This is a genomic window from Alloacidobacterium dinghuense (assembly GCF_014274465.1).
In the GTDB taxonomy this organism is placed as follows: domain Bacteria; phylum Acidobacteriota; class Terriglobia; order Terriglobales; family Acidobacteriaceae; genus Alloacidobacterium; species Alloacidobacterium dinghuense.
This window is the reverse complement of the sequence record NZ_CP060394.1, coordinates 1,211,099-1,268,769: the sequence shown is the minus strand read 5'-3', so window position 1 is coordinate 1,268,769 and position 57,671 is coordinate 1,211,099. Positions and strand designations below refer to the sequence as shown.

The 57,671-nt window shown below is 55.9% G+C and carries 51 protein-coding genes (2 of these 51 running past the window's edge); 28 read left to right on the top strand and 23 right to left on the bottom strand.

All coding sequences use genetic code 11. The annotated features are described in order from the left end of the window. Together H7849_RS05120 and H7849_RS05115 are read left to right on the top strand one after the other, a co-directional pair. Window positions 1-322, top strand: partial view of a hydroxymethylglutaryl-CoA lyase gene (locus H7849_RS05120; RefSeq protein WP_186744697.1) — the 3' end only. The gene continues 551 nt to the left of window position 1, outside the view; only the last 322 of its 873 coding nucleotides appear in the window; its start codon lies off the left edge, out of view; it ends in the stop codon at window positions 320-322. Between the two features lie 50 nt (window positions 323-372). Then, the gene (locus H7849_RS05115) at window positions 373-1,182 is read left to right on the top strand and encodes an enoyl-CoA hydratase/isomerase family protein (RefSeq protein WP_186744695.1); all 810 of its coding nucleotides are present in this window, start codon (window positions 373-375) and stop codon (window positions 1,180-1,182) included. 24 nt (window positions 1,183-1,206) lie between these two features. On the opposite strand, the gene H7849_RS05110 is transcribed toward H7849_RS05115, so the two are convergent. Genes H7849_RS05110 through H7849_RS05100 form a run of 3 tightly spaced genes read right to left on the bottom strand, consistent with a single transcriptional unit; the run spans window position 1,207 to window position 3,982 of the window. Beyond that, complete coding sequence (locus tag H7849_RS05110) at window positions 1,207-1,833, bottom strand: NAD(P)-dependent oxidoreductase (protein WP_186744694.1); 627 nt, start codon at window positions 1,831-1,833, stop codon at window positions 1,207-1,209. Between the two features lie 46 nt (window positions 1,834-1,879). Further along, the gene (locus H7849_RS05105; RefSeq protein WP_186744692.1) at window positions 1,880-2,989 is read right to left on the bottom strand and encodes a glycoside hydrolase family 130 protein; all 1,110 of its coding nucleotides are present in this window, start codon (window positions 2,987-2,989) and stop codon (window positions 1,880-1,882) included. A gap of 3 nt (window positions 2,990-2,992) precedes the next feature. Then, entirely contained in the window at window positions 2,993-3,982 is a 990-nt protein-coding gene (locus H7849_RS05100) for a phosphoesterase (RefSeq protein WP_186744690.1), read from the bottom strand. A 197-nt stretch (window positions 3,983-4,179) separates the two neighbouring features. On the opposite strand from H7849_RS05100, the gene H7849_RS05095 reads away from it, so the two are divergent. From H7849_RS05095 to H7849_RS05060, 8 genes are all read left to right on the top strand, one after another. Then, on the top strand, window positions 4,180-5,130 hold the full coding sequence (locus H7849_RS05095) for a CPBP family intramembrane glutamic endopeptidase (protein ID WP_186744688.1): 951 nt from the start codon (window positions 4,180-4,182) through the stop codon (window positions 5,128-5,130). A 91-nt stretch (window positions 5,131-5,221) separates the two neighbouring features. Further along, a complete protein-coding gene (locus H7849_RS05090) occupies window positions 5,222-6,079 on the top strand; it encodes an aldo/keto reductase (RefSeq protein ID WP_186744686.1) in 858 nt (285 codons plus the stop codon). 77 nt (window positions 6,080-6,156) lie between these two features. After that, window positions 6,157-6,549 (top strand): BlaI/MecI/CopY family transcriptional regulator, encoded by a 393-nt coding sequence (locus H7849_RS05085; protein WP_186744685.1) that lies wholly within the window; start codon window positions 6,157-6,159, stop codon window positions 6,547-6,549. Continuing rightward, entirely contained in the window at window positions 6,546-8,684 is a 2,139-nt protein-coding gene (locus tag H7849_RS05080; RefSeq protein WP_186744683.1) for a M56 family metallopeptidase, read from the top strand. The genes H7849_RS05085 and H7849_RS05080 overlap by 4 nt, the downstream gene beginning before the upstream one ends. Continuing rightward, the gene (locus H7849_RS05075; protein WP_186744681.1) at window positions 8,681-9,472 is read left to right on the top strand and encodes a hypothetical protein; all 792 of its coding nucleotides are present in this window, start codon (window positions 8,681-8,683) and stop codon (window positions 9,470-9,472) included. Before H7849_RS05080 ends, H7849_RS05075 begins: the two co-directional genes overlap by 4 nt. A gap of 49 nt (window positions 9,473-9,521) precedes the next feature. Further along, complete coding sequence (locus H7849_RS05070) at window positions 9,522-11,954, top strand: penicillin acylase family protein (RefSeq protein WP_186744679.1); 2,433 nt, start codon at window positions 9,522-9,524, stop codon at window positions 11,952-11,954. A 65-nt stretch (window positions 11,955-12,019) separates the two neighbouring features. After that, window positions 12,020-13,696 carry a 6-pyruvoyl-tetrahydropterin synthase-related protein gene (locus tag H7849_RS05065; RefSeq protein WP_186744677.1) on the top strand — a complete coding sequence of 559 codons (1,677 nt, stop codon included), beginning with the start codon at window positions 12,020-12,022 and terminating at the stop codon, window positions 13,694-13,696. 5 nt (window positions 13,697-13,701) lie between these two features. Then, entirely contained in the window at window positions 13,702-14,598 is an 897-nt protein-coding gene (locus tag H7849_RS05060; protein ID WP_186744675.1) for a polyprenyl synthetase family protein, read from the top strand. Between the two features lie 78 nt (window positions 14,599-14,676). Here the strand turns inward: H7849_RS05060 and H7849_RS05055 are convergent, their stop codons facing one another. Further along, on the bottom strand, window positions 14,677-15,267 hold the full coding sequence (locus H7849_RS05055) for a hypothetical protein (protein ID WP_186744673.1): 591 nt from the start codon (window positions 15,265-15,267) through the stop codon (window positions 14,677-14,679). 274 nt (window positions 15,268-15,541) lie between these two features. Here H7849_RS05055 and H7849_RS05050 point away from each other — a divergent pair, with 274 nt between their 5' ends. After that, on the top strand, window positions 15,542-15,874 hold the full coding sequence (locus H7849_RS05050) for a metal-sulfur cluster assembly factor (protein ID WP_186744672.1): 333 nt from the start codon (window positions 15,542-15,544) through the stop codon (window positions 15,872-15,874). Here H7849_RS05050 and H7849_RS05045 read toward each other — a convergent pair. After that, window positions 15,871-16,191 (bottom strand): YtxH domain-containing protein, encoded by a 321-nt coding sequence (locus H7849_RS05045; RefSeq protein WP_186744670.1) that lies wholly within the window; start codon window positions 16,189-16,191, stop codon window positions 15,871-15,873. The two genes, H7849_RS05050 and H7849_RS05045, sit on opposite strands and share 4 nt — an antisense overlap. 56 nt (window positions 16,192-16,247) lie before the next feature. Beyond that, window positions 16,248-16,559, bottom strand: coding sequence for a hypothetical protein (locus tag H7849_RS05040; protein WP_186747212.1), 312 nt, complete (start codon window positions 16,557-16,559; stop codon window positions 16,248-16,250). A 91-nt stretch (window positions 16,560-16,650) separates the two neighbouring features. Here H7849_RS05040 and H7849_RS05035 point away from each other — a divergent pair, with 91 nt between their 5' ends. Beyond that, complete coding sequence (locus H7849_RS05035) at window positions 16,651-17,001, top strand: VOC family protein (protein ID WP_186744668.1); 351 nt, start codon at window positions 16,651-16,653, stop codon at window positions 16,999-17,001. On the opposite strand, the gene bshC is transcribed toward H7849_RS05035, so the two are convergent. Beyond that, complete coding sequence (gene bshC / locus H7849_RS05030) at window positions 16,998-18,602, bottom strand: bacillithiol biosynthesis cysteine-adding enzyme BshC (protein WP_186744667.1); 1,605 nt, start codon at window positions 18,600-18,602, stop codon at window positions 16,998-17,000. The genes H7849_RS05035 and bshC overlap by 4 nt on opposite strands. A gap of 44 nt (window positions 18,603-18,646) precedes the next feature. Next, on the bottom strand, window positions 18,647-19,528 hold the full coding sequence (locus H7849_RS05025) for a DUF2520 domain-containing protein (protein ID WP_186744666.1): 882 nt from the start codon (window positions 19,526-19,528) through the stop codon (window positions 18,647-18,649). A gap of 50 nt (window positions 19,529-19,578) precedes the next feature. Here H7849_RS05025 and H7849_RS05020 point away from each other — a divergent pair, with 50 nt between their 5' ends. The 3 genes from H7849_RS05020 to polX all read left to right on the top strand — a co-directional run bounded on the left by H7849_RS05020 (window position 19,579) and on the right by polX (window position 22,431). After that, the gene (locus H7849_RS05020) at window positions 19,579-20,175 is read left to right on the top strand and encodes an NUDIX hydrolase (RefSeq protein WP_186744665.1); all 597 of its coding nucleotides are present in this window, start codon (window positions 19,579-19,581) and stop codon (window positions 20,173-20,175) included. A 130-nt stretch (window positions 20,176-20,305) separates the two neighbouring features. Beyond that, window positions 20,306-20,527: a cold shock domain-containing protein gene (locus tag H7849_RS05015; protein ID WP_186744664.1), complete on the top strand. Its 222-nt coding sequence runs from the start codon at window positions 20,306-20,308 to the stop codon at window positions 20,525-20,527. A gap of 161 nt (window positions 20,528-20,688) precedes the next feature. Beyond that, window positions 20,689-22,431, top strand: a complete 1,743-nt coding sequence (polX, locus tag H7849_RS05010; protein WP_186744663.1) for a DNA polymerase/3'-5' exonuclease PolX — start codon at window positions 20,689-20,691, stop codon at window positions 22,429-22,431. Here the strand turns inward: polX and H7849_RS05005 are convergent. Beyond that, entirely contained in the window at window positions 22,428-23,444 is a 1,017-nt protein-coding gene (locus tag H7849_RS05005; RefSeq protein WP_186744662.1) for a hypothetical protein, read from the bottom strand. The genes polX and H7849_RS05005 overlap by 4 nt on opposite strands. 124 nt (window positions 23,445-23,568) lie before the next feature. Between H7849_RS05005 and H7849_RS05000 the strand changes: the two genes are divergently transcribed. Continuing rightward, window positions 23,569-24,141, top strand: coding sequence for a hypothetical protein (locus H7849_RS05000; protein ID WP_186744661.1), 573 nt, complete (start codon window positions 23,569-23,571; stop codon window positions 24,139-24,141). Window positions 24,142-24,188: 47 nt separating this feature from the next. Here the strand turns inward: H7849_RS05000 and H7849_RS04995 are convergent, their stop codons facing one another. Continuing rightward, window positions 24,189-25,025 carry an HlyD family secretion protein gene (locus tag H7849_RS04995; protein WP_186744660.1) on the bottom strand — a complete coding sequence of 279 codons (837 nt, stop codon included), beginning with the start codon at window positions 25,023-25,025 and terminating at the stop codon, window positions 24,189-24,191. A 102-nt stretch (window positions 25,026-25,127) separates the two neighbouring features. Between H7849_RS04995 and H7849_RS04990 the strand changes: the two genes are divergently transcribed. Then, window positions 25,128-26,183, top strand: coding sequence for an NAD(P)/FAD-dependent oxidoreductase (locus H7849_RS04990; RefSeq protein ID WP_186744658.1), 1,056 nt, complete (start codon window positions 25,128-25,130; stop codon window positions 26,181-26,183). A 196-nt stretch (window positions 26,184-26,379) separates the two neighbouring features. Continuing rightward, the gene (locus H7849_RS04985) at window positions 26,380-27,513 is read left to right on the top strand and encodes a citrate synthase (protein WP_186744656.1); all 1,134 of its coding nucleotides are present in this window, start codon (window positions 26,380-26,382) and stop codon (window positions 27,511-27,513) included. Window positions 27,514-27,598: 85 nt separating this feature from the next. On the opposite strand, the gene H7849_RS04980 is transcribed toward H7849_RS04985, so the two are convergent. Next, the gene (locus H7849_RS04980) at window positions 27,599-28,156 is read right to left on the bottom strand and encodes a DinB family protein (protein WP_186744654.1); all 558 of its coding nucleotides are present in this window, start codon (window positions 28,154-28,156) and stop codon (window positions 27,599-27,601) included. 162 nt (window positions 28,157-28,318) lie between these two features. Here H7849_RS04980 and H7849_RS04975 point away from each other — a divergent pair, with 162 nt between their 5' ends. Then, window positions 28,319-29,479, top strand: coding sequence for a cysteine desulfurase family protein (locus H7849_RS04975; RefSeq protein WP_186744653.1), 1,161 nt, complete (start codon window positions 28,319-28,321; stop codon window positions 29,477-29,479). A gap of 266 nt (window positions 29,480-29,745) precedes the next feature. Here H7849_RS04975 and H7849_RS04970 read toward each other — a convergent pair whose 3' ends face one another. Next, on the bottom strand, window positions 29,746-30,897 hold the full coding sequence (locus H7849_RS04970) for a DEAD/DEAH box helicase (RefSeq protein WP_186744651.1): 1,152 nt from the start codon (window positions 30,895-30,897) through the stop codon (window positions 29,746-29,748). Between the two features lie 481 nt (window positions 30,898-31,378). On the opposite strand from H7849_RS04970, the gene H7849_RS04965 reads away from it, so the two are divergent. The 4 genes from H7849_RS04965 (at window position 31,379) to mnmA (ending at window position 34,719) form a co-directional block, all read left to right on the top strand. Next, a complete protein-coding gene (locus H7849_RS04965) occupies window positions 31,379-31,708 on the top strand; it encodes an immunity protein TriTu family protein (RefSeq protein ID WP_186744649.1) in 330 nt (109 codons plus the stop codon). 81 nt (window positions 31,709-31,789) lie between these two features. Further along, complete coding sequence (locus H7849_RS04960; protein ID WP_186744647.1) at window positions 31,790-32,347, top strand: RbsD/FucU domain-containing protein; 558 nt, start codon at window positions 31,790-31,792, stop codon at window positions 32,345-32,347. 98 nt (window positions 32,348-32,445) lie between these two features. Further along, the gene (locus H7849_RS04955; protein ID WP_186744645.1) at window positions 32,446-33,027 is read left to right on the top strand and encodes a YceI family protein; all 582 of its coding nucleotides are present in this window, start codon (window positions 32,446-32,448) and stop codon (window positions 33,025-33,027) included. A gap of 573 nt (window positions 33,028-33,600) precedes the next feature. Then, window positions 33,601-34,719: a tRNA 2-thiouridine(34) synthase MnmA gene (gene mnmA / locus H7849_RS04950; RefSeq protein ID WP_186744643.1), complete on the top strand. Its 1,119-nt coding sequence runs from the start codon at window positions 33,601-33,603 to the stop codon at window positions 34,717-34,719. A 125-nt stretch (window positions 34,720-34,844) separates the two neighbouring features. On the opposite strand, the gene tcmP is transcribed toward mnmA, so the two are convergent. Further along, window positions 34,845-36,005 carry a three-Cys-motif partner protein TcmP gene (gene tcmP, locus H7849_RS04945; RefSeq protein WP_186744641.1) on the bottom strand — a complete coding sequence of 387 codons (1,161 nt, stop codon included), beginning with the start codon at window positions 36,003-36,005 and terminating at the stop codon, window positions 34,845-34,847. Next, entirely contained in the window at window positions 36,002-36,811 is an 810-nt protein-coding gene (locus H7849_RS04940) for a DUF5131 family protein (RefSeq protein WP_186744639.1), read from the bottom strand. The genes tcmP and H7849_RS04940 overlap by 4 nt, the downstream gene beginning before the upstream one ends. A 444-nt stretch (window positions 36,812-37,255) precedes the next feature. On the opposite strand from H7849_RS04940, the gene H7849_RS04935 reads away from it, so the two are divergent. Beyond that, window positions 37,256-37,615 carry a hypothetical protein gene (locus tag H7849_RS04935; protein ID WP_186744637.1) on the top strand — a complete coding sequence of 120 codons (360 nt, stop codon included), beginning with the start codon at window positions 37,256-37,258 and terminating at the stop codon, window positions 37,613-37,615. Window positions 37,616-37,671: 56 nt separating this feature from the next. Here H7849_RS04935 and H7849_RS04930 read toward each other — a convergent pair whose 3' ends face one another. Further along, on the bottom strand, window positions 37,672-39,186 hold the full coding sequence (locus H7849_RS04930) for a SpoIIE family protein phosphatase (protein WP_186744635.1): 1,515 nt from the start codon (window positions 39,184-39,186) through the stop codon (window positions 37,672-37,674). A 112-nt stretch (window positions 39,187-39,298) separates the two neighbouring features. Further along, window positions 39,299-41,971, bottom strand: coding sequence for a M1 family metallopeptidase (locus tag H7849_RS04925; RefSeq protein ID WP_186744633.1), 2,673 nt, complete (start codon window positions 41,969-41,971; stop codon window positions 39,299-39,301). A gap of 1,038 nt (window positions 41,972-43,009) precedes the next feature. Between H7849_RS04925 and H7849_RS04920 the strand changes: the two genes are divergently transcribed. From H7849_RS04920 to H7849_RS04905, 4 genes are all read left to right on the top strand, one after another. Next, window positions 43,010-43,867 carry a cupin-like domain-containing protein gene (locus H7849_RS04920; protein ID WP_186744631.1) on the top strand — a complete coding sequence of 286 codons (858 nt, stop codon included), beginning with the start codon at window positions 43,010-43,012 and terminating at the stop codon, window positions 43,865-43,867. Window positions 43,868-44,217: 350 nt separating this feature from the next. Next, complete coding sequence (locus H7849_RS04915; protein ID WP_251106618.1) at window positions 44,218-44,748, top strand: DinB family protein; 531 nt, start codon at window positions 44,218-44,220, stop codon at window positions 44,746-44,748. Window positions 44,749-45,045: 297 nt separating this feature from the next. Continuing rightward, on the top strand, window positions 45,046-46,041 hold the full coding sequence (locus H7849_RS04910; protein WP_186744629.1) for an NAD(P)H-quinone oxidoreductase: 996 nt from the start codon (window positions 45,046-45,048) through the stop codon (window positions 46,039-46,041). 122 nt (window positions 46,042-46,163) lie between these two features. Then, window positions 46,164-47,378 carry a pyridoxal phosphate-dependent aminotransferase gene (locus H7849_RS04905; RefSeq protein WP_186744627.1) on the top strand — a complete coding sequence of 405 codons (1,215 nt, stop codon included), beginning with the start codon at window positions 46,164-46,166 and terminating at the stop codon, window positions 47,376-47,378. A gap of 61 nt (window positions 47,379-47,439) precedes the next feature. Here the strand turns inward: H7849_RS04905 and H7849_RS04900 are convergent, their stop codons facing one another. The 7 genes from H7849_RS04900 to H7849_RS04870 form a co-directional block, all read right to left on the bottom strand. Further along, complete coding sequence (locus H7849_RS04900) at window positions 47,440-47,928, bottom strand: RidA family protein (protein ID WP_251106617.1); 489 nt, start codon at window positions 47,926-47,928, stop codon at window positions 47,440-47,442. Then, on the bottom strand, window positions 47,918-49,489 hold the full coding sequence (locus H7849_RS04895) for a flavin monoamine oxidase family protein (protein ID WP_186744625.1): 1,572 nt from the start codon (window positions 49,487-49,489) through the stop codon (window positions 47,918-47,920). The genes H7849_RS04900 and H7849_RS04895 overlap by 11 nt, the downstream gene beginning before the upstream one ends. 115 nt (window positions 49,490-49,604) lie before the next feature. After that, window positions 49,605-52,865, bottom strand: coding sequence for a TonB-dependent receptor (locus H7849_RS04890; RefSeq protein ID WP_186744624.1), 3,261 nt, complete (start codon window positions 52,863-52,865; stop codon window positions 49,605-49,607). Between the two features lie 363 nt (window positions 52,866-53,228). Further along, window positions 53,229-54,434, bottom strand: a complete 1,206-nt coding sequence (locus tag H7849_RS04885; protein WP_186744622.1) for a glycoside hydrolase family 88/105 protein — start codon at window positions 54,432-54,434, stop codon at window positions 53,229-53,231. A gap of 94 nt (window positions 54,435-54,528) precedes the next feature. Further along, window positions 54,529-55,518 (bottom strand): transglutaminase family protein, encoded by a 990-nt coding sequence (locus tag H7849_RS04880; protein WP_186744621.1) that lies wholly within the window; start codon window positions 55,516-55,518, stop codon window positions 54,529-54,531. 15 nt (window positions 55,519-55,533) lie between these two features. Then, on the bottom strand, window positions 55,534-56,496 hold the full coding sequence (locus H7849_RS04875; RefSeq protein ID WP_186744619.1) for an alpha-E domain-containing protein: 963 nt from the start codon (window positions 56,494-56,496) through the stop codon (window positions 55,534-55,536). Window positions 56,497-56,500: 4 nt separating this feature from the next. Further along, a protein-coding gene (locus tag H7849_RS04870; protein ID WP_186744618.1) for a circularly permuted type 2 ATP-grasp protein crosses the window boundary here: on the bottom strand, window positions 56,501-57,671 show its 3' portion. Its footprint extends 302 nt past the window's final position; 1,171 of the gene's 1,473 nt are visible here — the last part of the coding sequence; its start codon lies off the right edge, out of view; its stop codon occupies window positions 56,501-56,503.

Genomic DNA, 57,671 nt, shown 5'->3' with positions numbered 1-57,671 from the left:
CGAAGTGACGCGGCTGGTCAGCGCTGTGCTCTCGGCCAGCGACACTCTCGAAATCGGCGTGCATTTGCATGCGCGCCCGGAAGAGGTAGCGGCGAAAGTAAGCGCGGCATATCGTGCAGGTTGCCGACGCTTCGACATGGCCATCGGCGGACTCGGTGGCTGCCCTTTTGCCCAGGATGCGCTGGTCGGTAACATCGCCACCGAGATGGCTGTAGCTGAACTCGAACGTCATGGAGCGGAACTACCTGCTCTGCAGCCGTTAGACGGACTCCTTGCCGCAAGCCACGGCATCGCTGGAAAGTTCGGCCCTACTCGGCAATAGATTGCGCACCACTCTCGCGTGTACACTGCTTTGTTTCCGAGGAACGAACGATGGGCCATCATCAAACTTTGCGTACGCACGCTGAAGAAGGCGTACTGACAATCACCTTGAACCGCCCGGAGCGGCGGAACGCGCTGAATCCGCAGATGATTCACGAGCTGACTGAGGCGCTCGAAGGGGCATCGGACTCACATCATGGCGTAATCATTCTTACCGGAGCCGGATCAGCATTCTGCGCCGGTCTCGATCTCGACAACCTTGAGACGATGACGGCCAAGACACGCGACGAGCATCGGGCCGATTCGGAAAACATAGCCCGGGTGATGCGCACGTTGCACAATGTGCAGAAACCCACCATTGCCGCCGTGAACGGCGCGGCCATCGCCGGAGGCATGGGCCTGGCCACGATCTGCGACTTCACGCTCTCCGTCCCTGAAGCGAAATTTGGCTACACAGAAGTAAAAATTGGCTTCATCCCTGCCATCGTTTCTTCATTTCTCCTACGCCAGATTGGCGACAAGCGCACACGCGACCTGCTGCTGACCGGACGATTGATCAAGGCAGAAGAGGCGCATGAACTCGGACTTGTGACCCGCATTGTGGGTGAGCAGGACTTAATACCCGAGGCGCGAAAACTGGCGCGAGATCTGCTGCGAAACAGCCCAGAAGCAATGCACGCCACCAAGCGGTTGCTCAACTACTACGCCAACCATCATCTCGATGCCGAGATCGAAGCCGCCATTGCAGCAAACGCCGAAGCCCGCGTGACAGAAGACTTCAAGGAAGGTGTGCGGGCCTTCCTTGAAAAACGTACACCCGATTGGCCCAGCCGCAAAGCCCCAACAGCTGCCGGCAAGTAGCAGACCATGGGCTTTACGAACGAATCAGTATCCGATGGTGAAGCGCTGCCGAATGTGCTTGGGATTTTCCAACTCGTCGACTAACGCAATGGCATAGTCTTCGGCAGAAATCCGGCTGTTGCCTTTGTCATCCGCCACAAGCGTGTCACCAGCTAAACGAAACTTGCCGGTCCGTTCGCCCGGCTGAATGAACGCCGCCGGACTGAAGTAGGTCCAATCCAGATCGGATTTTCGCAGCACTTCAAGCGCGTCTGCGTGAGCAATAGCAATCGCTTTATACTCATCGGGGAAATTCGGAGCATCGATAAGCCGCACATTCGGCGCAACAAACAGACTGCCCGCACCACCAACTTCAATGAAGCGTTTCACTCGAGCCCGGTCCAGCCCGGCAATGAGGGACCTGGTTGCGTCAACAATGAGTTCCGTGTTCGTTCCGGGACTATAAGAACTGATCACCGCATCGGAGCCTTTTGCGATCTCCGCTACTTCTGCGGAGTTCAACACATCACCCCTCACGGCCTTTACGTTGGGCTCATTCGAAACGCGCGAAACGTCGCGTGCCACTGCCGTCACTATGTGTCCACGTGAAAGCAACTCCGCCAACACACGACTGCCGATCATTCCGGTAGTGCCAAATAAAACTACATGCATAGACCCCTCCTGCACGTTGGATAGAAGTTAAATTGAATTGGATGAATTACTTGTTGAAACGAGCAATGGCCACAGCCACGAATGAGTCTGCACAGCCATAATACAGAAACCATTGTTTGTGGAAGAAGACCATCCCCTCCGCAAACGTAGTACCGGCCGCGTACTGCCCTGTTCTCTCGTAAGGCAGCTCAGGTTTCAGAACCGGCGCGTCTGTCTGCGCCAGCAAGCGTCTTGGATCAGACGCCGAGAACAGCGCCTCGCCTGCGGCGTAAGCATTTGGTCCAATCGCCGCATCGCCGCCTTCAACGGCATTCTTGCCGTTATAAACGACCACAATTCCGGCCTTCGTCAGGACAGGCGGAGGTCCGGTTTCAGGAAAGGTGCTGTCGAAGTGTCCTGCGCGCGGGCGCAAAAGTTCGATGGGCTGGCCGTGTGCATTCTCCACTGGCGTCCAAAGGATCAGATCGGTCGACGTGGCCAGGTGAATGGCCCCTTCACCCCAATACATCCAGTACTTGCCGTGAATGCGCGCAGCAACGAGGCGATCTTTGTGAACCTCGGTAACAATTCCGGCAGATTTGTACTTCAGATTCGCATATCTGCCATGCGCAGCGTTGCCAAAGGCCGGCCCGAATTTCGTCCAGTGCAACAGGTCGCGAGATGTTGCAATCCCAACCGAGTAGGTCCTTCGGTTCCATTGCGTGTAGGTTAGGACATAAGTCCCATCTTCTGATTCGACGATGCGCGGGTCTTCCACACCTCCCGGCCATTCACGATCCTTCTGCGTGTCTTCTGCCGGATAGAAGACCGGTGTCGCGCTGCGCGTGAAGTGAATACCGTCGCTGCTCTCGGCCAGTCCGAGACGCGAAGTGTGCATACCGATCTGCATCTCGCCCGAATCGTCCTCTGCACGATAGAGGACGTAGACTTTACCGTCGCGAACAACAGCTGCTGGATTGAAGGTGTGAAGAGCTTCCCAGTGCACAGCTGCGTGGCGTATGGGATCGTCGAAGCTTGAGGCGGGATTCGGAGTAATCACTGGATTGCCGCTGGCAGGCCGCAGAAATGGCCCAATGACCCAGCTCTGTCCAAAAGCACCTGCGCTGATTGTGCAAAGGATCGCAGCGAGCGCCCACGTTCCAGATCGCGCAACCATCGATCACTTGCCCGGGTTATGCGCGCGCAAGTCGGCGACAATCTCAGCCGCCGCCTTGCGCGCGACATCGCTCTTGTCCGGCGGAAAGCTGATAGCGCCGACGCGCGCATGGCCTCCGCCTCCATAGCGCTCGCAAATCGTGGCCAGGTTGACCATCTCTTCCGGCTTGGCTTTCGTCCAGGGGTTGGAGCCCACGGCAACCTTCGTGCGGAAGCTCGACTTTGAGAGACCGATAGAATACGTCGCCTCAGGATGAAGGTAGTACGGAATGAATTTGTTGTATCCCTCAAGCTGATGATCGGAGATGTCGAAGTAAATCGTCCCATCTTGCGACTCGGACCGTTCACGTATGAGTTTCAGCGCCTCCTGATGCCGATCAAGAAGTGGCGGCAATAATTCGGCAACGAATGGCTGCTCCAAGACCTCCGCCAGCGACATTTCGGTGAGAAGCGGAATCAAGCGCGGAACAAAGGCGGAATCCTGCGTCGATTCGATGATAAGTGTCAACTTCATCGCCGGCTCGGCCATCTCCACCGCCACTTGTGGACTCTTGTAGAGTGCGCCGTCAACGATATCAGCCCATTTCACCAGCTCAGCAACAGGCGCAGCATCAAAGCCGAACTTCGTCTCGGCGATATGCGCCAAAAAGCTTGTGCATGAGGTGTAATCAGGGTCATAGAATCGGCGATTGGGGTACTTGCCATTGGCCATGCCCTGTAAATAATCCTGATGGTCTTCCGGCGTGAGGAAGGCGCTCAGATGATGATCGAACCACCACGTGATTTTGGGCGACGCGGAATATTTGAAGTCGACAATGGCGTTCTCGTCCCCGATGAAATCAGCCACGTTGAACAGAGCACCCGCGCGATGCACAAGCCCGTGGTAGCTATATTCGGCGTCGCGGACGATGCACTCGCGGTGAAAGCGAGCGAAAAGCGAAGCCGAGCAGGCTCCATCAAAACACTTGTCGTGATAGAAAACACGTACCTTCAAGATCTGGGTGCTCCAAAATAAGAATCAAACGGCGTAGGAATCTCTTAGGATTGCCGGGACTGCCTTCCATGTCAAGGGACTCGGCCGTCCAGACTTAACCCCACGGGCAAAAATCTCAGTTAATCCAGATCTGGAACAATAGGTTTTGAACTACGCGACTGTGATTCGCGTACCACAGGCCAACACCCAGGGATTGCATGGCGGAAGAACTCACCCAGATAGTTACAGCAGAACCAGAACGCGATTCACCCTCGATTTTCATCGGTGCTCATGGAATACGGGCGGGATGGAGTGCGCTGATCTTCATCGCCATTTTCCTCGCGCTCGAATTCATTGCGGCCCTTCCCATCTTTACCTTTATTCATTTCCGCGTAGAGCAGGGTGCCCCGCAGCCGGCTCACGTCGCGCTGATTCAGGAAATGGTCCAGGTCTGCCTGGTTATGCTGACGACGTTCATCATGTCTAGGATTGAACGGCGCCCGGTTGCGGTTTACGGATATGCGGGGAAGGCCCGGCTCATTCGTTTTCTTTCAGGACTTCTTTGGGGCTTCGCGGCCATCTCCGTTCTGGTTGCGGCGCTATGGAAATCGCATCTACTCGCCTTCGATGGGACACCGTTAGGTGGTCCGCTTGCCTGGAAATATGCCATGGAGTGGGCTGTCGCGTTTGTATTTGTGGGAATCTTCGAAGAATCGCTTCTCCGTGGATACCTGCAATACACCCTCACCCGGGGTCTTGGATTCTGGTGGGGCGCGCTGATTCTCTCAACTACTTTTGGCGCCATTCACGGCAGCAATCCCGGCGAGTCTCCGGTTGGACTCTTTGCCGCGGCGGCGATCGGGCTCGTTTTCTGCCTCAGCCTCTGGTACACCGGCTCGCTATGGTGGGCTATCGGCTTCCATGCCGCCTGGGACTGGGGAGAAACTTACTTTTACGGCACTTCCGACAGCGGGATGGTCGCGGCCGGACACTTATTTTCTGAGCATCCGACCGGGCCGTTGCTCTGGACTGGCGGCGCAACCGGCCCGGAAGGTAGTCTTCTGGTTGTTCCACTGATTCTCGTGATCGCTTTGCTGATGTGGCTGTGGTGGGGTCGTCGGACAGTATCGCCGTTCCGTAAACAAGTTCCCTCAGCCACAGAATCTTGAAATTTTGGGTAAAGACGTGCTTCTCATGGGTGAGCGTCGTCCAAGGAAGAGTAGAATTTCAGAAAATTGGGCAAGGCGAGAGGAGATTGCAATGAATCGCAGAGAATTCCTCACGGGTGCAGCTGTTGGACTCGGCGCTGCTTACTTGAAGCCGCCAGCATTTGGCGCTGTCGATACGCCATCGACAAATGCGAAATTCAGCGCTACCGACACGGTTGTGTTGGGAAAGACCGGAATCCGCACGAGCCGGCTTGCCATGGGCACAGGAACCATCGGGTTCGGTGGCTCTTCCAATCAAACCCGAACCAATGCGCTCCCTCACTTGTTGATGAACGGCTACGATAACGGCCTGCTCTTCTTCGATACGGCCGATTCCTATGGCAGCCATCCCGATGTTGCCGAGGCGCTCAAGCATGTCTCCCGCGACAAGGTCGTGGTGATGACGAAGTGTGATGACCGCGACCCGAAACGGGCGCAGGCCGATCTCTACCGGTACTTGAAAGAGCTGAAGACGGACTACATTGACATCGCCTTGATTCACTGCGTCACAGAAGACGATTGGACGACCCGATATCGGGGCGTGATGGACGTTTTCTCCGAGGCCAAGGAGAAGGGCATCATCCGCTCGCATGGTGTTTCCTGTCATTCCATTGAAGCGTTGCGCGCGGCTGCCGCTTCGCCGTGGGTGGAGATCGATCTGGTGCGGCTCAACCCCATCGGCGCACACATGGACGCGCAACCCGCCGTCGTGATCGACGTTATTAAGCAGATGCGCGCACAGGGCAAAGGCATTGTCGGCATGAAAATTCTCGGACAAGGGGCCATGCGCTCGCGTCAGGATGAAGCCATTCGCTACGCGCTGCACAGCGGCGTGCTCGACGCCTTCACCATTGGCGCGGAAAATACGAACGAGCAGGCCGACCTGATTCGCCGCATCGCATCGGCTTAGCCTGTATTTTCAAAGGTTTATCTCCCTACGAAGATTTTCGTTGACAACTACGAAACACTTCGTATAGATTCGGGACCATGAAGTTCAAGCGTCAATCTCTACCGAAGCCAACTGAAGCTGAACTGGAACTGCTCCGCGTTCTCTGGGAAAAAGGACCGGCCACAGTCCGTGAGCTGCACGATGCTGTCAATTTGCAGCGGACGGTGGTCTATACATCGGTACTCAAGATCCTGCAGATCATGACAGAAAAGGGCCTGGTCGAGCGCGAAGAGTCAGCCAAGGCTCATATCTATCGCGCGGCTGCCAGCCAGGAGGAGACGCAGAACCAATTGCTCCGGGATCTGAGTGAGCGGCTCTTCTCGGGTTCGGCGACGCAGCTCGCGATGCACGCGCTGGCCATGCAACCGACAAGCGACGAGGAGCTGGAAGAGATTCGTAATCTGATCGAGCAAAAGAGGCTGACACGATGACACATCATTGGGAAGCTCTGGGCTGGACACTGATCCACTTTTGCTGGCAAGCCGCGACCATAGCGCTCGTTTACAAGCTTGCTGACCTATGGATGGGAAAGGGACGCACCCAGGCGCGCTACGTTCTTGCGCTCGCTGCGCTGCTCGGCATGCTGGTCGCGTCGATGGGCACGCTCGCTTATGAGGAGTCGGTCTATCGTCAGGCAGCAACGATGCCAGCTGCCGGCATTTCAGGCGCGAAGCCTTCCCTGCAGATTATTCCCCGTCCCCTGGCCGTCATCGATATGCCTGCCGCGCCACGCGCAACAGCGAAGGTGCTGGCGAGCGACGTGATGCCGTACCTCGACTTCTTCTGGCTTGTTGGCGTCGCCTGCCTGTCCATCAAGACGATCGGCGGATGGTGGCTCATTCGGCGACTGCGCCACAGTGCGCTGCAAAAGGCTCCGCACACTTTACGTATCGGACTCGACCGTATCCGGTTGCAGATGGGTATCCCGCGCTTCGTCGATCTTCGGCTTTCAAGCCGCATCGCAGGGCCTCTTACAGTCGGCGTCATCCGGCCGTTGATCCTGCTTCCCGTCACTGCGCTCACGAGCCTGAGCCCGGAACAACTGGAAGTGGTGCTCGCGCATGAGCTGGCGCACATCCGCCGCGCCGACTATTTCTGGAACATTCTGCAGACGATGATCGAAACGCTCTTCTTCTTCCATCCGGCTGTGTGGTGGCTCAGCCATCGTCTGCGCGAACAGCGCGAACTCTGCTGCGACGATATTGCCGTTGAAACGTGCCACGATCCTGCTGTGTATGCCACGGCTCTTTTGCGCCTGGAAGAACAGCGGAAGACACATCTGCATCTCGCCATGGCTCTGGATGGCAATCAGGGGCGCCTGGGCCTGCGCGCACGCGTCCTTCGTATTCTTGGCGATGCCGAAGAGCAGCCCCGTGACCTCAAGCCCTTGTCGCTTGCAGGAATGGCGGCTTTGCTAGTCCTGTTCATCTGCCCTTTGCCGCAGGTCTTCGCCAGTTTCAAATCTGCGCCGAAGGTGTCGGCATCGATCCTCCACGCGGTACAAAAGACGGTCCGTACGCACGCTGCGGTGAAAGCGCCAGCCATACACACGTCGGTCGCTGCGGCTGCTTCGACGTCCGTTCACGCGGCAAAGGCGGTGCTTGTGTCGCCGGATGGAGCGACGCTCGAGCTCAATCAATCTGCGACACCCGCGCCCTCGTCAAACGGGAAGTCCGACTACATCGATCAGATGCGCGCTGCCGGCTACAACGTGGACCTGGACAAGTACATTGCGATGAAGACGCAGGATATTACTCCGCAGTATGCGGAGCAGATGGCAAAGGCAACCGGACAACGGCCCAGCGTGGATGACCTGATCGCGCTGAAAGTGCAGGACGTGACACCGGACTATATCGCTCGCATGAGGGCGGCCGGTTACAACGGGGATCTGCACAAAATCATCGCCATGAAGGTGCAGGACATTACTCCGGAATACGCCGATGCGATGGCCAAGGCCACCGGGGAAAAGCCGAATGTCGACGAGCTGATTGCGTTGAAAGTGCAGGATGTAACGCCCGACTACATGGCCGGCATGCGTGCTGCCGGTTACAACGCTGATCTGCATAAGCTCATCGCCATGAAAGTGCAGGACGTTACGCCCGAGTATGCGGATGCGATGGCGAAGGTTGGCTTCGGGAAGCCGAGTGTCGACGATCTGATCGCGCTCAAAGTGCAGGGCGTCAGCCCGGATTACGCCGCCAAGCTGCATGCGGACGGCATCGAGGCATCGAGCTTTCATGATCTGATCTCGTATCGCATCTTCAATGTCACTCCTGAATTCGTTGCAGGAATGAAGGAAGCGGGTTTCAGCAATATTCCTGCAAAGAAGCTGCTCTCGCTGCGCGTGCAGGGCGTAACGCCGGAATATGCAAAGAGCATCAAGGCGCAATTTCCGGACGCAACGGTCGAAGAACTGGAACAGATGCGGATTTTCAACATCAATGCCGATTTCATCGCATCGGCCAAGCGCCACGGCTTTACGCCACTTACGATTCAGAAACTGGTGAAGCTGCGTATCTCCGGCATCCTGGATGACAGCGATCAGGCGAAGGAGAATCAGCAATGAGAACGTGTTCCGTGGTTCTCAGCGCCCTTTTCGTCGCCGGTTGCGCTTCGGTACTGCATGCGGACGACCAGCTTCAGCCGCTGCATGGAAGCTGCAATATCGCGCCATCCACTGAAGGCGACCGCGTGCAATTCAAGCTGGAGCGGGACTCCTGCGAGGGCGGAAAACATGGCTGCAACATGAACGACAGCGACATGCCCCTGAGCAACTTCACAGGCTTTACGCTGGCCGATCTGAAAAACGACGGAACGCATGTCGACGCAGTGATCGCATCGGAGGCAGGAAAGCTCACCTGCTCAGGCACCGTGCACGACCTGACATTGAATGGCGACTTTACTTTCGTTCCCGATCCGGCTTTTGTTGCGCGTATGGCAAAGATGGGTTTCACCGGTTACGACTCGGAGAAGCTCGAAGCGTACACGCTCTTCCACATTGAGACTTCGTGGATTCAAGCGTTGCAATCGGCCGGAGTTACCGGCATCACAACGGACAACATCATCGCGTTGCGAATCTTCAAGGTCGATCCGGCCTATGTGAAGAGCATGTCCGACCTCGGCTTTCCGAACCTTCCGGCGGAGAAGCTGATCGCCTTCAGAATTCACGGAGTGAATCCTGAAGAGGTGAAACAGTACCGCGCCATGGGCTACCAGCCCAATGCTGATGAACTGATCCAGATGCGCATTTTCAAGGTTACGCCGGAATTCATCCAGCACATGCAGGCGCGCGGGCTCAACAATCTTACCATCGCAAAACTCGTACAAATCCGAATATTCAAGCTGGCTGAGTAACCATCGGGCTTGGTCTCGACACCGCATCCGATGAGACAATGTCATCGAGATGGCTCTCGGCAGAACTGTGCAACTGAAAGAAGAGAAGCGCCGGCATCCGATTCTGCGCTTCTTTGTTGGATTCGTATTTGTCATCATTGTCGCGTTGCTGGTCGGCGTGCTTGGCGGAGCATGGTGGCTGAAACATGCCATGCGCGACTCGCTTCCGCAGCTCGACGGACAGGCGCGCCTGCCGGGTCTCTCGGTTGCGGTGAACGTGCGACGCGATCAGCACGGCATTCCGCATATCGAAGCCGCCACGCTCGATGATCTGTTTGAGGCGCAGGGTTACGTCACTGCGCAAGACCGTCTCTGGCAGATGGATATGGCGCGTCGATTGGCTGCGGGCGAACTCGCCGAGCTTCTGGGCAAGAATCTTCTGGAACACGACCGCATGCAGCGCGTCTTGCAAATGCGCGCCACGGCGGAACGCATGACGGCGACCCTCCCCGAACGCGACCGCCGCTATTTTGAAGATTATGCGCGCGGAGTGAATGCGTTTATCGACTCGCACCGCGAACACCTTCCCGCTGAATTTCGACTTCTGAGGTACAGGCCGAAAGCGTGGCAGCCGGTTGATTCGGTTCTCATCGGTCTGAACATGGTGCAGATCCTCGACCAGCATTGGCAGGACAAATTGAGCCGGGAAAGAATTGAGTCACGCCTGGGGCCAACTCTCTCGGCTGATCTTTATCCGACCGGATCGTGGCGCGATCATCCGCCGACGGTTGCGCCTCCTGATCTGACCGCACCCCAGCAGAGCATTCCCGATGTGCCTCTCGATGAGTCGCAGACATCCCTGCAGGATCTTTTGCGTCTTCGCGAGGTGATCGGGGGGTCGAGAGATGTTTGCCGCGAGTGCAACCCGGGCTCGAACGAATGGGCGATCTCCGGAGCGCATACGGCGACAGGCAAGCCGATTCTCGCGAATGACATGCACCTGAGTCATAACATCCCCAACACCTGGTATGAAGTCGATCTCAAGTCCGGCGGCTTTCATGTAGCCGGAGTTTCGATTGCAGGGGTTCCCTTTGTCATTGCGGGCCACAACAATCACATTGCGTGGGGATACACGGCTCTCTATGGCGACACGCAGGACATTTACGTCGAGCAGACGAATGCGCAGAACGAATATCAGAGCGCGAGCGGCTGGCATGCCTTTGAGCACACGAAAGAGACGATCCATGTACGCGGCGGAAGCGATGTGACGGTCGATGTGGAGCGCAGCGATCACGGGGTCGTGCTCAATCCGGTCCTGCCGAACGAGAGGCGCACGCTTTCGCTGCGCTGGGTCGCATACGATTCGAAGGCGAATCGCCTTCCGCTCTTCGATCTGAACAGCGCAACCGACTGGGAGTCCTTTCGTCAGGCAGTAACCGACTGGTGGGCTCCTACACTCAATGTCATTTACGACGACGATCAGGGACACATCGGCTATCAGGCTATCGGCTACATTCCTAATCGGCCAACAGGAATAAAGGGAACGCCGATCGCAGACACGCAGCATGAGTGGCAGGGCTTTATTCCTTTCGACCAGATGCCCAGCACGTTCGATCCAGCGAACGGCATTCTCGCGACAGCGAACTCGCGCGTCACTCCAGATAATTATCCATATCAAATCACGCTGGAGTGGGCCAGCCCGTACCGGAATGAGCGTATCTGGAAATGGCTCTCCGGCAAAGACAAGCTCACCCCCGCTGAGATGATCACGCTGCAAACTGATACCTATTCAGAACTCGATGAGGAGTTCGCGCAACGCTTTGCCTACGCGATTGACCACGCCAAGATTACCGACGCGCGCCTTCGTCAGGCAGCGGACCTGATGCGCTCATGGGATGGTGTCGTCGGCGTTGACTCGGCTCCTGCTGCGATTGTTGCAGCCGCCAAACATGCGTTCTGGCCCATGCTGCTGGAACCCAAATTAGGCGACGACGCGAAGCTTTACGAGTGGGCAGCCAGCGCATTCGCGCAGGAGGAAATCGTGATGCATGCGCCGGCACAGTGGCTGCCGAAAGACTATGCCACCTGGGACGACTTTCTTGCGGCTTGCGTAAGCCGCGGAATCGATGAAGGCCATGCGCCCGCCGATCTGCGCAATTGGCATTATGGCGATAAGTATCCGGTCGATCTTGAGCATCCGCTCTATGGCCTGATTCCCTACTTCAAGAATTGGACTGGCACCGGTGCTCAGCCGCAGTCGGGTGACCTGACCACGGTGAAGCAGGTGGATCGCACCTTCGGGCCATCGCAACGGTTCACTATGGACTGGAGCAATATCGACGGTTCCATGGAAAATATCGTGATGGGCGAGTCGGGCAATCCCCTCAGTGCCTACTATCGCGATCAGTGGACCAACTGGTATCACGGCACGACTTTTGCTCTTCCCTTTTCGGAAGCAGCTGTTGCTGCATCCACGTCGCACACTCTCCGCTTGCTGCCGTGAGGATTTCGTTCTGCTTTCCGCATAGCTTGTCGAGTAACGCCACACGCAACAGGCGGCGCCGTTCCTTGATATTGGCCTGCGCGGCCATCGCGGTGCTGCCGCTGGCCTGGCGCGGCACATCGTGTGGACACGACTTCGACTTCCATCTGCAGTCCTGGATGGAAGTTGTCCACCATTGGAGTGAGGGCACGCTATATCCGCACTGGGACGCTTCTGCCAACTACGGCGCCGGAGAGCCTCGCTTTGTCTTCTACCCGCCTTTATCGTGGCTCCTGGGTGCAGTGTTGGGCGCTGTGCTGCCGTGGACGTGGACGCCGGTTGCGTTCACTTTGATCGCGTTTATTGGTTGCGGGCTGAGTTTCTTCACCATGGCGCGCGAATGGATGGCAGAAGATGCGGCTGCAGTTGCCGCCTGCGTGTATTTGCTCAATCCCTACCTGATGTTTGTGGCTTATGAGCGCGCAGCCTATGGTGAACTACTTTCCGCGATATTGCTGCCGCTGCTCATGCTGTATGGATTGCGTCAGCGAGCCAGTTTGATTCCGCTTTCATTGATCATCGCGGCATTATGGCTTACGAATGCACCTTCCGCAGTGATGGGTTGTTACCTGCTGGCGCTTCTTGTGCTGGTCACGTCGATACGTGACCGACGGTACATCCTGATTGCGCGAGCTGCCGGTGCGGCAGCGCTCGGGCTGGGACTGGCTTCTTTCTATATCGTGCCCGCTGCCTATGAACAGCGTTGGGTGGAGATTGCGCGCGCCATTGCGCCGGGGATGCGTGTCGAAGACAGCTTTCTCTTTGGACACACGGGCGAAGCTTTCCACGATCAGGTACTACACACGGCGTCGTTGATTGCGGTTGCCATGTTGCTTGCCGCAGGAATCGCAGCCATGTTTTCACGACGAACCAGCAGGCCGGGGCTGCCACGCGCTCCGCTCATCGCAACACTGATCTCCATTTGCATCCTTCTGCTTCCCTTTAGTGACATTCTCTGGCGGGATACGCCAGAGTTGAAATTTTTGCAATTTCCCTGGCGATGGCTGCTCGTACTAGGCGTCGTGATGGCAACTTTGATCGGACTCGCGCTTCGCGGAAGTTTTCTGGAAGCAAGTACGCGAAGACACATTCTGATTCGCGCGGTGAGCATGCTGTGTGTGGCGGTCTTGATGACTTTGTCTGCAGCATTCTGCTTCTGGCAGCCCTGCGACGACGAAGATAACGTAGCGGCCCAGCGTGTGACATTCGGCAACGAAGGCTTTGAAGGAACCGATGAGTACACAGCCGCGAACGCGGACAATGGAGATATCCAGCAGGATCTTCCGCTCGTGCGCTTGCTCAAAACGGCAGACTCCGACGAAGCCGACAGTTCGATTGCGGAGAACCCTGAATGGAAGGAAAACGCGGTGGATGCGGTCCCAGCGAAGCTGAGCATTCGCCGCTGGAAGGTCGAAAATAAGGAAGTTGCAGTTCATCTGCAGGGGCCGGCATATGCTGTTTTCAAGCTCATGGATTATCCCGCGTGGCAGGTCGACGTAAACGGCAAGTCCATTTCCACCAGACCACATCGCGATGATGGACTCCTCACAATTCCGCTGGACGCCGGAGACTCCGTAGTAACCGTGCGCTATGCAGCAACTCGGGATGTGAAAGTGGGCCGTGGTCTTTCGCTGCTGGCGCTTTGCATCGTGATTGCAGTCTTCACGCAAACGAAGAGGGGGCAAAATCTTCATTTATCATGAAGGGGATGCAAGCCGAAGTAAAAGACCTGCTCCTTTCGAACCAGGAATTAACCGATACGGCCCTTGAACGACTGCTGCCGCCCGAGTCGCAAGTTCCCACTTCCATTCACAAAGCGATGCGGCATAGCACCTTTGCCGGCGGCAAGCGCCTGCGCCCCGTGCTTGCGATGGAAGCGGCACGAATGATTCGTGGAGATGGAAACTTACCCCAAGGCATTGAAGAACTCGGCGCAGCAATTGAAATGTTGCACACCTACTCGCTGATCCATGACGATCTGCCCGCGCTCGACAATGATGATTTGCGGCGAGGCAAACCAACCTGCCATGTGGTTTTCGGCGAAGCCATTGCAATTCTCGCAGGCGATGCGCTGCAGACACGCGCATACGAGGTGCTCGCCAATCTGCGTTGCCCTGCACCAGCAAATGTTGAAATCATTCGCCTCATTGCTCAGGCCACCGGCACAGTTGAGGGCATGATTGGCGGTCAAGTGCTGGACTTGGAAGGCGAAGGAACATCACCAACGGCTGCGTCGGTCGATGCCATCCATCGAGCCAAGACGGGAGCACTCATTCGTGTGAGCGTTGTCACAGGTGGCATTTACGCGGGCGCATCAACAGAAGATGTAAACCGCCTGACCGAGTTTGGTCGCAAAGCGGGACTGGCTTTTCAGATTGTCGATGACGTGCTCGATGTAACGCAGGATTCCGCGCAACTTGGCAAAACGGCCGGCAAGGATCTTGCCAGCGCAAAGGCGACGTGGCCCGCCGTGTTTGGCATTGAAGCCTCACGCAAGCACGCCGAGAAGCTGATTGCAGAAGCGTTTGCTGAAATTGCCCCTTATGGATCCGCAGCGGATGGGCTCAAGTCTGTCGCGCGGTATCTGGTCGAGCGTACCCACTAAAGCTCTCACATCACATGCGAAGGACAAAAGAAAAAGCCCGCAGCGATCGCCACGGGCACTTGTGTCTGAGTCTTAAACTTAGTTTCCGGTCGAGGAGGAAGCAGACGCTGCACCCGCAACCACGGCCAACTGAAGCTCGGTTCCGCGGTCCAGGTGAACATCTTTACCGTTCGCGCTGAACGTGCCTGAGTTCGAGGCTGTAACATTGCTGGTCAAACCATATCCATGAGAGCTGGATGGCTCCTGATCGACCTGCAGCTGGGGGTTAAGGTCCATCGGTGTTACCAGGGTTCCGGACGGGAAGGCTCCGATGATGGTGGCCTTGACCGCAACCTGCTGGCCATTCGCGAGCTTTGCCTGATCGAATGTGAGCACTACCTTCGAGACACCCTTGTTTTCAGAAGGCTGCACCGAATCAATATGCCCAATCAGAAATGCGTTGCGCGGCAGTCTGGTTCCGTTAATGTTAACTGTTTTCGACAATTTTGCCGTCACAGCATCGCCCTGCTTTGCAGTCTTCGCATCGAGTCCATTCTGCAGCTCAGCAGTGGCAGCTACCAGCTGATCAGAATTCGCGGCGCTGCTTCGCGGTGTGTCTTCCGCTCCAGCAAAGATGGTCAGCGCCAAAGCAGTTGCAGTAATTCCGAGGTACTTGGTCAATCCATTCATGTATGAAGAACTCCGTACAGAATAAAATTTGGTTCTGCCTGACAATGCGGCGAGTGTTTACCCTCGCAAGCCTGGGTTCGGCCACTTCATCCTGTAAGTCAGTCCCTATTGAATTGACGCGGGTCGGTGCCAATCGGTCGCAGCAATTTATTGTTAAAAACTCGCGATTACAGGTAAATGGAAGAAACTTCGCGAGTTAAGACGCCGAGGTCGAAGAGATCATGGTGCCTCGCTCGCTTCGCCGCGTAACTCCTAATTCAGTACACTAAAGAGAATGCCTCTCACTGAAAATGATGTTCTTGTAGCGCTGCGCGATGTTTACGATCCTGAAATTCCTGTGAACATTGTCGATCTCGGACTGATTTATCGCGTCTCAGTCGTGCCCGATCCAGACGCGCCCGGCATGATTCCCAAACATCGCGTTGAAGTGGACATGTCGATGACCTCGCCCGGCTGTCCTCTGCACGGCATGATCATGGACAATGTTCGCAACCGGCTCGCGTGCATACAGGAAGTTGGTGAAGCGCAGGTGAACCTGGTATGGGAGCCCACCTGGGGGCCGGAACGCATCAGCGAAGCAGCCCGCAAACAACTGGGTATCGGCTAACCGATTGAATCGCGCAGCTTGCTGCCCTGCTTGGCGACTTCGTTAACGAAATCTTCGACGCGCACAAGCACGTCCTGACCTCTACGCAAATATCTAGGAAGACTCTCCCAAAGCTCGCGCGCCGCCTGCGGATGCTCGAGCAGTCCTACGGTCGCACCCGTCGCGACAACAGCCAGTGCAGCCTTACGGCGACCGGAGAGAAAGAGGCATGCGCCTGCTACGAGGGAGCTGGCGGCAACAACGCGCTGCCAGGAAAACGGGGGCAATTTTTCGGGAAGTCTGTCTTGAATCTCGTGTGAAAGCTTCGTCAGGCCCATCCACTACTCCTCAATCTCTTGTGATGCGCAGAAATCTTTTGTGATCGCAGATCGCATCAATCCAAATCGAAATCGCGCAGAGGCTTCCCGGTATCCGGAGTTTCTTTGGCCTTTTTTAGGGCCTCAGCAAACTTTTTTTCCAGAAGATCGTTCTTGTTCTTCTCCGCATCCACTGCCTGGCGGAAGAGGCTCTCCTTGCGTTCATCCTGCTCGCGCATGGCGCGCGCCGCAGTTTCAAAATCTTCAAAGGTGCGTTTGCGTGGAGCGGGCGTGTGCGCGATCACCGCGCGCGTCGCAGGATCGACCTTGAGCATGGCGCCACAGTCGGGGCAGGCCACTTCAAACGGAGCTTGTTCCTTCGACGGCATAGCCAAGAAGTGATTGTAGGCCAGCGGCGACAGCTTTTGCCAGTCATTCCCTCTACGCTGGAACATAATCGTTCACAGAAAAGGAGGGCCTATGATTTTCGGAGCCCATGTCATTGTCTACAGCAAAGATGCGGATGCCGACCGAGCTTTCTTCCGCGACATCCTCCACCTCGACTCAGTGGATGCGGGGCACAACTGGCTCATCTTCGCCCTGCCGCCAGCCGAAGCCGCGATTCATCCGCACGATGAAAACAATGTGCACGAGCTTTACTTCATGTGTGACGACTTGAAAGCTGAGGTAGCCAGCCTGCGTGAAAGGAATGTCTCTTGTTCAGAAATGCAGGAAGCTCGATGGGGTTCAATCACTACGGTGCAGCTTCCTGGTGGTGGAAAAGTTGGGCTCTATCAGCCTAGGCATCCAGTGGCAATCGTAAGAAGTTAAAGATATAGCGCCTTGTGCCCCGGACACTCCTGCGCCGCATTTTCGACCAGCGCGTCGATCAAACCATCGCCGTATCGCGACAGGAAAAAGGCTGCGCCGATCGCTCGCTCCTGCGGGTGGTTATCCGGACAGAGACTCAAATAGAGCGCATCGGCGTGCCGCCGAAGACTGGTTTCTTTCTGCAACTGAAAATTCGCCGCCATCCGTCTGAGCCGGTTCATTTGGTAGCGCATCTTCGAAGCTGCGACATCCGCTGAGCGCCCCAGTCCATCGTCAACGGCGTGCATCCACTCAGTAAGCGACGTCAACTCAGCATCAAGCCCATTTCCAGCCAACGCCAGTTTCTTCTTGCCTTCAATCGGCATCAAGCGTGCGCCAAGTCGATGAGCCAGTTCTTCCGGACGCGTAGAGAGTAGTTCGTTGAGCGCAACTTCATGACCCGCCAGAACCTCGGCAATTGCAGGTTCGATCAAGGTTGCACTGAGCCGAGGCAGAATCGGCGTGACGCGGCCGAGAATTTTCTCGTAGACCACTTGCGATTGCGCAAAGTACGCGACTTCTGCCGGGCCTCCAATATATGCGGACGTTGGAAGGATGAAATCCTGAAAGACGGCCCGGAGAAGAGCGTTTGGACTTAAACGTTCAGGTTCTACTTCAAGTATGGTCAGTAACTCATTGGTATTATAAGCGCGCTTTCCGGCCGACCATTCATGATGATTTTTGCGTCGCAGCGGCAGCCGGGCTCGTGTCTCCGCGTCGATGAGGAAGAGGAGACTGCTCTGCGCGCCCACCAGAACCTGAGAATGATACCCGGCTTGCGACAATTCCTGATCGCGGCGGATCAGTGCCTCGTGCAGTTCGTCGACCTGCTCCATCGCCTGCCGGAGCACGGGGCTGCCCAGCGCATGGAAATCACGGCTGGAGGCATCGATCACGATCAATCCATGTGCAGCGAATGTGCGGGAGATCAGCCTTCCAAACGCCTGCGTGAACGTTGCGTCAGGCTTGTAACACTCCTCTAACAAATCAAGGAAGGGTCCGGAGCCCAATAACTCCATCGCCTGATCGAGGACGGCGCGCACTCCAGCACCGAGTTTCAGCTCTCCGACAGAAACATGCTGATCGCCCTTCTCAAGCGCGAGTTTCAGCGTGTGCAGCTCACGCCGGGACGGCAGCAAGACATGATCCGCTTCTTCGAGATCATGGTCTTCGGTTGCCAGCCAGAAAATCGGCACATGCGGATAGCCGGCGGCCGTGGCGTCCTGCGCCTTGCGAATCACTGTCGCTGTCTTGAACAACGTGAAGAGCGGGCCGCCAAAAAGAGTGACCTGCTGCCCGGTAACTACTGCACTGGCGCCATTCCGCAGGCGTTCGATGTTGGCAAATGTCTTTTCGCCGGCGCCAAAGCTGCGATTCTGCTCTATGAGCAGATCGGCGACCCTGACACGTATCGCTGGGTCAAGAGACGAAGGCCGCGAGGCCCATTCCTGCGAGTAAGGGCTTAGCGGGTAATACGGCAACGCAGTGCGACTCTCGGCGAATTCAGTAAACAGGCGCGAGAGATGGGGCAGCACGGTGATCGGAAAACAGTCTGTATGCAAGGCGCTCGTTCTCCAGTGAAGTTCTCCAACCCCTTCGGTCACGTTTATTGCTTTCTACTTCGGCTATTGCCAAGTGTCTCACGCCCGGTAGTTTTCATCCCTGTTTCGTTCTCGAGCAAGAATTGAATCTCACCCTTGCGCTTAACCGGCAGAGCCTGAACCGCATATTGTGCAAGTGAACGGTAAACCTCCACAATCGGATGCTTGGCAAGTGCCTGAAGATGCAGGCTAATTGTAGCCACATCGCCGCGTGCAAATGGTCCGCTGAAACTATTCTGCTCGCCGTGCGCGAAAACGTTCTGCACCGTCGCCTTCGCAAGTACCTCAACACACTTTCGCGCTTCGCTCGCGGATAGCCCAGCCATGCGTGCCGTTGCCATGGCTGCAGAAAGCTCGCTCACCAACAAGGGCGATGCCATGGTGCCGGCTGCATGATAAAACACTTTCTTCGCCGACCGTATCGCAAATAGCTTGCCGCCAATTTTGCGAATCACTGCATACAGCCTGCGCTTTACCTCAGGCTGCTGTGCTTCCACCCCAAACAAGACATTCCACAGCGGAACAATCCGTTGCGTGGGAAAGCTCATTACCGGATGCACTGAAGCCACAGCAGCATCGATTTTTCGCGCCGCATTCAAAGGAGCTACGGTCAGAGCACCACTCGAATGCACCACAACTTGACCGCGTAGCGTATTTCCTTGTTCACGCCTGCGTTGCACAAGCGCGGCTGCGACCTCGGCGATGGCGCCATCGGGTACACATAGCCACAGAATCCGGGCATTCAGTTGTGCCGCCGCGATGGTCGTCGTCCCGCTTCGCCGCGTTCTTGTAATCACTTCGCTCACCGGAATTCCGGCACTGCGCAGCGCGGCAATCAACGATCTTCCCCAGTTCCCCGGGCCGATTACAGTGACATCCGTTTTCATTTGTTGATCGGATGATACGGTAAAAGAAAACCGCGCAAGAAAGGTGTTGAATGCCGCCAAAAAAAAAGGAAGCAAAACCAGTACTCACCTTCAAGAAAGCAGATGTAGAAGTGCTTTCATCCAGGATAGCCTTCGATGGCCCGCTTTTCCGCGTTGTGCGCGAGGAGGTGCGCGAGCCCGGAGAGAAGATAACGCAGCGTGACGTCATTCGTCACAATGGTTCAGTGGTGATTCTGGCCGTCTACGATTCGAGCAGGAAAGATCCGCTCATTGTGATGGAACGCCAGTATCGACATGCTGCCGGCCAATATTTGTGGGAGGTTCCGGCGGGGAAAATGGACGAGGGCGAAGATCGACTCGCTGCGGCCAAGCGCGAACTGAAAGAAGAGACTGGCTACCGCGCCAGGAAATGGACGAAGCTTGTGCGCTACTTCGCCAGCCCCGGATTTCTCGGCGAGTGGATGCAGGTTTTTCTAGCCGAGGGATTGCTTGAAGGCGAAGCAGAGCCGGAAGAAGACGAACTGCTTGAAGTCGTTCTCGTTCCGCTCTCAGAGGTGCTCCGCATGATCGACGCGGGAAAAATTCTCGACGGCAAGACTCTCGTGTCGGTCCAACTGTATGCGCGTCATCGTGGGCGAAAGCGCTAAGTCACTGATTTCGCGTAGAGCCAAATCCTTCTAAAGTTAAGAGGAAAACCAAAGCGCCCCGAATTGCGTCTTTATCTGCAAGCACGTTGGTGTTCCCAACCGCAATCTGCTTCAGGAAGGTCTAAGGCTCGTGGCAACGTACAAAGGCAAAGTGAAGTGGTTCAACAACGCAAAAGGCTATGGTTTTATCGGTCGCGATGATGGACCGGATGTGTTTGTTCACTACAGTGCGATTCAGCTGGATGGCTACAAAAGCCTGAAAGAGGGAGACGATGTAGAGTTCGACATTGTCCAGGGTCAGAAAGGGCCTCAGGCCGATCAAGTCACCCGCGCCCGCGAAGCAGCTGCCTGACGGAAGAAACTGCAAGATCAGGTTCCGCTAGTTCAGCATTTCTTAAAAATTCGCCTCTACGAGGGTGTTACTGAAAGTGTGCCAAGGTAAAATGCAACCCAGCCGCCAGTGAAGTGGCTGGGTTTTCTACTTTTTGCGAGCTGAGAGATAATCGTCTCTCGATGGACAATCGTTCGATCGCGCAACTTCTCTCCGAAACAGCCGACCTGCTGGAAATCAGCGCAGGCGATCCCTTCCGCATCCGTTCCTATCGCAGAGCCGCCGAGGCAGTTGAATCGAGTACGGTTAAAATCAGCGAAATTGCTGAAGATACCAAGAAGCTTCTCGCGATTCCCGGTATTGGCAAAGGTATGGCGACCAATATTCAGGAGATGGAAAAAACGGGCACCATGCCGCTGCGCGAAGAATTGCTCACAAAATACAGGCCATCCATGCTGGATCTGCTCAAGCTGCCGGGGATGGGTCCGAAATCGGTTTTGCTCTTCTGGGAAGCCTTGCAAATTGCCTCCATCGCTGATCTTGAGGCAGCTATCGCTGCGGGCAAGCTGGAGTCTCTGCCGCGCATGGGCGCAAAACAAATTGAAAAGCTGAAGAAAGGCATTGAGGAATACAAGCAGAACAGCGGGCGCTTTCTCATCGATGACGCGGAGGAGGCTGCGGATAAGCTCATCGCTTATTTGCGGCAGTTTGAAGGAATTACGACGATCACTCCGGCAGGCTCACTCCGCCGCGGACGTGAGACCGTCGGCGATCTCGATATTCTTGCCACCGGGCCAGCCTGTGTAGAAGACAAAGTGCAGGCAGCGGTCGAGTACACTGCCGCGTATCCGCCGATTGCCGATCTGATTGCAAAGGGCCAGAACAAAGTCAGTTTCCGCCTGCGCAGTGGCTTGCAGGTGGATGTGCGACTTCTACCCGAGGGCTCTTATGGAGCGGCCCTGCAATATTTCACTGGCTCCAAAATGCACAACGTTACGGTTCGCCAGCGCGCGCTCAAGCGTGGTTACACGCTCAGCGAATACTCCCTCTCGCGCGTGGAGGATGGCTCATTTGTCGCAGGAGCGACGGAAGAAGAAATTTATGCCGCGCTCGGACTGGACTGGATCGCGCCCGAAATGCGTGAGAACAACGGGGAGATCGAAGCCGCCGAGCAACATCGCCTGCCCGCACTCGTGGAGCTGCGCGATATTCGCGGAGACGTCCACATGCACACCGATGCTACCGACGGAAAGAATACGATCCGCGAAATGGCTGAAGCGGCTGCAGCGCGAGGTTATGAATACATCGCCATCACCGACCACTCGAAAAATCTGGCGATGACTTTTGGACTGGACGATGAGCGCGCCCTTGAGCACATGCGGAAGATTTGCCAGGTGAATGATGAGATGGAAGGACGCATCCGCGTTTTTGGCGGCATCGAAGTGGATATCCTCAGCGATGGGCAGCTGGACCTTTCCGACGAGGTGCTTGCCCAGATCGATGTCGTCATCGCCAGCATTCACTCGCTCTTCAATCAGCCGGAGGAACAGATGACGGAGCGCGTCCTGCGCGCCATCGAAAATCCCAACACGCGCATCCTCGGCCATCCTACCGGACGCCTGTTACTGCGGCGCGAAGGCTACAAGCTGAACCTTCCGCAGATTCTGCGCCGCGCAGCCGAATTGGGCGTTGCTGTCGAGCACAATGCGTATCCGGATCGTCTCGATCTCTGTGACCGCGATCTCCGTATGGCAAAGGAGATGGGCTGCAAGATCTCCATCAACACCGATTCGCATCACACCAGCCACATGGAAAAGATGACCTACGGTGTTCGCCAGTTGCGCCGCGCCTGGCTCGCGAAGCAGGATGTATTGAACACGCTGCCTGCGGAAGAATTTCTCGCGGCGCTGCGGCCGCGGGCCTAATTCCCGGCCGCGCTACCCTGTGGCGGCGAGGGAACGGTTACGGCGGCAGCTGCGACAATCTGTCCGCCTGGTGGCACGGGCGTTGCCTTGTCAGGCTTTTGTCCGGCCAGGCGCAGGTTCACCAGCTTGTTCAAGAGATCGAACCAGAAGGGCGCGCCGAGCGATACGGCAATCGCCGTGAGTATCCATCCCACAAGGTTAAATATCCAGTGACCGGCGATTGCTCTCAAACCCGCGTTTTCCGGATCGGCACCGGAGCGCCAGTAGCTCTGGACGTACCTCCAGTCGTATCCCAACGGAAGCTCATCTCCAAGCCTGCGTTGAATCTCACTGCGCGCTGTCTCATAATCAGGCAGGCCGCAAGGCTGGCCATCCTTGCAGCTGTACATTTGCGCGGTTGCCGTCACTGCGTCACGCGCATCTTTTGAAGTCCACAGCCGCTGGGTAATCCGGAAGAGATTCGCATTGAACGCCACCGCCAGTATCATGCCGAGCGCAAGAAGCCATGTCTGCGTGTGGCGTTTGTAGAGGCCGTTGACGCGATCCATTGTTCCGTCATACCACTGCTCGATCGCTGAAACACAGGCGGCGCTGTCGTGTTCGATCCCGAGAATGATCGCGCCCAGCTTTTGCCGGAGAGCGGAATCGGGCGGCAGTTTCGCCACTACGGCGGTCACGTCGGTGGATGGCAGGCTATGAATCTCCGCCAGCGTAACCAACAGAACCCGCGTGAAGAGGGGAGAGGCGATATAGGTGGGTCTCGGCTTAGGGGCTTTTGTAAAGCCTAAACCCAGGAATGTCGCTGGCTGAAATGAGATCGTTTCGATCAGCGGATGATTGGCAAACCTCTCGTAGATGCCGGAATCGCCAACCATTTTGCGAATCGCCTCTTCCAGCACAATGGCACGCCTTGCGGTGAAAGCCGCCGCCATTTCACGTACATGAGAGGCAATGATGCTGAGCAGCAGGCAAACCAGAACGATACCAACCGCGACTCCAAGTACCTGTTCCAATGTAGTTCCCCCTAGAATCCTTCAATGGCAAGCCAGTATGCCCTCTCGACCCAAGCATGTCGAGTCCGCCACTCGGCGCGCTTCGCCAGCGCATCCTGATTCCGCAGTGTAAAATGCGGCACTGATGGATGAAGAAAGAAATTCAGGAAAACGCTCCCTGCTGATCGTGCTCGTCGCCACCGTAATTGTGGTCGTCACGATCGCCGCTTACGTCTATATCGATGAGAAGCCGCCGGTTGTCGCTGGGCAGATTCTTAAGCTCGACATCACGCCGATCCACACGGAAATGCGTGTTGGCGCTGGCGCTCAGGGTGTCCAGGGAGGCATGGATACGTATGATCAGCTCCTGATCACTGCAGAAGTACAGGTTCGCAATCAGGGCACCTACCCAATCTACCTGCACGATATGTGGAGCAATCTGACCACAAGCACGGGCGACCAGGAGCGCTGCCTCGCGGCCAACAACACTGATTTCCAAAGTGTCTTCGTGGCCTATCCGCAGATGGCATCGTTCAAGGCGGAGCCACTGCTCCGGGACATCACCCTGCAACCGGGACAAATTGCGCATGGTCTCGTGATCTTTCACTACCCGATGACGAAAGACCAATGGGATGCGCGTCACAGCTTTCAAGCTGTGCTTGCGTTCACGAACCAGAAAGACCTTGTGCTTCCATGGCCTGCACCGCCCGGTAAATAGAAAAGCGGCGCTATTTGCCAGCGCCGCTTCTTGAATTACGAACTCGGCTATTCGCCGGGCTTTACCGGCACTGGCGCAGACTTCGGCGTGGAAACGTATCCCGTGATCTGATCCTTGGTGATGTTGTTCACGACCAGTTCGTAAAGATAATTGTCTTTACCGGTGTAGAACTGCACCGGCTCATTCAATCCGCGATCCTTTTTCTCGATCTTCTTGTCGTCGGCATAAACCTCAAGCGTATACCTGCTGTGCTTTGTATCGGCCTTCTTCAATTCAAGGCCAACGGTCGATATTGGCTGCCGCTGGTTCTTGTGCAATGTGAACTCGTAGTAATTGCGGTCGCCCTTGTGCTTTAGAATCTCCAGCTCATCATGATTCGTCGCAATCAGGCCGCTTTGTACTCCCAAATCGCCCTTCATGCTCTGCAGTTGCGCCTGAGTATTCTGCAGGTCGGTCTTGGTCTGAGCAACGTCGGTTTTCACTCCGCCAACATCGGTTTTTACGCTGGAAACGTCGCTCGATACCGCGCCAATCTGCTTCTGCGCTGCGGCCTGCTCGTTCTCAAGCCGCTTCGCATCCGCCTCCTGCCGCCGCAACAGATCATTCGCACGCGCCTCAAGCTGCTTCTGCGTCAATCCGACTGACTGCCCGAGGGTCTCAGTGGCAACCTTAAGCCGCGCGTTTGTCTGCTCCAGTTCTTGCCCCAGCTTGTCATTCTGCAACTGTGCCTGGGTCACCTGATTCTCAGCCTTTATCAAACGATTGCTGAGAGTGTAGCTCCAGATCAGGCTTCCAATCCCCAGCAGCAAGGCCGCCACCACCAAACCAAGAAACGCTCCTGAAAAGCTCCTCTGCTCTACAACAGGTTCCGTACCATCGCTCATCGATCTTTTCCCTTTCCTGCAAACAGCTGTGCGCTGAGACTATCCAAGTTGATGGACGCTGACAAACGTTTTTTGTCTATCTCGCCGCCATACAATAGATGCGTGAGCACTGCGGATGTACTCATCGCCGGGGGCGGAATCATCGGCCTTTCCACCGCACTTGAACTAGCCGGGCGGGGCCTGCGCGTCACCGTCCTGGAGCGTGGATGCGCCATGGCGGAAGCCTCCTGGGCCGCCGCCGGCATGCTCGCCGCGTTCGATCCCGAGAATCCCGCTGACCTGAGACCGCTCTCAGAACTCAGCATCTCGCTCTACCCCGACTATCTGAATACGATTGAGCGCCTCTCCAGGTTGCAGGTTCCGCTGCGCACCAGCCGAACGCTGCAAGGCTCGGAACGAAATCACATTTTCAGCAATGCGCTTTCTGCTGCTGAAATCGCTGCGTGCGTGCCTGACCTTGATCCTGAAAGCCGCAGCTTTTTGTGGCTGAAAGAGCACAGCCTTGACCCTCGCGACCTTTGCGCCGCTTTACCGAAGGCGGCTGTCGCCGCCGGAATCTCAATCATCGAGCATTCTCCGATCACGGAGGTTCGCGCAATGGCATCCGTCGTCGATGTGAGAACGCCGCAAGCGACTTGGTCTGCTTCGCACTTCATCAACTGCTGCGGTGCATGGGCCGGAGCCATCTCCCATCTGCCATCCATTGAGCCTCGCAAAGGCCAGATGGTTACGGTAAAACTGCCTCCGTCTCATCGCCTCGATTGCGTCATCCGCACACCTGAGCTCTATCTGGTTCCGCGTGGCGATGGCCGCATTGTCATCGGCGCTTCGGTCGAACGCGCGGGTTTTGATAAATCGGTGGAGGAAACAACCATTCAGGCTCTGCTCGATCAAGCTGCCGCACTCTGGCCTCCTATTCGACAGGCACAAATTGTGGAAACATGGGCCGGACTCCGTCCCGGCTCAGCCGATGGGCTGCCGATCATGGATGCATGCGGTGAAGGAAGCTGCTGGATCGCCTCCGGACACTTCCGCAATGGCATCCTGCTCGCGCCCGGCACTGCGAGAATCATGCGCAACCTGATTCTGGGGGAGCCACCGAGCGTCCACCTTGCGCCCTTCCGCTGCGACCGATTTGCCGCGGCGTCCGTCCCTTAAGAGGGGCGTAGCGCGACGCGGCCGACTGCGAGTGACAACCCAATCTCCACGCTGCTATAAACAGTAGTTAGCCTGTTTTGCGCCTTGCGCGTTCCACAACGTCTAACTCAGAACTGGATCAGCACCTGGCCGCAATGGACCGCATCCAATAGAGTTCACTTAAGCAGGCAATAGAAACTGGAGGGATTGGGATCGTATGTCAACCGCCGTAGCCTCAAAAGGTCTTGAAGGGATCGTCGCAGCTAATTCTGGCATTTGCTGGATTGATGGAGAGGCCGGGGTACTCGCCTACCGCGGTATCGACATCCATGATCTGGCGGAAAAATCCACGTTCGAGGAGACGACTTGCCTCCTCTGGCATGGCAAGCTTCCGACAGCAGCCGAACTCGAAGCCTTCAAGAAAAAACTCTCCGATTCCCGCCACCTTCCTCCAGACATTCTCAAGCTCCTCAAAGAATTCCCCAAGACAGCGACGCCGATGGAAGTCCTGCGGACAGCTGTGTCTGCTCTAAGCTTTTACGACAAGGACGAAAAGGCAGTCGATCACGATTCGAATGTTAGAAAAAGCTTCGACCTGACCGCGCAGATTGCCATGATCGTCGCTGCGTTCGATCGCATTCGTAAAGACAAACCTGTCGTCGAAGCCGACAAGTCACTTTCGCATGCCGGCAATTTCCTCTGGATGCTGACTGGTGAAAAGCCCTCGGAAACGGCAACCCGCGCCCTCGATGTGGCCCTTATTCTGCACGCTGATCATGAATTGAACGCTTCCACTTTCGCGGCGCGTGTTATTGCCGCCACGCTCTCAGATGTGCATTCGGCCATCACTGGAGCCATCGGCGCGCTGAAAGGTCCACTGCACGGCGGCGCCAACGAAGCGGTGATGCGCATGCTCTTCGCCATCGAAAAGGACGGCTCCGATCCGGTCGAGTACGTGAAGAATCTGCTGGCGCAAAAGAAAAAGATTTCCGGCTTCGGCCATCGGGTTTACCACACTGAAGATCCTCGGGCGACGCATCTGCGCAAAATGTCAGAAGACCTCGGCAGCTCAGCGAAGAACACCAAGTGGTTCGACATGTCACAGAAGATCGAGAAATACATCAAGTCGGAAAAGAAGCTGAACGCCAACGTCGACTTCTATTCAGCTTCGACCTACACCACGCTCGGCGTCGACCTCGATCTGTTCACGCCGATCTTCGCCGTGAGCCGCATTTCCGGCTGGGCCGCGCACGTCATCGAGCAGCTTGACGACAACCGCCTGATCCGCCCGCGCGCCGAATATATCGGCCCGGAATACCCGGCAAAATACGTGCCAATCTCACAGCGGTAATTGATCGCGCAATATTGTAGAGGCGTTCGTCAGAACGCCTCTTTTGATTTGGCGCCGAAGGCGCGAATGCCTGGACAGCAAGGCCCTACATGCCGCCCTGACGACTGGCAGGAGGCACAATCCCGTTCATCCGCAAATAAACGACCATCTGCCCGTAGTGATCCTCGGAATGTGCAATGCAGAAGGCAGCCATTCCGCCCCGCGTCCACTTGTGCTCGCCTGATCCTTCAATCGTGAAGGCATTCGCTGCAGTGATGGTGCCGAGTGCGCCGTGGGCATACGCGTAGGAATCTTTCAATGCCTTCATGATGTCATCTTTGCTGGTCAGCTTCTCGATGTCGGCTTCTTTTACGGGAGTGCCGGGCGCATTCCATCCGTCAAAGAACTCATAGTTCGCCTCAGCCAGATGTTTTACTTGTCCAGCGAATGTGCGTACGCCTTTGAACTCGCCCTGCGTCGGAGCAAAGTTGTACTTATCCGCAGGCATGGCGTCCGCCGCGCTGACAATCTCTTTTTCGACTATCGTCATCAGGTGGTTATAGGTGTCTCCCGGAACAGCTTGGGTAGCCTGTGCATAAGTAAACACTGCCGGAACGGCGAGGCAACAAAGCAATGCGATGCAAAACATACGAACGATCTTCACGTCTCTTCCTCCTCTGAAACTACTGCGAAAGCAGCCTAGCAGAATCGAGTGGCAGCATGCGTCAAGTCGTCGTCAAGCCGACCAGAAATTGCAGCGGAGCGTTTCATCTGCGTGTCAGATTCCAAAGGTCGTAAAATAGGTACTTAGGAGAAAACACGAAAAATGAGACGGGTATACATGGATGCCAATGCGACAACACCTCTAGTCCCCGAGGTGCTCGAAGCCATGCGCCCGTACTTCATCGAGCACTTCGGCAATGCGTCTTCGATTCACCAGCAGGGTCAGCAGGCCCGCGCCGCAGTTGAGCAGGCACGCGAATCCGTCGCCGCCCTCATCAACTGCCGCGCCGCCGAAATCGTCTTCACCTCAGGCGGAACGGAAAGCGACAACCTCGCCCTCTTCGGCCTCGTCCAGCCCGGTGATCATCTCATCACCACATCGATCGAGCACCACGCCGTCCTGCACGCTGCGGAAAAGCTGCGCGATCGCGGCATTGAAGTGACGTTTCTGCCGGTTTCAAGCGATGGCGTTGTCGATACGAAGGATTTGCGTAAGGCGATTCAAGCAAATACCAAGCTCATCAGCATCATGATGGCCAACAACGAAACCGGGGCCATCCAGCCGGTGAGCGAAATCGGCCGCATCGCCGCCGAAGCCGACATCTACTTCCATACCGATGCTGTGCAGGCCGCAGGCAAGCTGCCCATCGACGTGCAATCGCTGCGCTGCGACCTGCTCAGCATCTCCGGCCACAAGATGCACGCGCCGCAAGGGACCGGGATTCTCTACGTCCGCCGCGGAACGCAGCTTGAACCGCTGTTCTTTGGCGGAACGCACGAGCGGCAGCGCCGCGCCGGAACAGAAAACCTTCCTGGCATTGTCGGCTTGGGCAAAGCCGCTGAAATCGCCCGCACCGCACTCTCCGACGGAACCGTCGAGAGAGTCGCCGCGCTGCGCAACCGCTTTGAGCAGGGCATTCTCGCGAAGGTTGAAGACACCGGCGTCAACAGCAGCAGCGTAGCCCGCGTGCCGAATACCTCCAACATCTACTTCGACAACCTCGAAGGCGAAGCCCTCGTCATCGCCCTCGATCTCAAGGGACTCTGCACCTCCGGCGGATCAGCCTGCGCTTCAGGCGCTGCTGAACCGTCTCATGTCCTCTCTGCTATGGCGCTTAGTCCAGCGAGAGCACGCGCCAGCCTGCGCTTCAGCCTGACGAAACTTACCACCGACGAGGACATCGACTTCGCGCTCGAAGTCATCCCCGCCGCCGCCAGCCGCCTACGTGAGCTTGCTCCCGTGAATGCAGGGACTTTGGGCTGAAACCTATAGCGTTTTGTCATTCTGAGCGCAGCGAAGAATCTGCTTTCGCTACCTCAGGCAGGAAAAGGGTGCTCGCATCGTGTCGGGCAGTTTGCGACAGGATGGGAAAGCCGGGTGCCCCAGAGCCTGCCCTGAGTGAAAACCGAAGGGTTCGCGAAGCTAACTTTGGTCTTTTTTCCAAATGCGGCGTGAGTCCGAGCCGAATCGAAAATCGATATGAAACTAAAAAGAGCGTCCCGAAGGACGCCCTTTCCAAGCCATAGCCTCTAGGCTTGAACAGCCTGCCTCGAGCCCATCGAAGGAGCCATCCCCTTCACCCGAAACCGCTTCATTTGAATCGAAAGCGTCTTTTCGATCCTGCGCAAGTCCCTTCTTTCGTTGGGAGCGGCGAAGGTCGAAGCCACGCCATGACTCGAAGCCCGCCCCGTACGCCCGACGCGATGGACGAAGTCTTCCGCCACCTTGGGAATGTCGTAGTTCACAACGTGAGCCACATGTGAGACGTCAATGCCGCGAGCAGCCACGTCCGTCGCAACCAGTACCCGATGCTTGCCTTCTGCGAAGCTGCGCAGAGCCGCGTTCCGCTGCGATTGCGAACGGTCGCCGTGAATCTGCGTCGCGCCCCAACCCGACCGGCAGAGCTTCTTCGCCACGCGATCCGCGCCATGCTTGGTGCGCACAAAGACGAGGAAGCTGCCCTTCTCCGACTGCAGCAGGTGCTCCAGCAGTTCGAGCTTCTTTTCCTGCTCCACTTCAAAGCTCTGCAGTTCGACATTCTCCGAAGGCTTGAGCACCGATCCGATCTCGATCCGAACCGGATCTTTCAGGTAGTCGCGCACAACATTCTTAATCTGCGCATCGAGCGTCGCCGAATAGCACAGCGTCTGACGCTTCGCCGGAATCGCATCGGAAATGCGCCGGATCGCGGGCTGAAAGCCCATATCCAGCATGCGGTCCACTTCATCCAGCACCAGCATCTCTACCTGATCGAGCCTGACCAGCTTGCGCTTAAGGTAGTCTTCGAGACGACCCGGAGTCGCCACAATCAGCCGCGCTCCCTTGCGAATCGACTGCAGTTGCGGCCCTTCGTTCATGCCGCCACAAACCAGCGCAACCTGAAGATTCGATCCAGCAGAGATCTTGCGGAACGCCTGCTCGACCTGCATCGCAAGCTCACGCGTGGGCAGCAGAATCAGCGCCTTTGAGTTCTTGTTCGCGGACTGCGGCAACCGCTCGATGATCGGAATCAGAAAGCTGAGCGTCTTGCCCGTGCCCGTCTGCGCTGTCGCCAGTACGTCTTTCCCCTCCAAAGCCGGAGGAATCGCCCCCGCCTGCACAGGCGTAGGCGTAACAAAATTAGCAGCCGCCAGGCGCGTCTTAAGCGCAGGCGACAAATTGAAATCTGAAAATTGGTTCATTGTGTCCTTATCATTTGTTTCACACTGACCACTTCGCCAGGACTTGCCATCCTGAGCACAGCAAAGGGAAAGAATCTGCTTTCCTCTGTATCCGCACGAAAAATGGGTGCCCCATCCTGACGCAGTCAGGGTGGGAAAGCACTGTCTCCAACCCATACGGTCTGTGAAACCTTGAAATCCGAGAGCAGGCACACGCCCACTGCCGGAATGAATATTTTGCGTATGGAAAACCCGAGTGAATCAAATCCAATGGTCGAGATCGAAGTTACCTCTCGACACGAGGTTCTGCCGGACGCTGCCTCTCACATGCCGCGCAATCGCGAACATGGACCCACTCCATCACGGAGCGGCTACGCTGTAGGGGCTTGGGAAATTACGTGCCAGGCGGTCTTGCTTTGGAGGGCGAGAACGGCTCACAACCAAATCACTGAGCGTGGCTTTAGTATAGCACGGTTGGTTGATCTCTCTATAGTATGGCGAAATGGAAGAGTATCCACTGACGGTTCAAGGTATAGTGATGTGGCTGCGATCGAAGGCGTCTGGGCTAGAAAGTCGAGGTGTAACACTAGCGGGCGTGCAAGAACGTCACATGCATATACCTGCCGCCTTCGGCGACTTCGACTCAGAGCAAGCAATGGGACGTATCACCGCGTGGACATCTGGACACGTCGATTTTGAAGTTCTTAGAACATCGGACGGAAAGGATGCCTTCATTCGGCATGAGATGATTTCCAACCTAGACGCGCCTGCCCTTGAGATTGCATTTGGCAAATTTCTTCAGAAAATGATGCGCCCGGATGAACCCATTTAGAGAGGTCGGATTAACCAAATCCTTTGAGATGTGGGTCCAGATGCTTATATTGAATGGCGGAATGGAAGCGCTCATCCTGCCATGAAAAAAATCATCCTAGCATTCTCGCTCGCCCTCATCTTCGCCGCGCAAGCATCACGCGCCCAAGCCCCAAACGCAGAAACAGACTGGCGCATCAAACTCAATCAGGAACTCCCGCTCCTCGGCCACCGCAACTGGATCATGATCGTCGACTCCGCCTACCCGCTCCAGGTTTCGCCGGGAGTCGAAACCATCGAAACCAACGATGATCTTCCCCACGTCGCGCGCGTCGTGCTCGACACCCTCGACCACTCCATCCACGTCACGCCCAACGTCTACCTCGACGCCGAACTGCCCTACGTCACCGACGAGGTCGCGCCCGGAGCAAGCGTCTACCGCCAGCACCTGAAAGAAATCCTCAAAGACCGCCCCGTCAAATCACTCCCGCACGAAACCCTCATCAAGCAAATCAATGACGCCGGACAGACCTTCCACATCCTCGTCCTCAAAACCAACATGGCCATCCCCTACACTTCCCTCTTCCTGCAACTCGATTGCAAGTATTGGCCTCCGGCAGCTGAGCAGCAGTTGCGGCAGGCGATGACCGGTGCTCACTAGAAGGTCCGGAGCTAAAGCCCCTTTGGTGTTCGTTGCTTGATTCGAGTCTGGTGCAGCTTGCCAGTTGACTCAGAGGTCCCAAACGGCCAAACTTTCGTATGCGAATAGCGATCCTCGGTCTCGTCATTACTGCCATGTTGCCTTCGTTATGCCGAGCGCAAGCTCCGGTCTTCGAGGTTACGCCGGTCACAAGCACGATCAAATTCGGTGTGAAGGCGTCGGTCCCGATAAGCGGTAATTTCGATAAATGGGACGCCACTCTGACATTCCCATCAAGCGATGTAACGTCGGGAGTCTTGGACATCAAGATACAGGCGGCCAGCGTGGATACCGGCAGCGGCATGAAGAACAATAAGTTAAAGAGCAAGGACTTTTTTGATGTCGAGCAGAGTCCATTGATCACTTTTAAGTCAACCAAGGTCACCCAGACCGGCCCAACCACCTTTGACGTGACTGGCGATTTTTCGATCCGTGGTGTCTCTCGATCGGAGACCCTTGTACTGGAAGTTTCCGGCAAGGGAACAGGCGCAGGCACGATCAACGGAACGATGGCGTTTGACCGTAAGGATTACGGGATGAATAGCGGCATTCCCTTTATCAAGATCGCCGATCGTGTCGAGGTAACCATCGACCTCAAGGTGAAACAGATTAGTGGTCCCCGATTGGTCTACAAACAATAGCGCTCTAGAGTGTACGTTTCCGGGTCGGGGGGCTTTTGAGATGTGGGTTGCGATGATCCCGTTGTTTCAGGATCGAGATGCGTAGCACCCAAAACTCGGACCTCAGATGCTTGATGCCAATCCGGCCATATACAAAAGAATGAAGAGCGACAGACTGCTAGCTGCGGCAAGCAGACGTTGTACCTTTTGCCCAGCCAGCGTAAGCGGAAAGCTTACAAGCGCCATCAAAAATCCTAGTATCAATACCTTTCCTCCCGATACATTCACATGACCGACACTCGACGGATCCATCACACTAACAATCACGAAAATGACGAGTAGTATGGCGCCGCAAGTGCCCCCGACAAGTCCGCTGTAAAAAAGCACCTGCCTGCCCTTAGAAAGGGCTCCGGGACGCCTGTGATGGCAGAACCAGGCCAAGCCTACCAACGCGCTCGGTATGAGATTGATTGTCAACAAGTAAAGCATCGAGCGAATTATAGTCCCCTTGCTCACGCCGGGTGCCCCAGGTTCACGAAGTTAACCTGGGTTGTTCTCATCCAATAAATGAGATACTAGAAGCAGCGCACTCTCATGTCCGAGACCTTCAACAACACGGTAGCTGTAGCCATGTCCGGCGGAGTCGACTCCTCGACCGTCGCCGCCATGCTCAAGGACGAGGGCTACGAGCTCGTCGGCCTCACGCTGCAGCTCTGGAATCAGCGCCGCCTCGCCGGCAAGGAGGGCATGCCCGAGGAGGTACAGGGCCGCTGCTGCTCCATCGACGATGTATATGACGCGCGCCGTGTCGCTGAGACGCTTGGCATCCCCTATTACCTGCTCAACGAGCAGGAGCGATTCGAAGACCAGGTCGTCCGCCCCTTCGTCCGCGAGTACCTCGCCGGACGCACGCCGATTCCCTGCTCGCTCTGCAACAACTATCTCAAGTTCGACCAGCTGCTCATCCGCGCCCGCCAGATCGGCGCCGACCGCATCGCCACCGGCCACTATGCGCGCAACGAGTACGACCCGGAGCGCAACCGCTGGATCCTGAAGCGCCCCGCAGACACCTCCAAGGATCAGACCTACTTTCTGTTTGGTCTAACTCAGGATCAGCTCTCGCGCACGCTCTTCCCCCTCGGCACCTACACCAAGCCCGAGGTCCGCGAGATCGCGAAGCAGCACGCTCTCGCCCTCGCTACGAAGCCCGACTCGCAGGAGATCTGCTTCATCCCCGGCGGCGACTACAAGCGCTTCATCGACGCCTACCTCGACGAGCAGGGCGAGCCCATGCCGGACTCCTCCGGCGAACTCGTGTCTACAACGGGAGAGGTCATCGGCCATCACCACGGCATCCACAACTTCACCGTAGGACAGCGCAAGGGACTCGGCCTCTCCTCGCCTACGCCGCTCTACGTCATCCAGATCGACAACGCGACCAATCAGGTGAAGGTAGGCAGCGAGTCGGAGACGACGATCCAGACACTACGCGCCCGCGACCTGAACTGGATCTCCATCCCCGCGCTCGGCGCACCGATGCGCGTCAAGGCCAAGATCCGCCATCGCCACGACCCCGCCTGGGCCACTATCGAAATGTCGAGCAACGACGAAGTCCTCGCGACCTTCGATGAGCCGCAGCGCGCCGTCACCCCCGGCCAGTCGGCAGTCTTCTACGACGGCGATGAAGTAGTAGGCGGTGGCTGGATCGTCTAATCGCAGTTCTATCTGCGCATCAGCTAATAAGAGTTGTCATCCTGAGCGAAGCACCGTAGGTGCGAAGTCGAAGGATCTGCATTTCTACGGAATCTCGCTAATACAAGTCACCCACACAGATAACTTTAATCATGGGAAATGGGCGCACCTGCCGAGGTTAGAGTAATTCCATTACCAAAGGATAGCTTTTTGGCTCGTCCCGATAAGTTATCAATTTTCAACAACCCTCGTTTTTCCCTATCACGCATCCATGATTGCAACTCATCATCCTTGACACAAGCAAACTGCATCCATTTCGCCCATAGATCGTCAAACTGAACTACTTCGCTAGAACTAAGTAGTTCCAACGCCGCTTGTGAGGCTTGTTCCAAGTTTCTGCGATGATACCTTGCATATCGCCTATCGGAATAAGTATCGAGCGGCTCCAAAAATGAATATTGCCCAGTTGCCTGAAATTCTCTTTGATGTCGAGCTTCGGCACGGACCTCATGCATGAATGGAACAACATCGCCTTCGGCCTTCTTAAACTCCTTTACGCCTGTGGGATGGCGGGTCGCATAGACCATGTGGAAATGGAATGACTCTTGCTTCGATTTCAGAATGGGCATTGTACAAACGTAGGGAAAATTACCTGCCTTTCTAACTGCTTCCGAGTAACATCTGACAAGCTCTTCTTCTTGCTCATCACCGCTAAGCTGAGCTATTCGTTTTGCGTCTTCGCCGAGCAATCGTACAAAGTCTTTTTTCTCATCCGACAGAAACCTCCTAATCCAGGATGTCATAAGGTTAATGAGCACTTCTCCGGGGCTTATCTGCAATATCGGCTTAATGAGAGGTACAGATGCTAACTCCCATCCCGTTGGATCAATGAAAAAAAACGGAAATGACTTGGTTCTATTTGTCGCCAACTTAACTACATCTTTGACGTGCCTTTCAAAGTCCCAATTGCGCGGATCGACCTCAATATCGGCGACTGTTCGACAAAATGCTGAAAGCTTTTCAAAAGGGACGTCCTCCCATTCGTTGAAAATACAGCGCATTGATGGTGATTTACCGCGCTGCAGCAGGGTATTGCGAGTTTTTCGCAATACATTCAGCGCAACAGAGAAGGAGGTATCAGAGAGATCGCTAGAGGTCTCATTCCATGGTCCCGCAAGACAGTCAACATAACAAATTTCCGCCGCCCAACTTCCAATTATTGGGACAGCAGCAGAAAGATATCTATCTAATAACTTATGCTTTACCTGCGTTTGTAATCGATCTTCATCATACGCATTTTCTTTCATAACTGAATACTGACAAGACTACGCGCCTCCAAATTTTGGATGTGTTCATGCCTTACCATCGAATGTGGTGGTTTATTCTTCACTACTCTTGGAAATTCATCAAAAGTTCTACCGTCAAGAAGTCGCCCAGCCTTCTTTTTATTACGGCCACCCCACTGTTTAAAAAAGAATGCCACTTGTTGATTCTTGCATTGCTCTTGTATGTTTCGTACCCAATCTGCAAGTAGCGGACGGGCTCCCGGGCCGCTTTCTCCGCCGACGATTACCCAACTAATTCCTTGTAAATCAAAACTCCCAAGATCTTCTAAAAGCGGTTCAATTGAAAGAAACCGCATAGAAGCAGTAGCCTTTCGTAATGCCTGAAGCCTTGGTAAACCATGCTTCTTGTTTTCGACACTCACGCCCCACCATATGTGCGGCAAGTCCGCGAATTTTTTAAGTGGGCCCGCAAGCAGATCGCGCATACGCTCAGCACGTTTGGTTAGCAACTGAAAAGTGTGCCAATTTGCGGTAGCCATCACTTCTACCACTCGTTGTATGTATGCATCAGGAACATCTTTATGGAAAAGGTCACTCATGGAGTTCACAAAGACCATACGTGAACTTCCCCATTTCAGAGGTTCTGCGAGTTTTTCAGGGACGAGTCGTAGCTTAAAACCCTCTTCATAGGGATGTCCTTTGACACCTTGGAAGCGTTCGGCAAAAGTGCATGCATAGCAGTGTTTGCAACCCGGACTAATCTTCGTGCAGCCCCGAACTGGATTCCAAGTTGAATCAGTCCATTCGATGGAAGACTCAAAACTCATGTCAGCTCCTTAAATTGAATCCCCTAGAGAAAGTATAGTTCTCCTTTTGTTCGCCTGCAACATAATTTGTGCATTTTCGGATATTTGTCTCGTGATGTTCTCCAAAGTTAACCTAAGTCTTTTCTGTCGCATGTGCAATGGAACAGTATGATGAAACTCCATGCGTCCACGTGCCAAAAGTACCCTCGCAACCCTCCTCCTTCTGAGCACCACCCTCCTAACCGCCTGCCGCCCATCCGACGAATCCTTCCGCAAAACATAGAAGACAGCGAACGCCAATGGGCCGAATCCGTATCACAAATAACAGCGAAGTCCTCGAACGGTTGCCCCGCTACGAACAAATACAGCGTGCAACACGCTCGCGAAACTCTTCATCGTAGAAAGGGTCCGACAAAGTGAATGGAGAATTCATCCATTCCGCAGAACGAAACGGAGAACCCACGTATGAAGAAAATTATCCCAGGTCTATCGTTAGCAGCATTCGCAACGGCTGTGCTCTTGAGCGTTCCCGCAGCAAACGCGCAATACCCGCAACAGGGTCCGCCGCCTCCCGATTACGGCCACGAGGTATGGGCTGCTCCGCCAGCAGAAGTGCAGGGCGTGCATGCGCAGGGCTTTCACGATGGCGTTGAAGGCGCGCGCAAGGATTACGAAAATCACCGTCAGCCCAGTGTTGAAAACCGCGAAGAATTCCGCCATCCGCCTGTTCCCCATCACGACCGGGAAGCCTATCGCGACGGATTCCGCCGCGGATACCAAACCGGCGTCGAGCACCTGATGCGCGGTTATCCGCACTCTTATTAAGCCCAGCAATTCAATCTGATTCCCGGCGAATTGCGATTCGCCGGGATTTTTTTTGCTTACACAGGACGATCGAACAGCATTCGCTGATCCGTCTCCCGGCACCGCGCGACGATCAGCGTAATGTCATCCTGCTGCTCCTGAGGGCTGAAGCTCTGAACTTCATTCACTACGGACTGCAGCAATCCGCTGGCAGAGTGATTTCGATATCTGCGTAACGCATCCGCCAGTCGCTCCTCTCCGAACTCTTCACCCTGATCGTTGCATGCCTCGGTTACGCCATCGGTATACAGAGCCAATGTGTCTCCAGGCAAAAGGCACGCTTCGCTCGACTTGCACTCCCAGTCATCAAAAAGGCCAACGACGGTGCAGGTGGAGTGCAGCCGTTCCATCTCGCCGCTGCAGCGCAGCAGGAGAGCGGGAAGATGTCCGCAGTTTGCGTAGCGCAGCATCTGCGCCTTGTCGTCATATTCGGCGAAGATGAGCGTTGCATACGCATGTTCGGCAGTGTTCTTGAAGAAGAGCTGATTCACAGAATGCAGAAGACGCTGCGGTTGATCGACAACCATGGCAAGCTGGCCGCGGAGATTTGCCTGGAGGTTCGCCATCAATAGAGCGCCTGCGATTCCCTTCCCAGCAATATCACCGATGACCAGTCCGAGGCGCTGCGAGCCGAGATCGAGAAAGTCGTAATAATCGCCGCCAACCTTGCGCGCCTGAATGCAGATGCCGGCGTAGTCCAGCGACAGGCTCTCAGGCAGCTGCTGCGGAAACAGCCGTGCCTGCACCTGACGTGCGATTTCCATTTCCTGCACCGCTCTGCGCTCTGCTTCCAGGCGAGCCTCGTAGGCGCGTCGCGCGGCCTCCATCTCGCGATTCACCTCATCACGAAATTCCTCAGCCGAAATCTTCCACGCAGCTTCCAGGTCAAAATTCGGCGGACGCACGCTCAGAGCATCGAGCAGCTTCGCGTCTTCCATACGCGAGATACGATACGTGCGATAGCCATGATCGGTGCCCGCAAACAGATACCAGGTGCTGCCCTTGGCAACGAGTCCGAGAGGATCCACAGTGCGCTCCACACGCTCGCGGCCAGCACGCCAATACCAGAAGCTCAACTTGCGATCCTGCGCAACGGCATCCTGCACGATGGCGAGCATGGAGAGATTCTCGGTTGTGCCGCGCCATCCGGTCGTGTCAATAAAAAGCCGGTCGCGGATCGAAGATGCTTTCTCGCGCAGCGGCTCTGGTAGCGCAGCCATCACTTTGCCGATGGCACGGTCAGCGGCTGCGGCAAGACGCTTGTCTCCCGGCGTGCGCGGCTGGGCCATGAGTTGTGAACGGAGCTCGGTTTGGTCCAGGCCGGGCGCCTGCGTGCGCCAGCCCTCATCGAGCTGCCAGCCACCATGCGACCCTCGCATGGCAAAGACCGGGACACCGGCGGCGCTGAGCGCTTCCATGTCGCGATGAACGGTGCGCTCGGAGACTTCGAGCCTCGCGGCCAGTTCACGGCCGGTCATCTGCCCACGCGCTTGCAGCAACAGCAGTGCAGACATCAGGCGATCGGCTCTCATGGAAATTGGTCTCTTGGAAGGCTCGAAAAAGTTTATAAAGGCGTCGCGGCAATTATGACACAGGATGTCATATATGCCAGGGTTGATTTGTCAGGCAATAAGAAGGCAGCCGTCATTCAGGAAATCTCTGCCGTATGCGCACAGTGCGTTCGAGTTCGTCTGCATTCTCCAGCACCTTCAGCCGAAGGTCTGGATCGATATCCGGCTGGGAAAGCCAGTGCCTCACGACAGCATCTGCATCAGGGCTAACCTGCCCGCCCAGAAACGCGCCGAGCCACGCTCCTAAGAAGAAGATCTTCCGGTCGCGCTTAATCTTTGGAAGCTGATCGAGTGCGCGACCTAGAAACGGCTCTGTCAGATCCGACTGGTTCCAGGCATTGAAAGGTCGAAGGCTCTGTGTCAACCAGTCTTCCGGCTTTGCCTCCGCGCTGGTGGGAGCCAACGTGTACTGCGCGAAGTAGCGGTCCTTCGTGGCAGAGTCAGGCACCGCCGCCTGTACCGCCCAGGCATACTTTTGCCCATCTCCCGTTTGATCACGCTTGCTCTCCGCGGCGAAGAACGACGCAGCTTCAGGGTCGTTCAACAAGATCAGCTTCTCCACAAGATTCCAGCGATCAAGTGGCCGCAGCTCGACGCCAGGAACAGAAACCTTGCCCGCCAACAGCCCCTTCAAAGTAGCCCGGCCTGCATCTGTCTCCGTGACTGCAGTCAATGTTCTGAAGCTCACAATACGTAGACCGGTCGTCTGCGCACTCAGCATGCGATGTGTGACGATCGCTTCCATGCGCATGGCCAGCGGAGAGCGAGCCTGGGCACTCATATAGCGTTGTACTGCTGTCGTGGCATGTCCGCCTTGGATGCGCGCAAGTGTCTCGTCTTGTTCCTGCGGCAAGTTGGCCAACACCAATTCAACATATGCGCGCGGCGGTGATTGCGCCACATGCACTCCATCCCAAAGCGCGCCCCATAGTTGGGACCGTAACAGCGGATCTGTATCCTCGGTCCGTAACGCGCCCGCCAAAATCGTTTGCCGTACAAAGGCCTGGCTCTTCTCATCAAGCAGAAAGCGTCCGTAGGCCTGGTCGCCATAGTTCGCAAACACTTCGTCCGGGCATTCTTCGCCCACAACCTCAGGAACCACAATCTCCGCCGTACTCCAATTCACACGGTGCCGCACCGAAGCACGTCCAGACTTCCCATAGCCCAGCCAGACCTCATTCGAGATCGGCCAGAGATACCCATCGGGCAACGCATCTTTCTGCGTCAGCCTTAGCTCCGTAAGCTTGCCCTGCGCATCGCAGCGGTAGTTCACATTCACCTCTGGCATGCCGCGCCGTAGAACCCAGGCGTCGGCCCATGTGCGCACATCCTGCCCACTTGCAGTCTGGAAGGCCCCGATCAGATCGCTCCACTGGGCATTCGCATAGGCGTGCTCCTTCAGGTAAATCCTCAGCCCATTGCGGAACGCATCTGCTCCAAGTTGAAACTCAAGCTGCTTCAGGATCGCCGGGGCCTTCTGATAGACGATCGCGCCGTACGCGCTTTTCGCGTCCTTCAGATTCGGAATGTTCTGAAAGATCGGCGTCGTGCCCTCTGTCTCGTCGATTCCGTATGCCTGCGGCTTAATGTCCTCATAGAAATGCTTCCAGGCCTGCGCTTTTGGCTCCAAGGAGTCGAGCGACCGATAAGCCATGTACTGCGCAAAACCCTCCTTCAGCCAGAGGTCGTCGAACCACCGCATGGTCACCAGATCGCCGAACCACTGGTGAGTCAGCTCGTGTAGCGTCAGGATATTTCGCTGAAAGCGATCGCTCTCCGTAGGCGCCGTACGGAACAGCACACTGTCTTCCCGTAAGAAGGTCTCGCCTGCATGCTCCATTCCGCCGAACGGAAAACCGGGAATCAGCACGATGTCGTATTTAGGAAACGGAAACGGTTGCTGAAAATAATCAGCCAGCCACTTCATACCGCGTGTCGTAATCTCCTGGAGTTGCGGCGCCTCAGGTTCTGCGCGCTTGAGTTGCGACCGCCGGACATATACATCCGGCATTCCGGCGATGGGATGCACATTCACCCACGGCCCCGCAGCGAACGCAAACAGATACGTCGAGATCGGTTTGGTCTCCGCGAATCGAGTCACCGTGCTTGTTCCGTTTCGTTCCGTCGACTCGGGAGCCGTGTTGCCGATGACCTTCCATTCCGATGGCGCATCCAGCGCGAGGCTGAACCTGGCCTTCATATCTGGCTGATCGAAGCACGGGAACGCCATGCTCGCATCCATCGGCACAAACAGCGAGTACAGGTATTCGCTTCCATCGTCCTTATCGTCGTAGCGAGTGATCGCCGCGCCCGCGGTCGCAACCCGGGAAGTGAACGAAACGCCTAGTTTGTTTTCGCCTACATGCAGAAGCTGCGCCGGCAGGATCAGGTGTCCGTTTGTCAGCAATGGTTCTAGCGCAACACCATTTAGAGTCGCCGAAGAGATGGTCCCGTCTCGATAATCGAGAGGCAGGTCTGCCTGCCCGGCTCCAGAGCGCAACGTAAAGAGCAGGACCTCTTCTCCGTGCATGCTCTCTGCATGTGCCCGCAATTTGAATCGAAGCGCATAATGCAGGTCTGATACGCGCCCGGCCCGCTCCACCGCGAGTGCCCGCGTAATTCCTGAATCGACCTTAGCCTTAGCCGGCTCAGCGAAGGCTGATGCCGAACTCACAGAGAGTCCGATGGTTACTCCGATGACACCCAGCCTCCATGCCCGTCTCCACAAGCGTTGCCAAACCCGCATCCAGCCTCCTGAGGCGCATTTTCCCGATCCTACCGTACCTCGCCTCTCGAGCGAATCGTTGACAAATGCAACTCGACTTACCCGTTGAATTGCGGCTCTAGAATGGTGATTGTTACCGACTGGAAAACGCACCTATGTACGGGTGCCTGAGTCACCGCTATTGTGGGAGCCGCCCAAATCGCCTAATGATTCGGCTGGACCGCTTGGACGTTCAGCTCCCTTCCGATCATCGCAGCGGAGTTGGGTAGCGTCGGCCATGCAGAAGCCTTCAGCTGGCAACAGGGCTGACAATACAGTTCTTTTGTAACCATCCGTGTGCGTCGGTAGTGGGTCAACTTGATCTCGGTGTGAGTTATCGATAAGCAGACTTCAGAGGCACCTTCGGGGTTACTTCCGTATTGCCGGTGATCCACCCAGAACATCCACGCGATGGTCGGAACCGAAGACTGACTCTAGCGGAACCTAATCTCATTGGCATTCCGCCGTTTAAGTAAGAGCTGGTGGGAGACTTTGGTGGGAACCAGAATGGAATTCATGGCATTTCCGTGGACTTAGTAGAAAAAGTTTCCCCTTAAGCTCAACAAACCATTACTCCATGATCGATCATGGACAATTAGATCCCGAACTTAAATCCGCAGGCCTTAACCGGCCGTGGGGGTTCAAGTCCCCCCTCCGGGCACCAACAAATTCACACCCACAACAACGGCTGGCGCACCGGGTAATTGCGGATGATCTCCGGGTGGGCGGCACGCTTGCTGGTCGTCGTCGCCTGCGTGTAAACGTCAAGCGTTATCCGGGGGGTGGACCGGACGTTGACGGCGGGGCGCCAAGATGACGCGATTGGCCCGATGCGGACATTGGGCAACCTGTCCAATGGCGGGTCTATGAGTTCACGCCCTAACAACTTTGGCTGCTTGACTCCGTGCCTCAACAAGACGGGAGCGGAGCCGCCTTTCAGAAGGGGCTTCCAACCGCCCACTGCCACTGCGGCCAAAAAAGGCGTGGCGCGTCAGTCGCGCCCGTGATAATATCCGCCGCATGTTTGAGGACGCTGCACCTGTCGACGTCGCTCTCGCACCGAGCGTCGAAGAGTTCGCTGAACGCTATGTGCGTCCCGAGCGTCCCGTCATCGTGCGTGGCGCCGTCAAAGACTGGCCCCCTTCGTACAAATGGACGCCCGAGTATTTGAAGGCAATGTACGGTACGCGTATTCTAGAGATTGGCGTTTCCACGAATGGCGACTACCTCGACTATGCCGAGAGGCTGAAAATCGGTGTCGAACCGAAAATTGCGTTCGCTAAGGTCGTCGATAGTATATTCGCGCCGGCGAACGCGGACGAGAAGTGTCGCGTCCACCAGCAGCCCCTCCACACGTGGGGTGCGCTAAACGAAGAGTCGCCGCCAATCCGGTACGTTCTACGCAAGTTCATCACCAAGAACATCTGGATGGGGTCGACCGGAAACGTGACGAAGACACACTACGACACGGAGGATAACATCAACATCCAACTCCTTGGCCGAAAGGAGATCATTCTGTTCCCTTCGACGCAGCTCGACGAGCTTTATCCACGAAGCGCTTGGGACTACATGTCGAACTTCAGCCGTGTCGAGATCGAAAAGCCGGACCTCTCCCGCTACCCACTATTCAATCGTGCGACTCCGTTCCGTGCGATCCTCGAGCCCGGCGACTTCATTTACATTCCCATTTACTGGTGGCATCAGTTCCGTACGCTTGAGGCGAGCCTCAACGTCAATTTCTGGTGGCAGGCTCGCGTAGATCAAGCATTGCGCCGACACGGCTTGCACTACTGGCCGCGCATGGCGAGGGACCGCTATCTTCACAGGACTATCTGGCGAACTGTCGTCGACTCGGTCAGTTCGTTCGTCGCACGGTGAGCGTAAACCAGATAGCCGGACATAAAGGACGTTCTGTCGGACGACCGCCCCGGTCTTTTACTAGACGATAAAATATGTTATCGATTAGACAATTGAACAATGGCTCTGGCTAGGGCCAAGGCATAGAGCTGCAGACGCATGGGAGATTCGCCGCACATAGCTTCGGTACGGCAACCCATCGCTAAGATAGTGGGCTCTGGTTGTGTGGTCGGCCATCCGGAAGTAATCCCAATCGCTAAAAGGTTCCCGTTAAGCGGCGTCAGCGGTAACTAGAACCTGGCAGAAGACTTAAATTGACCCACTACCCATTCGTCCGATCAATCTGCAACGTCTTCCTGAAAGCATATAATGTGGCGCGAACCCAAATTATGCTCTATTCGACACTCTTCCTCGCTGATCTGGAACGTGAAGCCGCCTCGACGCGCCGAGTATTAGAGCGTGTACCCGAGGGCCGCGATGACTGGAAGCCACACGAGAAGTCGATGCCTTTGGGCTACCTGGCAACTCTAGTGGCGACGATTCTTGGTTGGACCGACATGATGGTGAACCAGGACCAGCTGGATATGGCGCCGAAGGATGCCCCAAAATTCAGGCCGAAAGAATTGAAGACGAACAAGGAATTGCTGGCAGCTCTGGATGAATCGGTGGCGAAGGCAAGGAAGGCGCTGGAGAATACAACGGATGAACACCTGCTCACGCCTTGGAAATTTGTCGTTAGCGGCAAAGTGGTCAGCGAGAATCCGCGGCACATCATGATCCGCGATGCTGTCTTCAGTCACCTCGCCCACCATCGCGGACAGCTGACCGTGTACCTGCGACTAAATGGCGCAGCTGTGCCTGCCATCTTTGGACCATCGGCTGACGAAGGGCGATTTGATTAAAGGATTTTCCCTTGTCAAGAGGTCCGAGCCACCTCGACCTTCGTAACAATCTCATCCATAGCGACTTACGATCCAACGAGCCCTGCAGGGAATTACCGCTGATTTTGCTATACTAAAAGAAAGGCATGGCCGTCGGGCCGTGCCTTTCTGCTTTGGGGCTAAATTCCTCAAAACAAGGATTTTAGCCGTAAGCCTTGAGAAATCAATAATTTACAGCGAAACAAAAAAATCTAAGTAACTGAAAACAAGGAATTTAGGGAAAATGCCGGAGGGGTTAAGCTCGAATATCCTGATGGCATGCGCGTCATAGATATACCCGAATTCGGCGGTCCGGAAGTCCTCACCATCGCCGATGCGCCTGCACCCAGACCGGGCCAGGACGAGGTGCTCATCAAGGTAGCAGCCGCAGGCATCAACCGCGCCGACCTTCTCCAACGCCAGGGCCACTACCCCGCACCACCAGGAGCCTCACCGATTCTCGGAATGGAAGTTTCGGGTCACATCGCCCAGCTGGGTCCGGAAGCCGAACCACGATGGAAAGTTGGCGAGCCAGTCTGCGCCCTGATTCCCGGCGGCGGTTACGCCGAGTACTGCGTTGCCAATGCGGGAAGCTGTTTGCCAGTTCCAAAGAACGTCTCATTGGTGGATGCCGCTGCACTGCCCGAAGCGGTCTTCACCGTCTGGGCGAATCTCTTTGCGTTGCCTTACCTGCGCTCGGGTGAGCGATTCCTGGTTCACGGCGGCACAAGCGGCATCGGCACCACGGCGATCCAGATGGCGACGGCCTTAGGCGCTCGCGTGATCACGACTGCCGGATCAAAGGAAAAATGCGATTTCTGCCTGTCGCTCGGAGCGGAGCGGGCTTTCAACTATCGCGACGAGGACTGGTTTGAAGGCGCGCTGGAGTGGTCGGAAAAAGCCGGCGTCGATGTGATTCTCGATATGGTCGGCGGAGACTATTTCCCGAAGCACCTGAAGCTGCTTGCGCAGAAAGGCCGCCTGATCCACATCGCAACCACCGGAGGATCGCAGGTCGAGACTGACCTTCGCCTGATCATGATGAAGCGTCTGGTCGTCACCGGCTCCACGCTCCGCCGCCGATCGGTTGCGGAAAAGACCGAGCTACGCGACCAGATCGAACGCCACGTCTGGCCCTTGATCGAAACCGGCAAGCTGCGGCCAATTGTAGATCGCGTGTTTCCACTTGGCGAGGCAGCGGAGGCGCATCGGCGAATGCAGGCGAGCACGCACATTGGCAAGCTTTTGTTGCGGCTTGAATTCGACAATGCCTGACGGATAAGGCATTCTTATGCAGCAGAAAAGCTATGTAAATAAGGGCAAAAACGGCAGTTCTGGGCTTGTTCCTGACGCCAGCCGGGACTAGAGTTGCTGTATCCACGAACCAGGAGATCATTATGTGTCCTGTCGAGCTTGATGGAAACTCACTTACCCGCTTTTCCCGCCGCTCATTTCTTCGCTACTCTGCCGCTGCTTCCGTCGCTGCCTCCATCCCGATCATTACCGAAGCTCACTTGGCCCATGCGCAACGACGCCGCGTGGCGAAGAATATTCCGGCGGATGCGGTGCGGATTGACGCGAATGAAAACCCACTCGGTCCATGCTCGGGAGCGTGCGCGTCTATTTCGAGCCTGATTCCTGAAGGCGGCCGCTACGACTACGATCTGACTCTGAAGCTGGTTTCCACTTTCAGCGATATGGAAGGGCTCAAGCCGGAGTATGTGATGCCTTACGCCGGATCGAGTGAGCCACTGCACTACACGGTGCTTGCATTTACCTCGAAGGATAAGCCGTATGTGACGGGCGATCCGGGTTATGAAGCAGGCATGTATGCGGCCAAGCTGAGCGGTGCGAAGATTTTGCAGGTTCCCCTGACGAAGGATTATGCGCATGATGTGAAGGCGATGGTGGCTGCGGATCCGAATGCGGGCGTGCTGTATATCTGCAATCCGAATAACCCGACAGGAACGATCACCAGTCATGACGACATCGCCTACGCGGTTGCCAATAAGCCGAAAGGCTCAGTGATACTGATCGATGAGGCCTACATCCACTTCTCTGATGCAACGCCGTCTCTGGATTTTGTGAAGGCTGACAAGGATGTTATCGTTCTGCGGACTTTCTCAAAGCTGTATGGAATGGCGGGCGTGCGCTGCGGCCTTGCGATCGGGCGTCCCGATCTCCTGGCGAAGCTGCAATTCTATGGGATGAATTCCCTGCCCATCATGGCTGTGGCCGCTGCGACGACAAGCCTTCAGGACAAGGACCTCATTGCACAACGCAAGAAAATCAATGCGGACATCCGGCAGAATACCTTTGAATGGCTTACCGCGAATAACTACAAGTTCACGCCTTCGCAGAGCAACTGCTTCATGCTCGATACGGGGCGGCAAGGCAAGGAAGTGCTGGCGGCGATGCAGCAGAAGAATGTTTACATCGGTCGTGTGTGGCCTTCGTGGCCGACGTATGTGCGCATCACGGTCGGCACGCACACGGACATGGATAAGTTCCGCACAGCCTACAAAGAGGTCATGGCTTCATCGACGGCCGGCCTTGAGCCGATGCCACTACCGGAACGGCTGCGCGACACGCCGCACACCCATCTCTCCTGAACGTGTATCGCAAAAGAAAAAGCCCCGAGCCGCGGGGCTTTTCTTTTTGTCCGATTACAGATTACTTCGGACGAACGGCGATTACTTCGATCTCGACGAGACCGGTGGGGGCAGCGAGCGCAGCGACCTGCATGGCGCTGCGTGCCGGTTTATTCGGCTGAGCGGGGGTCCCGAAAAACTGCGTGTACCCGGCCATGAATCCAACGAAGTCCATCTTGCCACCTTTCGCTGGATCGCCCGCCAGATAGACGTGCATCATAACGACGTCACCGAGGGTGAGCTTTTGTGCCTCCAGCGCTTTCTGGATTTGCTGGATGGCACTGACGGTCTGGTCTTTCGTATCGCCAGGCGTTGGCGAACTGAAAGTCGAGGCCATCATGCCGCTGAGGTAAAGCGAGTCGCCTACCCACACTCCCTGTGAAATGGGAAAGTTGGAATTGGACAGAGGAATGCGCGTGGCCTGGGCGTGAGCCGCCGGCGCGAAGAGGAGTATCGCGCCAGCTGCCAGCGAGAAAAGCAGATTCGGCTTCAGTCTTGACTCAGGCTCCACTTGTGCCTCCTTGTTGCATGGCAACTCCAATTTGGGTGACGGTGCGATGCGCGGACAACGCTGCGCCTTCCTGCCAACCAATAATGTGGCTGGTGTGGTCGCCTGCAAAGTACACGCGACGGTCGGGAAGGATGATGCGTTTGTAGGTCTTGGCATACGAGCTGCCATAACCGTGGATCCACGAGCCCAGGTTGTACGGAATCTCACCCCAGTTGACGTAGATCGGATTCGTCAATTCTTTGGAGCATCCGGGATGCAACTTCTCAATCGCGGCACGCGAGGCGTCAAGCTTTGCCTGCATGTTCGGCAAGCGGCCAAAGTCGGTGCCGTTCTCAATGGAGTAGCCACCGACGATGATCCCTTTCTGCGAGAAGAACTGTGCGCTTGGATACCACACGACATCGACTGTTTGTCGCAGGTAGGAAAGGCCTCCGTAGATGTTGTATTCCTGCTCCCAGAAGCGGCGCGATTCCCACGCGACTTTGTAACCGGAGTCATAGGTGCTCTCGCTGATCAGATCTTTCACATCCGGGGAGAAATCGGCATCGATGGTCTTGACCACGCTGAAAGGCATGGCGCAGATGCAGTAGTCTGCGACGACTGTTTCCGATTTTCCGCTCTTGCGGTCGCGATAGGTGACGGTGACGCCTGTTGGAGATTGACGAATCTGCTTGACCTCGGCGCCATAGCGGACAACGCTGCCGAGCTTTTTCTCAAATGCTGCGGGAATGCGGTCCATCCCGCCGATCGGCTGGAACATCGTCGCCTGCCAATCGATCACGTCTTCAGCAAGGAGGCCTTGCCAGAGATCTGCGCTGAGAAGGGCGTGCATCGGCAGCGGATCTTTCGCTTCCGGTGTCGCCGGACCGGCTCCGGGATAGACTTTGAAGCCGGAACGTTGCGAGCCTTTGAAGATGTAATCCGGGGAAAGGTCGCCGTACTCACGCAGGAAGCCGAGCATGCGCTCCTTGTCTTCGCTGCTTAAGTCTTCGTCGAGCGCTCCCTTGTTGATGCTTTTTGCCAGAAGCTCAGCGACGTGGCCGCGCGTATCGTTGACCATCTGGCGTTGCTCGACCGGCTTGCCATTGTTCATCTTGTCGCATTGCAGGAGGGTTCCGCGAGACGTATTGACCTCTACTTCCAGAGGCACTCCCAGTTCGCGACAGTAACCGAGCATGGTGGTATGAATGGAAGGCAGGCGCGCGGGTCCTGCGTTGAAGTAGCGACCTTCTTCGAAGTTGCATGACTGCTGTGTGCCGTCGGCAAATTGCACTTGCGTGCCACGGCGGATGCTCCAGTTGCGTCCGCCGACGCGATCACGCGCTTCGAGCACGGTACATCGATATCCAGCTTTACCAAGTTCATAGGCGGAGACCAGTCCGGCAATGCCTCCTCCAAGAATGACGACACGCGTGCCCTTACCGGGGACGGGCTTCAGCGCGTCCTCTGCATTCGCTCCCGGCGCTGGCAGAAGGCCAAGTGACTGCATCATCATGAAAGCGGCGCCATAGCCTCCGGCCTGGCCTACCCGCGTTAAGAATTCACGTCGACTCAATCCCATAGGTTTGTTTTCACTCCAAGACCTTAAACGAGAGACAGCCTGCCCGGATCCGGGCAGGTGATGTTAACGCCACGTGGTGCATGTATTATGCGGCCACGTGGCGTTGCCAGGCGAGCTAGAAGATGATCTTCAAAGCAAGCTGCGTGTTGAACGGTTCGCCGGCGCCGATGCCGGGAGCGCCGTTGTAGTCGCCGATGGTGTCATACAAGGTTCCCAACTGCGAGCCAACGGTGTTTCTTGGCGGAGCAAAATTTGATTTGTTCGTCAGGTTAAACATCTCTACGCGGAATTGCGTATTGACGCGTTCCGTGATCGGCGTGTTCTTGAAGAACGACAGATCCCAGGAGCCGTATCCAGGGCCATAGTATTGATTGCGACGTGAGTCGCCGAACGTGTATTGCGCGGGATTGACGAAAGCAGCCGCATTCAGCCACGACTGGGTTGTGCTGGAGTTGTGAGAGACGCCTTGATAAGGATTACCAACCACATCTCCACGCTGAACGCCTTCATTCGTGCCCGTTGTATCACTGGATGAGAGGACGCTGAACGGCTGGCCGCCATGCAGCGTGAGCAGCGTGTTTGCCTGCCATCCTGAAGTGAGAAGCTTGAGATGGCTGGAGCCTGGAATCTCATAAGAGAAGAATCCGACAAACGTGTTGTGCACGTCGAAATCACTGTTGCCATAATCGCCTTTGAAGTTATGGCTATCTTGCGGAAGCTGCCCGCGATAGGCCGTTACTTCGTCGAGGCTGTGGCTCCAGGTATACGTCAAGGCTGAACTCAGACGGTGCCAGTTTTGTGTCCTCAACGTTGCCTGAAGCGAGTTGTAATTGGATGTGCCGATGCTTTCAATCTGGTTGATCGGGTTTGTGCCGACCAGCGGGTTCGAGCTCACGGAGGGTTGAATGAAGGTTGAATAGGTTCCGGGAGTTACTCCAATGCCGGGATCAACGAAGCCCTGATTGATATCGAGCAAGCTCAAGAGACGCCGGCCCTGACTGCCTACATATCCCAATTGGGCCACGACCTTGCTGTTGAAGCTCTGCTCCACCTGCACGTTGTAGTTCATGTTGTAAGGCGTGCGGAAGTCCTTGTTAACCGAGAACAGAGCGCACGGACAATCGGCGGCGCTGCTCGATGGGAATACGGGAACACCGCTCTGAATCGGATTTGCTGAACCAATGTTGTTCGGTTGCACGGTCAGCACAGGGCTCGGGCCGCTGGGATTACCTTCAACGCCGTTCGGCGCACCGTTACCCGGACGGTTGTCGAGGAACGGATTCAGGTTCGGAGTGTCGAAGTAAAAGCCGTAGCCAGCGCGAACGACCGTATTGCTGCGCGCCTGATAGGAGAAGCCGACGCGCGGGCTGAAGTTTGTCCAGCTTTGTTGATACAGCGAGCTTATCTGGTCGCCCTGGAAAACGATGCCACCGAGATCAGGACGGAAGACTGACAGGTCTTTGCTGCCATTGTGGAGTGGTCCCTCGTAGTCGTAACGGATTCCGTAATTAAAGGACAGCTTGGGAGAGATCTGCCACGTGTCCTGCGCGAAGATATCGAAGGTGTTGACGAAGACCTGGCGCTCAGGATCTCCGATGGCGATAGATGAGCCTGTTGCAGAGACATATCCTGCCATGAAGTCGGCGAGCGGGAGCAGGTTGGTGTCTCCGCCGTAGGGCGCGAGATCATCCGATGTCCACGGCCCCTGCGCGCCGTCGAAGGTGAGCGAGCCGAGAGCATGCCGGTGATAGAACTCGTTCAGCTGGGCTTGGCGATATTCGCCACCGAATTTGAATTGATGTTTTCCGATCGTCCAGGAGATATCGTCGGTGAGATGACCGGTGATGTCGTTGCGGCCCTCAGGCGGCGTTTCGCCGGTGGGGTCGAACTCGCCTTTTGCGCCAATGTTGATGTTGGGTGCTCCGGGAAAAGGCGACCCTGTCACAAGGCCGAGGGCTGCGGGATCGAAGTCCGTCTCGAAATCACTGAAGACCTGATTGAAATAATTTACCCCGGCCAATACCTGATTCGTGAGCGTAGGCGTGAATACGTGGTTGTACACCAATGCATAGTTTTGCACGTGGATCGGAGCCACCTCATAGTAAGGCTTGAGCACTGATCCGACGGGCGCCACCTGATTTCCCTGGCCAGCAAACCAGTGCGCAGAAAGGCTGTTGCGATCGTTGATTGTGTAATCGAGCTTGACGAGCCCGTTGTAGCTGTATCCATACTCAGGATCGACGCTGGTGTAATTCTTCGTCGATGCCGGGCCGTTGAGAGCATAGGTTGGCCAAAGTCCCTTGGTTGAACCGTTGCCGTTGATCAGCGCAAGAGACACGGGGTTGACTGCGATCCCGTGATTCGCAAGAACCGCTTCGGCCTCGGTTTGATACGCAAGCGAGGGTTCAGTAGCCTGCGCTGGAACGCCGATCGTGAAGTTCTGCTTTTCAAACGTTGTGAACCAGAAGAGCGTGTCCTTAATGAATGGCCCGCCTGCGGAGAAGCCCCAGTTTTGATTTCGCACTTCCTGCTTGGTCGCAGTAAACGGGTTCTTCGCGCCAAGAGCCTCGTTGCGGTTGAAGTAATATGCAGTGCCGTGAATTGCATTAGAGCCGGAACGCAAGCTTAAGTTGACAGTGCCGCCGGGATTTCTGCCTGACTCAGGTGGTGCTTGCGTTTGCGCGGAGAATTGTTCAACTGCGTCGATCGGAAGCACGATTCCGGCGATGCCGGAAACACCACCCTGATTGACTGCGGGGATGTTGTGCCACAGATCGTTGTTGTCGATGCCATCAATCTGCCAGTTCATCTGGTTGGCGCGAGTGCCATTCAATGAGCCGTAGCCACCGCCTACGTATCCGGCGAAGCCCGGGGTCAAGGCAATCAGCTGAGTAAAATCGCGTCCGTTGAGCGGAATATCCTGCACGGTCTTACTCTGTAGCACCGTTGTTTGAGTGGTTGAGGTTGTATCTAGAGCCAAAGCCGCTGCTGACACTTCCACCGTTGTCGCCTGCGATGCAACCGTGAGCTTGATAGGCAATGTGTAGATGGTGCCAGCGGTTACGCCAACATTACCAACCTTGACGGTCTGGAAGCTCGGCGCTGTTGCAGTGACAGTATAAGAACCCAGCGGCAGATCCTGAAACGAAAACTCGCCGCCACTTGATGTGATGGTAGTGTGGGCAACTTGTGTAGCTTCTGCGGTAGCAACAACCTGTGCTCCCGCTACGACAGCGCCAGCTTGATCGGTTACTACTCCGTTGATACCTCCGCGAAATGTTTGCGAATGCATCGACAACGCAGCGAGAAGGCATGCTGCAAAAAGAAAGTGAACTGCAATGTTTCGAGATAGAGAACGGCCTCTTCGGAACGACATAGCAACGACCTCCAAAGGAAAGATGAGAGCAATCTGTTTTCTAAACGGCTTTACAGCTCTGCGAGAACACGGGTGAAACGCCAGGTCTAAGCGTGTTCCTTGGGATAGCGGGCGGGGTGAAACGTCTGTCGGATGACTTCCATGTCCAAACTTAGTTTGAACAAATTCATCATTTCAACAATAAACTTCGGGTATCAGGCAAATCCGATGCAGGCGATAAAGCAGGTTTATGGAAGGATGATTGTCTGTTGGAATCCATCAATGGAAGGAAAAGTCTGATGCTTCATTAGAAGCATCAGGTTATAACGCAAGGTATAAAGAACTGTCGTTATGCTCTATAACGCATGTTAATAACGCATGGCTCTATGTATGTTTTGGGGATTTGGCCATGCGGTCTATCTCGGAACCGGCTAGCAGAAAGCCACCTACCCCAAAGATAAAGCTCGAGGTCGGTTTGTAAAAAGATGGAGCAGCCCCTACCTGCTGAATGCAACCCAGGCGTCCATCAGCATAGACGTGTGAGAGAAGGCCGGCCCATGCTCTTTCGATTACCGGGGTATAAGTTTTGCGATCGAGGATACCCTCGTTAACACCAAAAGCGAGACCATAGGCAATCAGCGCAGAGCCTGAATTTTCAGGCAGAACGTAATAGTCTGCGTCGAGCAGACCAGATCGCCACAGCCCGTCACTTCCCTGCAACGTGATAAGCTTCGCTGCCATTTCTCTGTACTGCTGCACATACTTTTCACGACGAGGATCGTTTTTCGGGAAGTACGGCAGGAGCCGCGCGAAACCAGCAAGAACCCACCCATTGCCGCGCGACCAAAACATCTTCTTCCCGTTCGGCTCTGTTTTGTTTAGATAGGTTGCGTCGCGGAAATAAAGATGCTCCTGCGGATCGTAGAGCAGGTTGGAGGTCTTCCACCATTCGCGATCGATGTAGCCGAGATACTTTCCCTCCTGCGTGATAGCGTTCATTCGCGCCCACACGGGAGGTCCCATGAACAGCGCATCACACCACCACCATGGAATCCGCGGCGCTGGATCGTTTTCGTGTGCGATCAGATCGTTGAGCTCTGTGCGTGTTCCAGCGATCATCTCCGGGTCATGCTTCTGCATGTAGAGTTCGGTGTAGGTTTGTCCTATGCTCTGGTCGTCCGCATTCGGCAGATGGGATCGCAGCTGCCAGTTGAATTTCTTTCCTACTTCAAGCATCGCGTCGCTGTACTTGCTGTCGCCGGTGGCGCTGGATGCAGCCATGAAACCGGTGTAAAGCACGCTCCACGTCCACTCGTTGCCGAAATAGGGTTGCGAGCGCTGCAACTCCCAGTCGGCTACTTTGCGGATGGCTGTCTCGATTGCCTTCGGGGTCAGCCTGGGAGACAGATCTTTTGCCAATGGCCCCGCGTCATCCGGAACGTCGCCGATGTGATTTGCGATTGCTTCGTCAATGCGCTTTTGCTCTTCAGGCGCTGGCAAATGCTGCTGCGCATGCAGAGTGCTTGCAGAAAATATCGCGATCGAAAGAATACAACCGGCAACGCACTTCAGACACGAACGAACACGCATTTCTTTCTTCTCCCCGAGACAGACAATGACTGCTTTATTGGCAACTGCCAGTGTAAGGGCAGAGCATGGCTGCTATTCCCGTATAGCGGTATGCCTACTGTTGCTGCTGTTGCTGTGCCTGGATGAGCAACAGCGGTTCGGCGGGCGGCGGGGGCGGAGCTTGCGCTTTTTCGACGAGCATCGTCCAGTCTTCTGGGATCGGCATCTCCTGATCGAGTGATAGAGCCCGGTCGGAGGCTTCTACGCGCACAGCGACAAAGAGCTGGCCATTCGCACGACCACGGAATATGCCCTTGCTCGGAGGAACATCGGCATAGTCTCGACCCAACGCTGTGCGGATGTGACGATCGCTGGCGATCAGATAATTAGTCGGGTCAAAACCTACCCAGCCCAAATGCGGCAGAAAGGCTTCTACCCATGCATGCGTAGCGTCGTGCGTGGAGCGGTCGTGATCCTGCTTGCGGTGATGCAGATAGCCGCTGACGTAGCGACAGGGAATGCCCAGGCTTCGCACGAGCGCAATCATTACGTGGGCAAAGTCCTGGCAGACACCTTCGCGTGTGGTCAAAGCCTCATCGATAGGCGAATCGACGCTCGTGCTGCGCGGGGCGTAGCTGAAATATTCGTAGAGCTTCGCGTTCAACTCGTGCAGCATCATCAATGGATCATCGCGTCGCACTACATTCAGTCTTTTTGCGAGATCCTGTAGCGCCGTTGTGGGCGTGGCAAACTCGCTCGGAAGCAACATCTCCCAGTAATCACCTGCTGCGACGAGGACATCCAGTTCCTTCCATGCGTCCGGCGCGAGAAAGGATGGAATATTCGAAAGGGGCTGGTGCTCCACCAGCGATTCGCTAATCATGACCAGTTGCTCGTGCTGCCCCGGAATGTCGAAGTGGTGCACGTGATTGCCCAGATGATCGCGATACGAAAATACGCGACAGCGAGGGCTCACAGACAGAGAAAAACTGAGGCAACGCTGGTTCGAGTCGTTGCGCGGATGCATGCGCACCTCGCTCACGCTCTCGTTCACGGGATTGCTGTAGACAAACTTTGTAAGGTGCCGCACGGAATAGAACGGCATAGCTGCTCCTCTTCGTTATAGGGCCAGCGCTGTCTGCACTGAATATTGAATGTAGACCTCGTAGATCAGGTCATGGATGCGGTGGCACTCCTGCAGAATGCGACGCAGATAGTTGCCCGGGCCGGCGGTGAAGACATCCGAGATTTGATCGTAACCAAGCACCGTGCGGAGTTTGCCCGAGACGCGCATGAGTTCATCGACATTCAGCTGATGGCTCTCCTGCTGAATCGCAGTCAGTGACCGATGCAAATGGTCGATGGAATAGCGAATCGAATGCGGAAAATCGGCGTTTAGCAGGAGAAACTCGAGCATTCTTTCGTAGGTTAAATCTGCAGTATAGACTTTGCAGTACGCTTCGAACGCGGTGCAACTGCGCAGCAGGCCCACCCATTCGAGATATTCATACGCGTCGACTGACTCTTCGGGGGAGCGCGTGACTTCGCGGTGGTATACGTCCAGCAACATCGCGGTTGCTGATGCGCGTTCCAGAAAGCGTCCAACCTGGAGGAATTGCCAACCTTCTCCATGGCTGAGAGTTGTATCGGTTACTCCCTGGAAGAGATGAACGCCATCGATGACAGTGGGCAGGAATTCAGCAAACTGCAGATCGGAATATCGCTCCGTTCGGGCGCGCGAAACCTCGTGGAAGAGACGGTTCAAACGCTGCCATTGTTCGGTGCTGATCTCTTCGCGTATCTGCCGCGCGTTCTCGCGCGCAGAGATGATGCAATTCACTACAGAATTTGGACTCGTGGCCTCGAAACAAATATCCTGCACCAGTCGGTAGGCGTCGCCTGTCCAGTGAATATCCGACGGATTTCCAAGCGCGGCAAGCACCCGCTGCCAGCGGCGCTCAGCGCTGGTGTGCGATTTGTCGAGCATCAGGCCCAGATTGATGTCGATCAGGCGCACAGTATGCTCGGCGCGCTCCAGATAGCGGCTGGTCCAGTAGAGGCTGTCGGCAACACGAGAAAGCATAGCGTTATTGACTCAGTACCCAGGTGTCTTTACTGCCGCCGCCTTGAGACGAGTTTACGACGAGTGATCCTTTGCGAAGAGCGACGCGTGTGAGGCCTCCTGGAACAATGGTCACCTTATCTCCGAACAGGATGTAGGGTCGCAGGTCGACGTGACGCGGCTCGATGCTGCCGTCTTCCTGGAAACATGGAGCCCGAGAAAACGAGAGCGTGGGCTGCGCAATATAGTTTCGCGGATTCGCTTCAATGCGCCGCCTGAACTCTTCACGCTCCTGCTTGGTGCTGTGTGGACCGATCAGCATGCCGTAGCCGCCGGACTCGCCCACGGCTTTGATGACAAGCTTGTCGAGGTTTGCGAGCACGTGCTGACGGTGCTTGGCGTCGGCGAGGATATATGTTTCGACGTTATTCAGGATCGGGTCCTGATCGAGATAGAAGCGGATGATTTGCGGCACGTAGGCATACAGAGCCTTGTCGTCAGCTACTCCTGTGCCGAAGGCATTTGCCAGGGTGACGTTGCCGGCACGATAGGCGTTGAACAATCCAGGAGCGCCCAGGATCGAGTCTGGGCGGAACGACAATGGATCGATGAAGTCGTCGTCTACGCGACGATAAATCACGTCGACTCGTCTCAAGCCGCCGGTGGTACGCATGTACACAATGTTGTCGTGTACTACCAGGTCACGGCCTTCTACCAGTTCGATGCCCATTTGCCGAGCAAGGTAGGTATGTTCGAAGTAAGCGGAGTTATAGACGCCGGGCGTGAGTAGGACAATCGAAGGCTCGGGTCGGCCTTCCGGCGCCAATGAACGCAAGGTTCCGAGCAACGCCTGCGTGTAGTTCTCGATGGGACGCACGCCGTAGCTGCGGAAGAGATGCGGAAGCGTTCGCTTCAGCACGCGACGATTGTTCAGCATGTACGAGACACCGCTTGGCACACGCAGGTTGTCTTCGAGGACGACGAACTCACCGTTCTCCATGCGCAGCAAATCGGTCCCGGCAACTGCGACGTAGACATTGCGCGGCACTTGCAACCCGCGCATCTGGCGGCGGAAATGCTGGCAACTGTACACTATTTCGCGCGGGACGACGCCTTCGGCGAGAATTTTTCCCTCGTGGTAAACATCGTGGAGAAACAGATTCAGCGCAGTGATGCGCTGGGTCAACCCGCATTCA

Bases quoted from the DNA above. Each gene is read 5' to 3' on its own strand.
- H7849_RS05055 (WP_186744673.1), bottom strand. From the start codon at position 15,267: ATGAATGGATTGACCAAGTACCTCGGAATTACTGCAACTGCTTTGGCG.
- H7849_RS05020 (WP_186744665.1), top strand. From the start codon at position 19,579: ATGCCGCCAAAAAAAAAGGAAGCAAAACCAGTACTCACCTTCAAGAAA.
- H7849_RS04965 (WP_186744649.1), top strand. From the start codon at position 31,379: ATGGAAGAGTATCCACTGACGGTTCAAGGTATAGTGATGTGGCTGCGA.
- polX (WP_186744663.1), top strand. From the start codon at position 20,689: ATGGACAATCGTTCGATCGCGCAACTTCTCTCCGAAACAGCCGACCTG.
- H7849_RS05090 (WP_186744686.1), top strand. From the start codon at position 5,222: ATGAATCGCAGAGAATTCCTCACGGGTGCAGCTGTTGGACTCGGCGCT.
- H7849_RS04960 (WP_186744647.1), top strand. From the start codon at position 31,790: ATGAAAAAAATCATCCTAGCATTCTCGCTCGCCCTCATCTTCGCCGCG.
- H7849_RS04955 (WP_186744645.1), top strand. From the start codon at position 32,446: ATGCGAATAGCGATCCTCGGTCTCGTCATTACTGCCATGTTGCCTTCG.
- H7849_RS05035 (WP_186744668.1), top strand. From the start codon at position 16,651: ATGATTTTCGGAGCCCATGTCATTGTCTACAGCAAAGATGCGGATGCC.
- H7849_RS05040 (WP_186747212.1), bottom strand. From the start codon at position 16,559: ATGCCGTCGAAGGAACAAGCTCCGTTTGAAGTGGCCTGCCCCGACTGT.
- H7849_RS04925 (WP_186744633.1), bottom strand. From the start codon at position 41,971: ATGCGGGTTTGGCAACGCTTGTGGAGACGGGCATGGAGGCTGGGTGTC.
- tcmP (WP_186744641.1), bottom strand. From the start codon at position 36,005: ATGAAAGAAAATGCGTATGATGAAGATCGATTACAAACGCAGGTAAAG.
- H7849_RS05050 (WP_186744672.1), top strand. From the start codon at position 15,542: ATGCCTCTCACTGAAAATGATGTTCTTGTAGCGCTGCGCGATGTTTAC.
- H7849_RS04995 (WP_186744660.1), bottom strand. From the start codon at position 25,025: ATGAGCGATGGTACGGAACCTGTTGTAGAGCAGAGGAGCTTTTCAGGA.
- H7849_RS05060 (WP_186744675.1), top strand. From the start codon at position 13,702: ATGCAAGCCGAAGTAAAAGACCTGCTCCTTTCGAACCAGGAATTAACC.
- H7849_RS04940 (WP_186744639.1), bottom strand. From the start codon at position 36,811: ATGAGTTTTGAGTCTTCCATCGAATGGACTGATTCAACTTGGAATCCA.
- H7849_RS04875 (WP_186744619.1), bottom strand. From the start codon at position 56,496: ATGCTTTCTCGTGTTGCCGACAGCCTCTACTGGACCAGCCGCTATCTG.
- H7849_RS05115 (WP_186744695.1), top strand. From the start codon at position 373: ATGGGCCATCATCAAACTTTGCGTACGCACGCTGAAGAAGGCGTACTG.
- H7849_RS04880 (WP_186744621.1), bottom strand. From the start codon at position 55,518: ATGCCGTTCTATTCCGTGCGGCACCTTACAAAGTTTGTCTACAGCAAT.
- H7849_RS04930 (WP_186744635.1), bottom strand. From the start codon at position 39,186: ATGAGAGCCGATCGCCTGATGTCTGCACTGCTGTTGCTGCAAGCGCGT.
- H7849_RS05025 (WP_186744666.1), bottom strand. From the start codon at position 19,528: ATGAAAACGGATGTCACTGTAATCGGCCCGGGGAACTGGGGAAGATCG.
- H7849_RS04905 (WP_186744627.1), top strand. From the start codon at position 46,164: ATGTGTCCTGTCGAGCTTGATGGAAACTCACTTACCCGCTTTTCCCGC.
- H7849_RS04895 (WP_186744625.1), bottom strand. From the start codon at position 49,489: ATGGGATTGAGTCGACGTGAATTCTTAACGCGGGTAGGCCAGGCCGGA.
- H7849_RS04970 (WP_186744651.1), bottom strand. From the start codon at position 30,897: ATGAACCAATTTTCAGATTTCAATTTGTCGCCTGCGCTTAAGACGCGC.
- H7849_RS04975 (WP_186744653.1), top strand. From the start codon at position 28,319: ATGAGACGGGTATACATGGATGCCAATGCGACAACACCTCTAGTCCCC.
- H7849_RS05080 (WP_186744683.1), top strand. From the start codon at position 6,546: ATGACACATCATTGGGAAGCTCTGGGCTGGACACTGATCCACTTTTGC.
- H7849_RS04890 (WP_186744624.1), bottom strand. From the start codon at position 52,865: ATGTCGTTCCGAAGAGGCCGTTCTCTATCTCGAAACATTGCAGTTCAC.
- H7849_RS04985 (WP_186744656.1), top strand. From the start codon at position 26,380: ATGTCAACCGCCGTAGCCTCAAAAGGTCTTGAAGGGATCGTCGCAGCT.
- H7849_RS05000 (WP_186744661.1), top strand. From the start codon at position 23,569: ATGGATGAAGAAAGAAATTCAGGAAAACGCTCCCTGCTGATCGTGCTC.
- H7849_RS05075 (WP_186744681.1), top strand. From the start codon at position 8,681: ATGAGAACGTGTTCCGTGGTTCTCAGCGCCCTTTTCGTCGCCGGTTGC.
- H7849_RS04920 (WP_186744631.1), top strand. From the start codon at position 43,010: ATGTTTGAGGACGCTGCACCTGTCGACGTCGCTCTCGCACCGAGCGTC.
- H7849_RS05105 (WP_186744692.1), bottom strand. From the start codon at position 2,989: ATGGTTGCGCGATCTGGAACGTGGGCGCTCGCTGCGATCCTTTGCACA.
- H7849_RS05110 (WP_186744694.1), bottom strand. From the start codon at position 1,833: ATGCATGTAGTTTTATTTGGCACTACCGGAATGATCGGCAGTCGTGTG.
- H7849_RS05070 (WP_186744679.1), top strand. From the start codon at position 9,522: ATGGCTCTCGGCAGAACTGTGCAACTGAAAGAAGAGAAGCGCCGGCAT.
- H7849_RS04910 (WP_186744629.1), top strand. From the start codon at position 45,046: ATGCGCGTCATAGATATACCCGAATTCGGCGGTCCGGAAGTCCTCACC.
- H7849_RS04885 (WP_186744622.1), bottom strand. From the start codon at position 54,434: ATGCGTGTTCGTTCGTGTCTGAAGTGCGTTGCCGGTTGTATTCTTTCG.
- H7849_RS05085 (WP_186744685.1), top strand. From the start codon at position 6,157: ATGAAGTTCAAGCGTCAATCTCTACCGAAGCCAACTGAAGCTGAACTG.
- mnmA (WP_186744643.1), top strand. From the start codon at position 33,601: ATGTCCGAGACCTTCAACAACACGGTAGCTGTAGCCATGTCCGGCGGA.
- H7849_RS05045 (WP_186744670.1), bottom strand. From the start codon at position 16,191: ATGGGCCTGACGAAGCTTTCACACGAGATTCAAGACAGACTTCCCGAA.
- H7849_RS05095 (WP_186744688.1), top strand. From the start codon at position 4,180: ATGGCGGAAGAACTCACCCAGATAGTTACAGCAGAACCAGAACGCGAT.
- H7849_RS04935 (WP_186744637.1), top strand. From the start codon at position 37,256: ATGAAGAAAATTATCCCAGGTCTATCGTTAGCAGCATTCGCAACGGCT.